Genomic DNA, 57,671 nt, shown 5'->3' with positions numbered 1-57,671 from the left:
AAAAATGCAACAATATCATGATCTACTGCTGTAAATGAAGTATTAATTCCATTTTCATCTTCTAATAATGCAAGGAATAGAGGACTTTGATTTGTTGTTCCTCCATCGATGAATGTTTCATCATTCATATAGAGTTTAATTTTTGGTCCTTGATTATCTTCAGGAGCATTTTCATTTACACCTCCAACTGTTACATCTAAATTATACCCAGATTTGTCGTTTGGTGTATTGTTATGTGCATAAAAACTTAATTTTCCTTTACCATAAGCAATCTTAATATCTCTAGGAACAATAAAATCGAAAGTGAATTTTCCATTTGTAACAGAAGCTCTACCTGTAAAAATTTTACTTTCAATTGATTTATATTCTAAAACAATATCATTTTGTCCATTGTCTAAAGTAGTTTTATCTACAGCTTTATCATAAATAGTTGCATAAACTTCTCCATTAAAATCAGATAGGATATTTCCTGAATTATCAGTTACAACTCCTTCAAATATTGGGTGTGAAAGTGCTTTTAAAGAATCTAAAGGTTGTGAAATATCTTTTCCATTTAAAGAAGTAATTTTAATATTTGGTTTTGGAACAGCCAAACGCATTGCAGGATCTCCAATGAAAAAAGCATAATATTTTTGATAATTAGCATAAGAGTTTTTTGCTTCTAATAAAATATTTGCAATAGATAAATCGTTCTCTTCAATTTGAACTAATTTATCCATGATTCGTTCATTTAAAATTGCTCCTGTGTTTACAGCAATACTTCTTGTCGTTGTGATTAAACTAACAGCTCCTCCGTTTTTATTCCAAAATGTGAATTCTCCAGCTGTATCTCTTTCAGGATTATCAAATTTGGTAAATTCACAAGTAATTGTCACAAATAAAGGTAAAGTATTAGGATTGTTTAAATTATTGATTTCAGACAATTCTAAAATTCTTTCGTGAGCCCAACCATCTTCACCTCCATGACCAAAATAATCAATCATTAAAGTACCTTTTTCTATTGCATCACTAATTGCTTTATTTACATCTGGATATCTTTCTCCTCCAGAAGAAATTTCCTGTACATAGCTATCTGCAAAGATTTTTTTGATATTTAATTGAGGTTTTAAATTATTGATTCTTTGTGCAATTTCTTCTTGATCATCTTGTAATTGTGCTTCCCAAAGTTCATCAATATCATCAGCTACTAGAGAAATATCATTTCTCCATTTTCCTAAGGATTCCTTACTATAATAACTCAATATTTTATCAACTACATTTTGTGCTTGTTGATTTGTAGTTACAATTATTCTACCTGTGCTTACATCTAACTGATCAAAAATTGAAAGACGTCCATTTGTTAATTTCCCTTCATCATCATCTAACATTACATAATAATCATCAGAAACATAAGAATTTTTAGAATAAGAATCTTCCGTTTCTAAAGATGGTACAATATTATTATTATCAATGATTCGATTTTTATAATCATAACTTGTATCTCCAAATAGACATAAATATTTTAATTTTTTATTTGGATCTGTATTAGACTCATATAAATGTTTTACAAAATCTCTAATTCCTGTAATATCAGGTGATCCAGAAGAAAATTCATTATAAATTTTATCTAAAGGAACTACAACAGAATTTAAATTTGAATTAGTTTGATGATAATTTGCTAAACGTTCTGCTTGGTTTACGAGTTCGTTTGATGTTACGATTAAATATTCAATGTTTTCTAAACTATGTAAATTCTGATTAGGAACTAAAGATGTATTTAATAGAGTAGGAGTGTAATAATCATTATTTTCTAAAGCAACATACTGACGTAATTCATTTCCATTTGCTTTAAAAGTTTTAGAACTTCCAGAAGTGTTTAAAGGAACAACTGCTGGACTGATATGATTTGTCACATCCCATACAGAAGTTAGATTTGTAGCATTTTGGATTTGAAAAGTAACAACACCATTCGTATTTTTTGCTTCAAAACTTCTAAAAGAGAATTGCTTATTTGTAGAAATCAGCTTTTTCTTTCCGTAAATTTCGATATAATCTAAATATCCTCTTGCAGATGGGTTTCCATTATTATTATAGTCAATATTTACAGAAACAGCATTACCGCTTGCAGTGATAGTTCTTGAATTTGTTTCTTCAGAAGCCAAAGTACTACTTGTTATAGTACCAAAACTAAGATTGAAAATATTTTCATTATTTGCATATATTCTTGCACTAGAATTTGTTGGAGATTGTGAAACCATCGCAACTCGAACAGTAATTTGATTATCAATATTTTCAAAAGGAATATGAAAAGTTTGATCATTTTCTATATTAAAAGGTTCACCTAACCATTTTGTACCTAAAGTTGTAATATTATAATCTTCTCTTTCATAAAAAGTATAATCATCAAAAGTAGTAATTGTACTCACTGCATTTTGATTAATTTCTGGTGAAGTAACAATTCTACGACCTTGACCGTTATCAACAGTAATATAATAATAAGCAAAATCAGAATAAATATTTTGTTGATGTCTTAATGAAAAAGTACTTGAAATTTCATTATCATTCCAGCTATGTGGACCTTGAGCATAAAATAAAATATAATCTTCATTATTAAAAATACCATCATCTTCTCCACTAACAAAAATCGCATTTTCCTGTAAATCATCATGTCTGAAATCACCAACTCTATTTGGAAGTAATTTTCCACCATTTCCATAAATGCGAATATTTTTTGGGTTTACTTCATTCATATTTATACCCAAACTTTCCATAAATCCACGATCAATTTTGAAAACTCCAGAGGTATCAACAGCGAATTTGTACCAAGTTCCATTTGCTAAAACAGAGTTTGAACTATTTGTAGTTCTAAAAGTTGGATTGTTTCTTTTCGATTCTAATTCATAATCTAAAGAAAAAGAAGTAATTTTTTGATAATTTCCATTTACGTTAATAATGGGAGTAAGTTGGAAAATTAAAAACGTTTGATTTCGCCTTTTTTTAGCAACTAATTCAAATTTTGCTTCAGTTGGAATCTTATTTTTATCAATATTTTGTAAAACATTAGGTGAAAGAGTTTCATAGGTAATGTTTGTTAATTCGGCAGATTTAACTTGTAATCCATTTTGAATTTTCCATTGCTCAGAATAAGATGGAATAAAATCAAAATCTAAGGAATGTCCTTTTATAACAGGTGAATTAATAGTCCTTTTATCTGAAAAATGAATTAATTTATTTTCTTCCCATTCTAAATTAAAATCTCTTTTTTCAGTACGTTGCGAAAACGCTATTTGTATCATAAACAGATACATTCCAAGTAAAAACAATCTTTTATTAATCATAGTACATCAAACGTAAAAAAAACAATCTTAGTATCAAGAAAACTAAATTTGTAATTGGTGTTTATAGGTATTTTATATTTTTTGAATTATGAATATTTATTTTTCAAAATGGTACCTAAAACTTTAATTTATTCTTCTTGAAGTAAATTATTATATCTTTTCTAGAAAGGTTCAAAAATATGGTATTATGATAGATTTTACTATATTTTTTTGATTAAAAATTGTAGGTTTTACTAAAAAAATACTGTATTTCTAAAAAATCTAGATGTATAGAATTTTAAATAATTTCGTTAAATAATTATGCAACATTACATATAATAAAGGAATAAAACAATCGTTATAATATGTAGATATGTTAATTTTTTTTACATTTTATTAAGATATTCTCTTGCAAAAAAATTTTTTTAGTGTAAATTGCGCTACTTATAATAAAACCTTAAATGTTGAAATGAATATGAAAAATCTAATTGGAAGATCTAAATTGCTTCTAGCAGTTGTTCTGGCAGCTTCGCTATTCAGCTGTAAGAGTAAAGAAAGTTCTGGAAATAACAGTACTTCTTTGACTGGTTGGACAACAAAAAACAAACAGGAAGCTGGATTCTCGACAAATACAAACTACAAAGGACAAGAAACGCCTCCTGGAATGGTTCTTATTGAAGGAGGAACTTTTACAATGGGTTCTGTTCAGGATGATGTAATGTTTGATTGGAATACAACTCCAGTACAACAACAAGTTCGTTCATTTTACATGGATGAGGCCGAAGTTACAAACAGAGAATACTTATTTTACTTAGAATGGTTAGAAAAAGTATTCCCACCATCTGAAGATAATTATAAGCATATTTATAAATCTGCTTTACCTGATACACTTGTTTGGAGACACGTTTTAGGTTTCAATGAATTATTAACTGAAACTTATTTAAGACACCCTTCTTATGCAGATTACCCAGTTGTTGGTGTAAGTTGGATTCAAGCAAACCAATATTGTAAATGGAGAACTGACCGTGTAAACGAAAAAATCTTAATGGATAAAGGATTACTTGATGATCTTTATGGAGGAGACTCTGCAAAAGTTCAAGGTAAAAACCACTTCGTTACTGAAACTTATTTAGCTAATCCTTCTTTATTATTCGATGGAGATTCTACAATCTACAAGAAAGGATTACCTTCAAACAAAAAATTAAAAAAGAGACCAGCAAAAGGATCTTTTATCGGAAGACATGCTAAAATTTCTGATGGTATTCTTGCTACTTCATTCCGTTTACCAACAGAAGCAGAATGGGAATATGCTGCTAAATCTTTAGTAGAAACAAGAGAGTATAATATCGTTAAAGAAAGAAAGAAATTTGCTTGGGCTGGAAAATATACTAGAAATAAAAACAGAAGAGGACACGGAGATCAACTAGCGAACTTTAAACAATATAAAGGAGATTATTCTGGACGTGCAGAATGGAGTTCGGATGAGGCAGACATCACACAAAGAGTGAAATTCTACCCACCAAACGCATTCGGATTATATGATATGTCAGGTAACGTTGCAGAATGGGTTGCTGATGTTTACCGTCCAATTATTGATGGAGAAGCAAGTGACTTTAACTATTTCAGAGGAAATATCTTCACAAAGAAAAAAATTGATGACGAAGGAAAAGTTGTAATGGTAGACTATGAAAACATGGAGTATGATACTTTAGAAAACGGAAGAATCGTTCCTAAAGATGTTCCTGGAGCTTTAAAATATGTTCCTGTAACAAAATCTGATGCTTACATGAGAAATAACTACGAAAAATCTTACAATGTTAACGTTCGTGATGGTGAATTAGCTTCTACTAAGCATTATAGCAAAACAGAAGAAGAACTTAAAGCTGATGGTAAAGATATGCCAAGAATGTATAACCACCCTATCATTCCAAATGAGAAAGATGAGGAAGGTCAAAGAACTCAAAAATACGATGATCAAACTAGAACTACTTTAATTTCTGATCAAGTAAGAGTTTATAAAGGAGGTTCTTGGAAAGATAGAGAGTACTGGTTAGATCCAGCTCAAAGAAGATTCTTACCAGAATATATGGCAACAAACTACATCGGATTCAGATGTGCGACAGATAGATTAGGACCAATGTCTAAGACAAGTAAAACTCCTTATCACCAAGGAACTAAAGGACCTAACAAAAGATAATATTTAGAATTTTTCAATTCATTCTAAAAAAGCCCTACAAAACGTAGGGCTTTTTTTTATTTTTGTTTTATGAGAATAGAAAACATTTACAAATTATATAAAGAACATTTTTTAGTAGATACAGATACTAGAAAAATTAGAAAGAATAGTATTTATTTCGCATTGAAAGGAGAAAATTTTAATGGAAATAAATTTGCTAAAGAAGCTTTAGAAAAAGGTGCTTCTTATGCTATTATTGATGAAGAAGAATATGTAAGTTCTGAAAAAACAATTTTAGTAAAAGATGTATTAAAAACATTACAAGATTTAGCTTCTTATCATAGAGAGAAACTACAAATTCCAATTATTGGATTAACTGGAAGTAATGGAAAAACAACTTCTAAAGAATTAATTAATGCTGTTTTATTTGAAAAATATAAGACACATGCAACTATTGGAAATTTGAATAATCATATTGGTGTTCCCTTGACTTTACTTCAAATGAAGCCTGATGTAGAAATTGGAATTGTCGAAATGGGAGCAAATCACCAAAAAGAAATTGCGTTTTTATGTGAAATTGCAAAACCAAATTTTGGTTATATCACGAACTTTGGAAAAGCACATTTAGAGGGATTTGGTGGAATAGAAGGTGTGATAAAAGGAAAAACAGAATTGTATCAATTTATTAAAAAGATAAATGGAATTCTTTTTATAAATAATTCAATTCCAAGACAAGTAAAAGAATCGGAAGGAATGAATAGAATATTTTTTGGTACAGAAGAAGACATTCCTAAAACAAGGTTTCTTGAATTAACTCCTTTTGTGAAATTACAATTAGAAGACAATGTTATTCAAAGTAATTTAATCGGAATCTATAATTATACAAACATTGCAGCAGCGATTTCTATTGGAAATTATTTTAAAGTAAAAAATGAAGAAATAAAAAATGCAATTGAGAATTATATTCCAACAAATAATCGTTCTCAAATTCTTGAAATTAAAGAAAATCAAATTATTCTTGATGCTTATAATGCAAATCCAAGTAGCATGAAAGTTGCTTTGGAAAATTTTTCTATGCTTAAAAATCCTGATAAAATTTTATTTTTAGGAGATATGTTTGAAGTTGGAAAGGATACAAAAAAGGAACATCAAGAAGTGGTAAATCAAATTGAAAATTATGATTTTGAGCGTATATTTTTAATTGGAAATCATTTTTTTGAAACAACTATTTGTAAAGAAAACATTTCAAAATACAGTGATTTTTCTAAATTTTCGGATGAAAATAAAGAATTTTTAGTAAATCTTACAGGAAAAACAATCTTAATAAAAGGATCAAGAGGAATGGCTTTAGAAAGAATTGTTCCTATCATAAAAGAGGATTAAAGTAATTCTCTTTTATGATAAGCAATTAATTCATCAATTGGTTCTTTAATAATTCCTGAAATTTCTAAATTATATTTATTTGCAACTGTTTCTAAAACATCTTTAAAATAATGAGCAATAGATCCGATAAAATAAATCGGAACCATGTGTGCATGTGTATATGGTAAAATTCTACACATCATAAATTCCTCAAATCCGTCAAGAATCAATTGTTGCACATAAGAATTTTCAATATGTTCAAATAAAAATTTAGAAAAAGAAGCTAAATATGTGTTCGGTTCTGGTTGACTATATAAATTAAATTTGATAAAATCAGCATCAACATTATAAGAAGCAGAAAATTGTTCAGCAATTTCTTTAGGCATTCGATGGTAATAAAAATCGCGGATTAATTGTTTTCCAAAATAATTTCCACTTGCTTCATCCATTAAAATATATCCAAGTGATTTTGCATTTGTTTCGATATTTTTTCCATCAAAATAACAACTATTAGAACCAGTCCCCAAAATACAAACAATGGAAGGTTTCCCTTTGGCTGCCGCATAAACAGCTGCAAGCATATCATCAGCAATAGTGATAGAAGCATTGTAAAAAATACCAAGAAGCACTTCTTCTAAAACTGCTTTAGGCGTTTTTGTTCCACAACCTGCTCCATAAAAAAATACTTTTGAAACTTTTTCTCGATCTTTTACTAATTGGAAGTCATTGATTATTCTACTTTCAATAATTTCTCTTGAAAAAACGGTTGGATTAAGACCAGAAGTTCTCAATCTGAAAATTTCTTCTTTTTCTTCGTTTAAAGCTATCCAATCTACTTTTGTCGAACCTCCTTCTGCTATTAAAATCATATGTTATTTTTTTTATTTTAATAAATGAAATAGGATCCAAATAGAATAAATGTATTATTACAATTTGGGATTTATTTATTTTCGTAAAGATACTTTTTTAAGCTAGGAATCATTTTAATGAACGCAAATTTTTATTATAATTTTAGGAAGAAAAGAATTGATTTTAAAAAATACTCTTAAAGTTCTATAGAAATTAACATTAGATTCATAGGAATTCGTCTATTATTTAGAAGATTAGTTTAAAACTTCGAACTAAAAATAAGAAACTTTAAGAAGAATTCGAGGCAACTAAAAAATAAAACTCTATTAAAATTTCGTACTTTCGCCACATGAAAAAGTTACGAAAAATATTATTTCCATTTTCTATTTTGTACGGAGGGATAACTTCTGTTCGAAATAAACTTTTTGATGTTGGAGTTCTGAAATCGACTTCTTTTGATTTTCCGACTATTGTAGTTGGAAATTTAAGTGTTGGCGGAACAGGAAAAACACCACAAATAGAATATTTGATTCGTTTACTAAAAGATTCTTATCAAACAGCAGTTTTAAGTAGAGGGTATAAAAGATCAACGGAAGGTTTTATCATGGCTGACGCTACTGTAAATGCTGAAATGATTGGAGATGAACCATATCAATATTTTCGAAAATTCCAAAATATTACGGTTGCTGTGGATGCAAATCGTGTACATGGAATACAGGAAATAAAAAAGCAAAAACCTGAAACTGAAATTGTATTACTTGATGATGCTTTTCAACACCGAAAGTTAGATGCTGGATTTTATATTTTATTAACTTCATATGATAGTTTGTATTCTGAAGATTTGATGCTTCCTGCTGGAAATCTTCGTGAATATAAGAGTGGCGTAAAAAGAGCTAAAGCAATAATTGTAACAAAATGTCCTGAAAACCTTTCTTTAGAAGAACAAAAGAAAATTCAAAAGAAATTAAAACTTGATTCAAATCAAGAATTGTTTTTTTCAAAGATTTCTTATGATGAAACTTTAATTTCTCATGAGAAAACAAAAGAGCTTTCAGATATTTTGGATTATGAAATTGTTTTAGTTACTGGAATTGCAAAACCTAAACCTTTGGTCTCATTTTTAGAGCAAAAAGGAGTAAAACTTCATCATATAGAATTTCCTGATCACCACCATTTTACAGAACAAGATATTTTAAAAATTAAAGATAAATATCATGAAATTCCGACGGAAAAAAAACTAATTTTGACAACGGAAAAAGATTATGTTCGTATCTTTGTTAAGCTTGATGCGGTCTATTATATACCCATCAAAACAACTTTTTTTAGTCGTGAAGACATATTTAACAAACTCATTTTAGATTATGTGGGAGAAAGTACAGGAAACAGTTAAGTTTTTAAAGGAGAAAGGAATTACAAAACCTGATTTTGGGATTGTATTAGGAACAGGATTAGGAAATTTAGTAGATGTAATTTCTATTGAAAAAAGAATTCCTTATGATGAAATCGTAAACTTCCCTGTGTCTACAGTAGAAGGACATCATGGAGAATTGATTTTTGGAGAATTAGGTGGTAAAAAAGTTCTTGCAATGCGTGGAAGATTTCATTTTTACGAAGGATGGAAAATGAGTGAAACAATTTTCCCAATTCGAGTGATGAAATATTTAGGTGTTGAAAAATTAATTGTTTCAAATGCTTCAGGAGGTGTAAAAACTGGATTTAAAGTTGGTGATATTATGTTAATCACTGACCATATTAATATGATTCCTGAACATCCATTAAACGGACCAAATGATGAAAGGTTTGGACCACGTTTCGTAGATATGCATGAGCCATATGATTTAGAAATGGCACAATTAGTTAGAACAATTGCACAAGAAAATGATGTTAAATTACAAGAAGGTGTTTATTTAGCATTACAAGGACCTACTTTTGAAACTCCTGCGGAATATCGCATGGTAAGATTAATGGGAGGTGATGCTGTTGGAATGTCAACAGTTCCTGAAGTAATTACAGCAAAACATATGGGAATGAAATGTATGGGACTGTCTGTGATTACGGATTTAGGAGTAGAAGGTTTAGTGGAGCCAGTTTCTCATGAAGAAGTTCAAGAAGTAGCGAAGGTTGCTGAAAAAATAGTTTCTAAATTAGTAGTTGACTTTGTAGCAAGAAGCTAATTCGTAGAATTAAAAAATATAAAAAAAGCTCATTACATGTAATGAGCTTTTTTTATGACTTTATGTAAATATTATTCTTTTATAATATTATATAAATTAAATTTTTCTCCATTTTTGGTTTTTATTTCCACAATATAAGTTCCTGCTTCAAGATTTTTTAAGTTAATTGTTACATGTTTATTATTTGTAGTTAAAGTCAATACTTTTTTACCTAATAAAGAAAAAACAGAAATTTCTCTTTCTTTTTCAGTAGAGAAATCCATTTCAAAAATATCTCTTGTAGGATTCGGATAAAAAATGGTTTTAATATCTTTTATATCATTTGTGTTTAGATTTTCTTCCTCTTGTTCTTCTTCCTCATTACTATTATCATTTGGTGCGCAAAGAACTCCTTTTGTTGTGATATAACCTGTAATTAGTTTACCCATTTCATGAAAATAAGGCATATTAAACAAAGAAATTCTATCAGAAGAACTATGATATCCTGGAGTAATATCATCATTTTCCCAAGATTCACCTAAAAGAACTGCGCCATAACTATTTGACCAAAATGAAGCATGATCACTTGCGTAAGTTCCAGGATTTACAACTAAAGGAATAATATCTAAATCATAATCATCAACAATTGAAATTAAGTCATCTTTTATTTGTGTTGAAGTTGTGTTATTATTAATATCAATATCAAAAACTTTATCATTGTCTCCATCATATCCCATCATATCAATATTGACAACACCTACAATATTTTTATTTTGAGAGAAAAAATAATCAGAGAAATAATTACTTCCTTTTAATCCGTTTTCTTCTTCATCCCAAAGTGCATAAATAATGGTATTTTCAAAACACTGTTCTGATAAGATTCTTGCAGTTTCTAAAACTCCTGCAACTCCACTTGCATTGTCATCTGCGCAGAAATAAGAAACAGCATCATAATGTGCACAAACAATATAAATATCATTTGGATTTACCGTTCCTAATTGCGTTGCATAAATATTTCTTCCTGTACTTGAATAATTTTGTACTGTAACTGTTAGCCCTGTCTCATTTAATTTCTCAACAATATAATCCGCAGCTAAATTATTTCCAGAGCCAGCATAACTTACACGGTGTGTAATAGTAACATTTTCATTGTTAACAACTGTAGGGTCTTCACCTGAAAGCTCACGAACATACGTTGTCATATTATCTAAACTTGTTTGATTAATCAAGCTTTCAATAGTTGTTTGTGCTTGTATAAATGAGGAGATTAAAGTAATCAAAAGGGTAATTTTTTTCATTTGGGTGATAGTTTAAGTTAAAATTGAATAGTTTTTGGGATTAACTAAAAATATGCTTGTGTAAATATAAACATTTTAGCTTAGTCGAATATTAATTTATTTTTTAACAAAAAAAAGAGTAATCTTTTGTTAGATTACTCTTTAGAAGTGTTTTTTGAAATTAATTACATAATTACCTCATCAATCTTGTTTTAAGCCTTTAATTTTATTTTCTTGAAAAGAAATAGCCAATTGAAATCAAAAAAGTTCTGTTTTTAAAATCATCTGAAGGAAGTGTTGGAATTGTTTTACTTCCATCCGAACTATTTACATTCGTTAACCCTAAATAATATCGCATTCCAACATGAAATTTTCCATTGATTTTATAACTCGTTCCAAAATTTAATCCAAAATCCCATCTATTTATTTCACTTGAAATTACAGGGTCTGAACCTCCTAAAGTCGCTAAATATGCAAAACCAATTCCAGGACCAGCCTCCAAACTAAAATTCTTCGCTACATAATATTTTGCTATAATTGGCAATTCTAAATATTCTAAAACAATGCCATTGTCAGTATTGTCTCCATTTCTGGATCCTTTAGATGTATATAAAAATTCTGGCTGTAAAGAAAAATTATCAGAAATTTTAATTTCTGCCATCGTTCCAACATGAAACGATATTCTTGTACTCAAATCTGCATTCGTAATATTTCCAGAAAAAGTCGCAAAATCAAGTCCAGCTTTAATTCCCCAAGTTACTTTTTTAGTTTGCTCATCCTTCTGTGCATGCATGGAAATAATTCCTAAAAGAAAAACAATAATATTTAATCTTTTCATCATAATTATAGTTGATAATTTTATTTGTTTGCAGCAAAACTATAATATCAACCTAGGATGGAACAAATGGAAACACAGACTATTGAGTGAAATGATGCTTTTTGGAGTGAATGAAAATGAAAAAAGATTAGTTTTGAAGAATTTCTTGAATTTTGGTGAAATAAGTTTTAGAAACAGGAACTTTATATGCTGAATTTTCTTGTAAAAACAGATAACGATTTCCCTTCATTGTTTTTATATAATTTACATGATGAATATTTACTCCATAAGAACGATGACATTGTATAATTTTAAATTTTTCCAATTCTTTCAACATATTTTTTAATCGATTTCGAACAATCCTTTTTACTAATTTTCCTTTTTTGACATAATAAATCATCACATATTGATTGTTGGATTCTAAATAAAGAAGTGAATCTAAAGTCAATTTTAATTCCACTTTTCCTTTGTCATTTTCAATTGCAATTTCTTGTTGTAGTTCTATAGTTGGATTTTCAACTTTCAATAGTTGTATTTTATTTTCTAACGAATTTTTTTCTGAATTTAAACTTCTCATTTTAGAGAAAAATAAAGTTCCAACAAATGGAAAAATCAATATCATTAAATGAACACTATATATAAATAATGTATTTAAAAATTCGTTTTGAATTAAATTCTGACTTATATGAATTGGTAAACCATAAATTTTAGAAAATGCATAACCAAAAAAAGGAAGCAAAGCCACGATTAACATATTTTCTATAAAGAATAATTGAAAATGTGTTTTAAGATGCATTTTAGAATGGAAAAAATATTTTCTAAAAATAAATTGTGAAATATATAAACTTAAAAATGCACAAAATCCTTCAGTAAAAGTAAAGAATACACTTATAATTTCTATTTCTTTAGAACTGTAAAATGTATTTGATAAATTAAAAGGTGTGTAAAAAATAAGAAAGAAAACAAGAAAAAAGGTTCCGCTTAAAACATATTTTTTTTTATCAAAATAAAAAGTGGAAGATTCTAAATTTTGTACCAAAAGATTCTGTATCATTTTCGTGTATTTTAATTAATTCAATAACGAATAAAAACAGATTTGGTTACTTTTATTTTAAAAAAAAGACAAAAAAAAGGAATTACTTTATTGTAATTCCTTTTTTTTATATTGTTGAATAATCTTAAGCCATTTCTACAAATAAACCTTCTTCTGTTTTATTTACTTTTGCTAGATTATTTTTTGTCAAAGATTTAATGCTTTTATCCCATTTCTTGTTTGATAAACCGCTTTGAGATTTTAAATCATTTAAAGCAATTGTATTTTCTTTCTTTAAAATTTCGAAAATTGCTTTTTCTTCTTCTGTTAAAGAAACTTGTTTTTTCTCTGGACGCATTTGAGGGAAGAATAATACTTCTTGAATAGAAGAATTATTTGTCATTAACATCACAAGACGATCAATTCCGATTCCAATTCCAGAAGTAGGAGGCATTCCATACTCTAAAGAACGAACGAAATCGTGATCGATAAACATTGCTTCATCATCTCCTTTTTCAGAAAGCTTTAATTGATCTTCAAAACGCTCTTTTTGGTCAATTGGATCATTTAATTCCGAATAAGCATTTGCTAATTCTTTTCCGTTTACCATTAATTCAAAACGCTCAGTTAATCTATCATTCGAACGGTGCTCTTTTGTAAGAGGACTCATTTCTTTTGGATAATCTGTAATAAATGTTGGTTGGATATAATGATGCTCACATTTCTCTCCAAATAATTCATCGATTAATTTTCCAACTCCCATTGTTTCATCTACTGGAATATCTACTTTTTTACAAACCTCACGAAGTTCTTCTTCATTCATTCCGGCAACATCATATCCTGTATGTGTTTTAATTGCTTCTAAAATAGGAACTCTTGGATAAGGTGCTTTAAAGCTAATTTCATTTTCTCCAACAGTTACAGTTGAACTTCCAGTTGCTTCTACAGCTACTTTTTCTAAAAGTTCTTCTGTCATTCCCATCATCCAGTTGTAATCTTTGTAAGCAACATAAAGTTCCATTACTGTAAACTCTGGATTATGTGTTCTGTCCATTCCTTCATTACGGAAATCTTTTGCAAATTCATAAACAGCATCAAAACCACCAACGATTAATCTTTTTAAATATAATTCGTTTGCAATTCTTAAATATAAAGGAATATCTAAAGCATTATGATGTGTTACGAATGGACGTGCAGCAGCTCCACCAGGAATTGGTTGTAAAATTGGAGTTTCTACTTCTAAATAATCACGCTCATTAAAGAACTGACGCATTGCGTTTGTAATTTTTGTTCTTTTGATGAAAGTATCTTTTACATGATCATTTACAATTAAGTCAACATAACGTTGTCTGTATCTCAATTCTGGATCCGAAAAAGCATCATGTACTTTACCTTCAGCATCTGTTTTTACAGCTGGTAAAGGACGTAACGATTTAGACAAAAGAGTCAACTCCTTTATCTTAACAGAAGTTTCACCAACTTTCGTCTTAAATACCTCACCCTTTACACCAATAATATCTCCCATATCCATTAATTTCTTGAATACAGTATTGTAAAGTGTTTTATCTTCAGACGGAGCGATTTCATCTCTGTTAATATAAATTTGCATACGACCTGTAGAATCTTTTAACTCTGCAAAAGAAGCAGTTCCCATGATTCTACGGCTCATCATTCTTCCTGCAAGAATAACTTCCTTCCCTTCGAAACTTTCAAAGTTCTCCTTAATATCCTTAATGTAAGCAGTTGTTTTAAATTCAGCCGCCGGATACGGATCAATTCCTAAGTCTCTAAGTTTTTGAAGTGATTCTCTTCTTACAATCTCTTGTTCTGATAATTGCATTTTTGCCTATTTTTTAAAATCGTTTAACGTTATAAGCTGCAAATATACAATCTATAATAAGAAATTATACCATGAAAACAGGAAAGTATTTATACATTTTTTAAAAAAATACAACGATTTACAAAAAATCTTTATTTTTTATTTTTAAATAATTTTCAAAAAATTAACATTTTAAATTCGTTTTTATGTGTTTTTTAAACGCAAAATAGTTGTAAGATTAAAAAAAGTTTAGTTTTTACTGTTTTCATATTTATGGTAACTCTTTGTAATTCAAAATTTTTTGAATAAAATTTGCCACATTGAAAAATAGACGTATCTTTGTAAGCCGCAGAATAATTAGCGGTTTAGTTGTGTTGTTTTGGCATTTTTTATAATGTCGTGGTTTTATTAAGGCCAATGGAAAGCTTCCCGTGTATCTCTTCGGGACGCTTTTTTTTTGCTTTTTACTTTCCTAAATTTATTTAAATTTTCACTTTTATTTATCGATTTTAATTTCAGATTTATAGTAATTTTATAGGAGAAAATTAACTGTCAAATCATGAAAAAAGTACTACTTACAGGAGTTACAGGATATATTGGGAAAAGATTATTACCGCTTTTACTGGAAGATGGTTATGAAGTAATTTGTACCGTACGTGATAAAAATCGCTTTCCTTATGAAGAAATAGAAGAGGAAAAAGTATCGATTATTGAAGTTGATTTTTTAGATGAAAATTCTTTAAAACAAATTCCAAAAGATATTGATGTTGCTTTTTATTTGATTCATTCGATGAGCGCAACTTCTGGTGATTTTGAATCTTTGGAAATTCAATCTGCTGAAAATTTTAGAGATTATATAAAAACGACTTCTTGTAAGCAAGTAATTTATTTAAGTGGAATAGTCAATGAAAAACATCTTTCCAAACATTTAATTTCAAGAAAACATGTAGAAGAAGTTCTAAAAAAAGGAACATATCATTTAACAACTTTAAGAGCTGGAATTATCATCGGTTCTGGAAGTGCTTCCTTTGAGATTATTCGTGATTTAGTCGAAAAACTTCCTGTGATGGTTACACCAAGATGGCTTAAAACGAAATCGCAACCAATTGCAATTCGTGATATGTTAACAGTACTTCAAAAATGTATTCTTTGTGAAAAAGTATATGATGAAAGTTTTGATGTTGGAATGGATGAAATTCTAACTTATGAAGATATGTTGCAACAATATGCAGAAGTTCGTGGATTTAAACGTTATATTTTAATTCTTCCTGTGATGACACCCAGACTTTCTTCTTATTGGTTATATTTTGTTACTTCTACTTCCTATAATCTAGCAATAAATTTAGTAGAAAGTATGAAAGTTGAGGTAATTTGTAATCCAAATCAGTTAAATCTCTTAGAGTATTTTGGCATTAAACCTTTAACTTATAAAGAAGCTATTAAATTGGCTTTTGATAGAATTGAACAACATCATATTATTTCTAGTTGGAAAGATTCTTTGGTAAGTGGACTTTTCAAAGAGAATATTTCTAATTATGTACAAGTTCCAACATTTGGTTGTTTTGTTGATAAAAGAAATATGGAGATACAAGATTCTGATAGAGTCGTAAAAAATATCTGGAAAATAGGAGGAAAGCATGGTTGGTATTATGCAAATTGGCTTTGGAAAATTAGAGGATTTATGGATAAAATGGTTGGAGGAATTGGTTTGAGAAGAGGAAGAACTAACCCAACTGAATTACATGCAGGAGATACTTTGGATTTCTGGAGAGTAATTTATGCAAATAAAGATGAAAAAAGATTATTGCTTTTTGCTGAGATGAAAGTTCCTGGTGAAGCTTGGTTAGAATTTAAAATTTGTGAAAAAAATATTTTACATCAAACAGCAACTTTTCGCCCAAAAGGAGTTTCTGGTAGATTGTATTGGTATAGCGTTTTGCCTTTTCATGGGTTTATTTTTAAAGGAATGTTAGAAAAAATCGGAACTAGTTAAGATTTTGTTGTCTTGAAATATATTTTTGAATCCAAAAATAACTTATTATTCCAACAATAATATTTGCAATAAAAACAGCCCAGAAAATTCCACTGATTCCAATTAATTTGGAAAGAATATATGCTAGAGGAACATATAAAACAAACATTCGAATTACAACAATGGAAAGTGAAGAAAGAGGTTTATTTAATCCGTTAAACATTGCAGAACTAATTTGAAAAATTCCTTGAAAACCATAACTATATGCAACAATACCAAAATATTGCATTGTAACTTTAATTACTTCTTCATCAGTACTGAAAAGTTCACCGATGTCTTTGGACCAAATTTTATAACAAATCAAAAGAATTAATCCCATAATAAGAGAAAAAATAGTAGTTCTTTTCGCTGCAATTTTCAATCGTTTCCAATTTTTCATTCCGAAATTTTGACCAGTAAAAATCGTCATTACAGAAGCTAATGCTGTAATAATAATTAATCCAAATAACTCTACTTTAGAAACAATTCCAAAAGCTGCAACAGCTTCTTTTCCATAATTTGAAATTAATTTTGTTACAATTGCAATAGATAAAGGAGCGATAATTAATCCAATTGCAGAAGGTCCTGCGATAGAAATAATTTTTTTCCAAGTGTTTAAAATTGTGGTAAACTTTCGAAAATGGATATGAAGAATTTTATCTCTTTTAATTAAAATATAAAGACAAATAACAGCAATAATTGCACGACTCGAAACAGTTGCAATTGCAGCTCCTTTAATTCCTAATTTTGGAAAAGGACCAATACCAAAGATTAAAAATGGATCAATTGCAGCATTGAAAATCGCAAAAGTAATCATCACAATTCCAGGAGTAAATGTATCGCCAGTTGCACGGATAATTCCATTTCCAACCATTGGAATCACCAAAAAAATAGTTCCAAAATACCAAATAGACATAAACTCGTCAATCAATAATAATTGTTCTTGTTTTGCTCCTAATAATTTAAATGTTGGTTCAATTGTATTTAAACCAACAATCATTACAATAAAAACAGCGAGTAAGGCAAGAAGTAAAGTTTCCCAAGCAAAAACTCGAACTTCATTTCTTGGTTCTGAAACAAATTTTTTGGAAACAATTGCGGCAGCTCCAACACTAATTCCCATCGCAATACTTCCAACAAAAGCAACTACTGGAAATGTAAAACTAATTGCAGCAAGATTATCAACACCTAATTTTCCAATGAAAAAAGTATCGATGAGGTTGAAAATAAAAATTCCCATGACACCAAAAACCATCGGCCAAGTAAGTTTGAATAAAACTTTGTTGATTGGTCCTTCGATAATAAATTTTGGATCTCTTTTCATGAGAAAATACTTTGGAAAATAACAAGGTACAAAATATAAATATGGAATACTTTTTTTTAATAAGTAATTAATATTTAGAGAAATAGATTATTTGTAATTTTAAGTAAAACCAAAATGAAAAATGACTAAAATTAGATACAAATTAAAATGCTTTTTAACGGATGCAACTTTTATTATTCTAGGAATTCTTTCAGCTGGATTTGGTTTGGAAGGTTTTTTACTCCCCAATTCATTTATTGATGGTGGAGTTACTGGAATTTCTCTTTTATTAAAAGAAGTTACTGGAATTTCTGTTTCTTTGTATTTAGTTTTACTTAATATTCCCTTTATTGCTTTAGCATTTTTTCATGTGGAAAAAACATTTGCAATCAAAAGTATTATTGCAATTATCACACTTGCAATCGTTATTCATTTTGTTCATTATCCTGTTGTAACTTCTGATAAAGTTTTAATTGCTGCTTTTGGAGGATTTTTCCTAGGTTTAGGAATTGGGCTCTCCATTCGGGGTGGAGCTGTTTTAGATGGAACGGAGATTGTTGCTATTTATTTAAGTCGAAAATTAAATTTGAAAATAAGTGATTTTGTCCTGATTTTTAATGTAATTATTTTCGGATTTGGAGCTTATGTTCTTTCTATCGAGATAGCACTTTACGCGATACTTACATATCTTACAGCTTCAAAAACCATTGATTTTATTCTTGAAGGAATTGAAGAATATACTGGAATTACGATTATTTCTGAACAAAGTGAAGAAATTCGTTCGCATATTATCCATGAAATGAAACGTGCAGTTACTATATACAAAGGAGAGCGAGGTTATAGTCGCGAAAATAATGAAGTCGCAATTCTTTATACTGTAATTACACGATTAGAAGTTGCAAAGTTTCAAAGAGAAATAAACCAAATTGATCCAAATGCATTTATTGTAATGAATAGTGTAAAAGATACCAAAGGAGGAATGATTAAAAAGCGTCCTCACATTTAAATTTTAAATTGGTATTGTAATAAAACACTCCATTTTCTTTCATCTTCCACGCGTTGGTCATTTCTTTCTACAAAAATTGGTCTGTTTTGAAAGTTTAAAGTGAATTTTGAATTATGTTTATCCAAAAGCCAATTTAACCCAAAATCAAAATAAATCATTTTATTAGTCAAATATTCAAAATCCGAATACTGAAAATTTATATATGGTTGAAATTGTTGTTTTTCATTTGGATAATTTTTATTTGGAATTAAATAACCAAATTGTGTGAAAAGTGTATTACCAGTTCCAATTACAGGAAAAGCATTTCCACTTCCATTGAAAGTTACATTATCCAAACTAGAATTTACAGGATTATTTACAGCGACATTTCGAATATAATTTGGACCAAAATCATAATTAAAAAAAGCAAGATAAGTTGTGAAAACTGCATTTTTTCTTTTATTCACCATATGATCTAAAAAGAAATCTATTGCGAAAAGTTGCATGTCTGCATAAGTAATCTGATTTTGACTGTTGTAATACCAAAGTCCATCCGTTAAATGACTAAAACCAGCTCCTAAACTCATTACATTTTTTGCTCCAAAATAGGTTCCAGCACTTGTCGCTGTTTTATTACTTTCTTGAGCTAAAAATTCGTATTTAAAATATCCAGAAAATTTAAAATTAGATTTGGTATCTGTGAAATTTGCAATATTTCCAATAGGATTTGGTTCATTGTTAAATTCGTTATCTGAATAAAATCCTTTAGAAACCACAAGACGATAATCTAATTTTTTGATTTTTCCTTTAAAGAAAACATTAAGCTCACGATCAGAATCATCTAAAACACCATTCACAGGAACTGTTACAGAAATCGCATCACTAACAATCAAAGAACTTGTACTGCTAGAATTATAACGAGATAATCCATCCCAATTTGATTTTCCTGCTCCAACATTAAAATAATCCGAAAGTTCGTATGTAACGTTTAAATCTAGGATATTTAAATGTGCATCTTTTCGCAAGTTTTGATTGATATTATTTGTTCCAAAATTTAAGACAAAAAATAATTTATCTGTAGCTTGAAATTGCGCTCCCAAACGGAAACGACGAATCGAAACATCCCAAATTTCTTTTTTCTCCACATCATCTATCGCGCTACCTGGATTTAAATCAATATATCTTCCCCAAAATTGTGTGTACATGCTTAATTTAATCCATTGTTTATGATCTGCATCTAAATAAAATTCAAATGGATTTTTCTTTTTTTCTTGTTGTGAAAAAACAGGGAAGTTTGTAAAAATTAAAACAAAAATTATTAATATTCTTCTATGAAAATTACTTTTTCCAAAAACGTCATTCATCCTAATTTCATTAAAGTTATTTTAAAATACTCAAGTGAAAATCATTTCAAAAACTTGTTTAAAAAAGATTAAAAAAATCAACTTAAAACAAGGCTACAAAATTACCAAAAACTTGCTAAAAATGTATGCTTTCTAAGTATTAAATTTCTAGATATTACTGGGGGAATAAAAGAATTAGTAGATGTTTTTAATTTGTAATTAATTTATAAAAAAATGTTCTTTCTTTTTCATTTATAATGCTTATTTAACTTTTTATTTGCGCTTTTTTTTAATTCAAAATAAAAAAGAAAATAGTCTAAAACCGAAATTCTAGACTATTTTCAAACTAGCTTCTGAATCTATCAGAATTTGAAAAACATTTTAAAATAAATCAAACTATAATCCTTAAAAGTCTTTTTTCTTTGATTTAAAAACTATCCTTAAGATTGGCAGAATAACCCAAATAGATAACATTAAAAAAGAAATAATTACACCAAAGTTAGAACCAAAGAATTTTTTAAAAATAGCTCCAGTATAACCAAGAAGTGCGGAAATATCTAATTTTAGTAAAATTAGAATTCTAGACAAATCGATAGGGTTAAGCATAGACATTCCTAAGGATAGCTTGTCAAGCGGATAATCCTGAAAAATGATTAAGGAAATCAAAAAGATACCATCATATATCACAGCCAAGAAAAGCCATAATAAAATCGCATAACCAAATCCTTTGATTTTATTTTCATTGGAAAGCGCAATATTAAACGCCAAAGCTGTGAATATGAAGGTTAAAAATACTCCCGTAATGAGTAATAAGGTAAAATTCCAAATGATTGCTGAGGTAAAAAGTCCATAAAGCACAAAAGGAATTCCAAGACCTAATACTAAACTTAAAGCAAGAGAAAGTGCTACGCCTAAATATTGTCCTACAAAAATAGATGTTCGTTTAAGTGGTTGTGCTAATAGTAGTTCTGTAAATTCTTTTGAATTGTAAAAATACATAACACCGAAAATAGTTCCGATAAGTGGCACAAGCATGATGATTACATTCATCAATGTGATGATTGCTTTTGATAAATCGTTATTCAAAAACAATAAAACAAAACCTAACAACAGATAAAATGCGAAATAAACATAACTCCATCTGCTTCGTATCAGGTCAAAAAAACTATATTTTAATATCTTAAGCATGATTATCTGTTAAAATGGTTGCTATTGCGTGTTCAAAATCTTTTTGTTGTGTTTTTTCTTTCAAGGCTTGAATTGTTCCTTTGAAATAAATAACACCTTCTAAAAGGAAAACAATCTCGTCCGAAACATCTTCAACAAAACTCATGATATGACTTGTAATCATGATTGTTTTTCCTTTATTTTTTTCTTTATTGATTAGTTCTTTTAAATGTAACAGTGCAATCGGATCTAATCCAGTTGTTGGTTCATCTAGAATAATTAATGGACTATCAAACATAAAAGTCAAAACTAAGTTCACTTTCTGTTTTGTTCCTCCAGATAAATTTCCAAGTTTTTTATTTAGAAAAGGTTCTAACTTAAAAAGAGCAATTAATTCTTTTTCGTCTGCACTATCTTTTCTCAAATCTTTTATCATTCGAATTAATTCTTTTACTTTTAAATTGCTTGGAAAATTGGCAATTTGTGGTAAATAATTAATCTGATTTCGATATGCAGCGTTGTTTTTAATATTTTGTTCAAAAACTTCAATTGTTCCTTTATTTGGAATTACCATTCCTAAAATGGATTTAATCAAAGTTGTTTTTCCAGAACCATTTGGTCCAAGAACAGCGAAAATCCCGCCTTTTGGAATAGAAAGTTCTACACCTTGTAAAACCCTATTTTTTGCGAATTTCTTGTGTAAATCTCTAACTTCTATCATGGCATTTTTCGAATTAAAGGGTTTTTATCCACTAAATTATCTGGTGTAAAAATTGGTGAAACTTTTTCTGAGAAATCAATTAAATCAATAAACAAACTTCTCAATAAAACAATTGTTTCTGGAGTTTCATTTACGATATAAGAAAACAATTTCACTGGACGATAAGGAACATCTCCAATTCCATCTTTATTTAAATCGTAACCAGTATAATTACTCCAATAATTTTTATCGAAAACATTATCATTTACTTTACTATTATAGGCAACATCGAATGAATTATATAAGAAATTATTTTTCGTAAATGTGTTTGTATAACACGCACCACGAACTTTAATCGCCCAACCATTTCGGATGAAATTATTCTTTTCATATAAAACTCTATTGGATCCTTCGATATTGATTCCGATGGTATTTTCTTCAAAAGTATTTCCTGAAATTTCTGCATCATTGATTTCTTTTAATAACAAACCATAAGAAGCAGAACCCCAATTTTCTCGAAAAGAATTGTTCAACATTTTAATTCTCTTTGAAAACATTACAGCAACACCAGCTCCATTTTTTTCAAAAATATTGTCTTCATAACTATCATCATTTGAAAACATAAAATGCAATCCATAGCGGACATTAAAAGTACTTACATTGTTTTTAATTGTGCAGAAATCGGAGAATTCTAAATATATTCCATCACGAACATGTTCCACAAAATTGTGTTCGATTTCTACATTTTTACAATACCATAATTGGATTCCATTTCCTGAATTATATTCCTCTTTTGCATCTCCAATTATTTTATTGTGATATACTCTACCATCTTTAGATTTTTCTAAATAAATTCCGAAAAATAATTTCTCTAATACCAAGTTTTGAATCAAGAAATTTTTACTTCTTCGAACTCGAACAGCTGCATAATCTTCTGTATAACTTGTTCCAACATTAATTATAAAAAGTCCATCAACAGTAACATTATCAGAAATAATTGTGATTATTTCACCATTTAAATCACCGTCAATTACTGGATAATTTTCTCCGATAATTGTCAGCGGTTTATCAATAATAATATTGTATTCGTGGTATGTTCCTTTTTTAACTAAAATAGTGTCGTTAGCTTCCGAAAATTGAACAGCTTCTTTGATACTTTTATTCTCACAAGTCTCACAAACAATAATTGTTTTTGCAAAACTTGAAAACTGATTTAGAAAAAATAATCCAATAAAAAGTATGGTTAGTTTTCTAAAAGCATTTCGTTTATATTTCATCTTTATTCGTATTAATTCATTAAACAATGCTTTATTTCAGAAAACTTGGTTATTTGATTTTTTCAATTAATTCATTCCAAGTATAAATTTGTCCACCCTTTGCTTTTTGCGTTTTTTCAGCTTCTTCTTTCTTTTCAAAAGCAGAAAGGTTGTATCCCATTGGGCTAGGAATTTTTTCACTGATTAAATAAGTTGCAGTTTTTGCATCAACTAAATGATCTTTTTCAGGATAATTTGAAACTAGTAAAAGTCCGATTTCATTTGTTTCAACATTTCCAGCATTTATATAATTTACCAAACATTCGATTGCATCAAATTTGAATGCTTTTCCTTTGTTTGTAACAAGCTCAGAAGCGTGTTGTTTGTCTACAATTGTCATCTTACAAAAATGACAAGCATCACTTCCATATTCAATTGGTTGTTGCTTCACTTCACAAGAAATGAGTAACAACATCATAAAACTTATAACTAATATTCGCATCACTTTTCTCTTTTAATTCTTTTTAATTTTTAATGAAAAACTGTTTAATGTTTTAATTTCAAGGGTGAATTGAGCTTTGAAACCTTAAACGAGTTTTACATAATCAAATCGTTATTTTTGTTGTTTTTTTCCTACAAAAAAGGAAATAAAGGATAATGCCATTCCGATTGCTAAGAAAATTGCTCCTAATTGTGGATAAGAATGTGCTTTGAAATTTAGAATATCTTTAGAACCGAAAAGGGGAGGTTGAAATCCCATTACAGAACCATCTTTATTCGTAAATTTCATGATTGCATTTGGATCTAAATTATGTCCATAATCATGTTCCCATAAATAGAAATCATACATTCCTGCAATTGCTAAAAGTAGCATCAAAATAAACCAAGCTAAGAAAAGCTTGTGTTTTCCTATAAAACCTACAGCAATTCCTAAAACAGACATTACTGCAATAACGATTGGAAAAATTGTAAACTCTGGAATAGATTCTGGGATGTATTGCATTCCAACATAATGATTCATCAAATTGATGTTTTTAATATCATGAGGATGAACGTCCGCAAAATCGTTGATGTATATATCCATTGCCAATGGAATAGGATATTGTGGAGCTTCTAAAGTAATTCTCCATAGAGGAAAAACAAATAATCCTAAAATAGAGATTGCTCCTAGAATCATCATTAGTTTTGAGATTTTCATAATAACATCATTTTAAAGAAAACAGGTAGTGATTTACCACCTGTTTCCAGAGTTTTGAGATTTATTTTTATTCTCCTAGAGACCAACTTAAATCAATGTTGGAATCTTTTGGAGATACCCTAACGTATCCTGACATTTCTTGGTGAAGAGCCGAACAGAAATCTGTACAATAGAATGGCCAAACTCCAACTTGTTTTGGTTCCCACAAGAATGTTTCTGTTTGTCCTGGCATAATTAGTAATTCTGAAGTATTTGCTCCAATCATACTAATTCCGTGAGGAACATCATAATCTTGTTCTAAGTTCGTTACGTGGAAATATACTTTATCACCAACTTTTACACCTTCAATATTATCTGGTGCGAAGTGACTACGAATCATTGTCATGTAAATATGAACCTCATTTCCATCTCTTACAACTTTCGCTTCAGATTCTGATTTTGTTGCATATTTATGTTTATTCTCTTCTAGAGGGAAATATTTTTTAGATCTAGGTTTCACTAAATCAGCTGGAATACCTGCTGCATAATGTGGCTCTCCAATAGTTGGGAAATCTAGAAGTAATTCCATTTTTTCTCCAGTAATATCATAAAGCTGTGCAGATTGTGTAACTTCTGGCCCTGTTGGTAAATATCTATCTTTTGTAATTTTATTCATTGCAATTGCATATTTACCAAATGGTTTTCTTGAATTTCCTCCAGGAATCATTATATGTCCAACAGAATAATAAGTTGGTTTTCTATCAATAACTTCCCAAGTTCCAAGTTTCCATTTAACAACTTCTGAAGAAATAAAGAATGTTGTATATGCATTTCCTTTTCCATCAAATTCTGTATGTAAAGGTCCTAATCCTGGTTGTTCAACAACTCCTCCTAAAACATCTTCGAATTTTAAAATTGGAATTCCATAAGCTTCTCCTGCAAAATTTCCACTTTCAATAGCTTTCATCATATTTGTGAAAGAGTGAACAGTTAAGTTTGCAGACAATTTACCATTACCAATAATATATTCACCACTTGGATCTACATCCACTCCGTGAGGAGATTTTGGCGTTGGTAAGAAATAAACTAATCCTGGACATTCTGCTGGATCTAAAATTCTAACTTCTTTTTTCATTGTAGAAGTTGCAGTGTGCGTATGTTCATCATAAACATTGTGTGCATAATTAGCTGGAACTGTTTTAAATTTTCCTGCTTTGATATATTCTTCTGCTTTTTTCCAGTTTACAGCAGCAATAAAATCTTTATCATTTTGAGATGCATTTACCTCTAATAAACTATTTGCTTCCTCTGTATTATAAGTAGTAAAGAAGAACCATCCATGTGAATTTCCACGTCCTGGATGCGCTAAATCATAATTAAATCCAGGCATCATAATTTGGAAACTTAAATCCATTCCTCCATCTTCTTGATCTAATTTGATAAAAGATAAAGCTCCTTTGAAATTTCCTTTATAATCTTTAATTGACATATCTCTTTGTGGAAAAGGAACAGAGAATCGAGTTCCTGCTACAACATATTCAGAGTTTTCTGTTACAAAAGAAGAACTGTGATTACCTGCACTATTTGGAACTTCTAAAATTTCTGTCGTTTCAAAAGTTGATAAATCAATTTTCGCAATACGAGGTGTATTGTTTGCATTGATATATACAAATCGTCCATCAACTTCTCCATTTGTTTGTGAAATATCAGGGTGATGCGCATCATCCCAAGGAACAAATCCATGAGAAGTATTTAACATAGGTTTTGTTTCTTCATTGTATCCCCATGCTTTTTCAGGGTCTTGCGAGAATACAGGAATTACCTTAAATAATCTTCCTGAAGGTAAACCATAAACAGAAAGTTGTCCACTAAACCCTCCTGAAACAAAAGCATAAAACTCATCATGTTCTCCTGGTGCTACATAAACTTTTTCTGCAGCTGAAGATTTTAAAGCTCCTCCACTTTTTTTAGGAGTAGTCTCCGAATTATTACAACTCGTCAACATAACGAGACTTGCAATAAGTACACCGATTAAACCATTTATTTTCTTCATAATATTTACTTTATATTCTATTGTTGTACAGTTCTAAAGTATTCTACAACAGCTCTTGCATCTTCTTTTGTTAAATTTTGATTTGCCATTGGAGCGCCGTTGAAGTCTAATAATAATTGTTTCGCAACTGGGTCTTCTTTGATCATTTTTTCTGGATTTAAAATCATGTTCATTACCCATTCTGGCGAACGTCTTTTTAGAACATTTTGTAAATCAGGTCCGATAAACTTTTTACCCATTTTATGACACGCAGAACATTTAGAAGTGAAAATTTCTTTTCCTTTTTCTGCTAATTTCTCATCAACAGGACCTAATTCTACGGATTTAATTTCTCCAACACCTTTATAATGTAGATTGACACCTTCTTCTGAAGTATTAATTTTAACAGGTTTTTCTGTTTTAACAGGTTTAGATTCTACAGGTGCTTTTTTTTCCTCTTTTGAGCCACAGCTAATAATTAGTACTAACATGCTCAAAAACATTGTGATTTTAATTACACTTTTCATCTTAATTGGTTTGAAGTTTTCAATGATCAATTCATTGTGAATAAATAAAAATGTGAATACTCATCTGGTTGAGTATTAAGAACAGTACAAAGTTAGAGTGGTTAGATTCCTTATTTCATGATATAAATCATAAAATGAAAAATAAAAGACCTTTTTATCTTAAAATAAAGAAATTAAAGGTTTTTTAGCTGATTTTAAGAGTGTTAAATTATTAAAAAAATATTCTGAAGAATAAGAATTTTCGTTAAAATTGATTAACATTCTTTTTAAGAATTTTAATAAAAAATTAGAGTTTTAATTTCTTTTAAAAGAATAAAATAGAGTATAAGTGAATAATTTAATTAGCTTTTTACTTTTTAATAAAAAAAGTGAATTAAATAAAAACTTAATTAGAGATAGGTTTAAATTTTCATTTTTTAGATGAAAAACAAATTAAAAAAGTATGCTGTAAAATTAATTAATACAACACACTTTTTTAAGCAAAGAAAAATTTGTTAGAATTTATAAGAAAGATTCATAAAAAAGCTTCTTCCTTTTCTAGGAATCGAATTCCAATCTGCAAAAGTTGTATATTCTTTATCAAAAAGATTTTCAATTCCTGCTTTTAAATAGATATTTTTTTCTTGGATTTTAAAATCATAAGAAGCATTTAAATCGAAAATCACAAATCCAGCTGTAGGAGATTCTCCATAAGCTTCATTATAACGAACTTGCTCTGTATTAGCTTTTGTTAAAAATTCTAAACCAAGCTTTTTATATTGATAAGAAAATTTACTTTTAAAACTAATGGGACTGATTAATGGAAGTGCTTTTCCATCATTATCAGCACCATAAGAATAAATTATATTTCCTTCCCAATTTAAATTTTGAATTAGAGAAATTGTTGTGAAAATACTTGCATTAAACAAATTTGCATATTCTAAAGAAGCATAGCGTTTCACACCATTTGCTCCCAAAGTCATTGGTGTTAATTCAGAATCAACCAAACCAATAATATAATTATAAATATGAAAAGCAGAAGTTTCAAAACCTAATGAAAATTTGTTTTTCTGATAAACAGTTTTAAAATTTAATTCCACAGATTTCTCTTTTTTCAAATCAGGATTTCCGATATAATCAAAATTATCATAACTATTAAATAAGAAAAAACCATAACCTTCACTCGTATTTGCAGCTCTTTCTCCATAAGCAGCTCCAAAATTCCATGTAAAATTATCTCTATTTAAAGTATAATTTACTCCAGAACTAAATAGGATTTGATTTCTGTTTTTTTCAATATCTGGATAAAATATTTCCAAGCTTTTAAAACCTAATTCATCTTTAATTTCGTTTGTATGATGAGCGATTCTAGCTGTAAATTGTATCGAGTTTTGTTTGTCAATTTGAAAAATATCTTCTCCATAAATCCCTTTATCAAACGTTCGTAAATCTGGCCAAGTTATCATAAACATTGGAAGCTGACCTTCCACATACATTGTCATTTCTGCTTTTGCTTGATTGTAAAAAGAATTTGCATTTAACAGCCAATTGTGTCTTCCTTTTTTTCCTATTAACTTAAAATAAGCTCCATATGTTTTAGACCAACCAGGCATATCCATTCGAACAGGTAAATCTGGACGTTGCGAATCATCCATTATATGCGTGATTGTATTATAATAAGCTTTTGCTTCCCAAGAAAGAATTCCTTCTTCGCGATCGAATTTATGAGTGTAATTCAACGCAGAAATTATCGCTTTTGCTAAAGAAACATCCATTGGAAGTGCTGGATATCCTACATCATTTGCTTCATCATAAATAAAAGTAGCATCTAAAACTCCATTTTCTGAAGTTTGAATTCCCGAATTGATTGCGATATTGTATTTTGTAAATTGAGAATAAAGAATTTCTTTATGTCCACCAGCATCATAATTATCATAATTACGATACATTCCATTTGCTTTAAAATAGAATTTATCTCCAAAATAATCTATTTCTGCTCCTGTAGTTTTTCCATTTCCATTTGTTTCATAACCTAAATCAACAGCGCCTCCCCAACCAGTATCTATAAATTTTCCTTTCTTTAATTGCATATTGATTCCTCCACCAATTGCATTTGAAAATTCGGTTCCTTTTTGACCAGAATGGATTTGAAGTTCGTTTAAATTGGAAATATCAACATAAGAAGTAATTGGATCCATTTTATCCGTACAAGCTCCGAAAATTTGCATACCATCAATAGTTACAGAAAGTCGATCACTTGTCATATTGTTCAATGTCGGCTCCCAAGCATAATTTCCACGTTTTATCATAGAAACTTTTCTTGATTTCTCTAAATATTCATCTAAAGAAGCCAACGGTTTTTCATATCTCTGATGGTTGAATTTACGTTTTCCAATCACAATGACATCTTCTAATTCTACAATAGAATCTTTTGGAGTTTCTTGATTTTGAGAAAAACTTGTGTAGAAACAACCAAGCAAAAGAAATATGTTTACTATTGCTTTCATGATTTCTGAATTTTTTCAGATTTAATTTTTATAGTAAAAGCCCTCAATTTCCCATCTAAAACTGGGATTTTCAGATGGAAAATAAGGCAAGGGCAGCGTTTATTTAAATATTAAAATTCAATTTCTAACATTACAGAGCTTTCAGGATTATCATTTGTAATTTCATTTCCTGCAACTAATGTATTATCAGCATCAGAAATGGTGAAATTCAATGTCCAGTAACCAGTCATTGTTAAAGAAACTTTTCCTTTATATAAATTTGAAGTTGTATCAAAAGTTGGATTTTCATTATTTGGTGAAGAATGATTTCCCATTGCAGGCATTCTTGGGTCAAAAGTGATTGCATGATCTGTAATTACATCAAATTGCATCATGTTTGTCATTTTATGCAAACTTAATGTCAAATCATTAATTCCGATTTCTGGTTTTGCTGGAATTAAACCTAAAACATATCTTATACCGTTACTTCCCATAAAAACCGCTACATTTTTCTTTTCAGCTGCTTTTACATTAATTTCTTTCGAAGCTTCATAAGTTTGATTAGCAATTGTATATTCAAAATTTAAAGTCCAACCTGTTCCATTTTCTCCTGTCATTTGGAAAATTGCATAAGCAGTATAAAGAGCTTTTGAATTTGCAATTTTTGTAATAGAAGAAGTAGGGCAAGAATGCTGCATAGAAGGCATTTGCATCACAGGATTCCAAGAAAAATTTACATCAGAAATATAGTTTTCTGTAGAACTTTCTTTAATTCTAAAAGTAAATTCTGTGTATCCTTGATGTATTTTTCCGTCTTCTGTATAAACTTCAATTTCGTGTGTATCGTTTGTGATTGTAGTAGCTAACATTAAATTTTCTACAGAATCATCTGTGTTTGGTGGAATTGCAGTTGTATCATCATCATCATTAGAACAAGCGATGAAAAAAATACTGAATAAGATTGGAATTATATATTTTAACGTTTTCATGATTTAGTTTCTTTAAGTTGAAATTTTAGATAAAGAAATTGGTTTGAAACTAACTATAACTATTTTTGAACAAGGCAAACCAATTCCATAAAGTCAAAAAACATCCTTGTCAATAGATTCTGACCTTCTTTTAATTTTATTATAAATGAATTTGAGAAAAGTGAATTTTTCTTTCACTATAGAAATCTAAAAATATTTACCAATCAATCTTATTTATTGCTTTATTTTAAACTCAATAAAGGTTTATGAAGGTTTGAATTTTGAATATAAAGTATCTTATGAGTGTTTAAAACAAACATATAAATTCAAAATTGAGAAAGTAAATATTAAACTAAAGAAACTTTTGGAGGTGGAAGATCTATTTGAAGTAAACAATTTTTCCAAGAAGTATTTTTTGAGAAAATAGTTTTGGAAGTATTTATAACAATAGAATGAAAAGTAATTTCGATTTCTTCTGGAAGTTGCATTCGAAGAATAGAAAAACTTTCGTTTTTTTCTTGTTCAGGATTTTGTAAATCTTGTTGTTGAAAACTATCGTTTAATGTTTTTACAAGATGACATTTACCATTACAACCTTGCTGATTATCTTTTTGAACACAAAGATTTTTAGCGATATATTCTTGATTAAGATAGAACGAACTAAGAATAATAGCGCTTTGTATCGAATAGAATAAAATACTAAACGATATAAGAATAGAAAAGACGCTATGTAATCTATTAGTTTTCACGTTGTAAAGTTACGACTTGATCACAGCTACTTTTATGATTTATATCATAAAAGCAATCACATCTCAAAAATATTGAATTATTTTGAGAAAATGATAATTTTAATGAGTTTTAAATAAGAAAAACAAAAAAGCCTCCAAAATTGAAGGCTTTCTGTAATAAGTTATCAAAGTTTAAATTATTTTTTAAACTTAGCATATTTAGATTTGAATTTATCAATACGTCCTGCAGTATCAATAAGTTTAGTTTTTCCAGTGTAGAATGGGTGAGAAGTTCTCGAGATATCTAATTTCATCAAAGGATATTCAACTCCATCAATCTCGATAGTTTCCTTTGTGTTAGCAACAGAACGAGTTAAAAATACGTCTCCGTTTGACATATCTTTAAATGCAATCATTCTATAGTTTTCTGGATGTATACCTTTTTTCATCTGAACTCGTTTTTAAGTGTATATTTATTTTTCAGACTGCAAATTTAATCATATTTTTGAAACTGCAAACAAATAAAAAGAAATTTATTTACTAAAATCAAAAGATTAACACACAATTAATTATGTCAATTAGATCTCTGATTACTGTAGGGATGACAGCAATGTTATTCGCTTCATGTACAAAGGAATACCAATTTAAATTAACTTCTCCGAAGAAAATTCAAACAGATAAAAAACTAACTTTAAGTCTAAAAGAACAAAATAATCAAGAGGTTGATTCTGTACAATTTAGTATTGATGGGAAAAAACTTCCAGCGACAAAAGGAGCAGATATTACAGTTGATATTAATGATTATAGATTAGGAAAACATGCAGTTTCAGCTACAGTTTATTATCAAGATAAAACAAAAAAACTAGTTAACACTGTTTATTTTCTTGCGAAAAATCCATTTATAGTAATGGATTTCGAAATTGTAAATACATATCCTCACGATCCGACAGCATATACACAAGGTTTAGAATATAGAGATGGATTTTTATATGAAGGAACTGGACAATATGGTGAATCATCTGTAAGAAAAGTAGAAATTGAAACAGGAAAAGTTTTAGAAAAGTATGATTTACCAAAAGAATATTTTGGTGAAGGAATTACATTCTTAAATGATAAATTATTTCAATTAACTTGGAAAAAAGGAATTGGATTTATCAGAAATCCTGAGACTTTTGAAGAAGAAAGAACTTTCAAATATGGAAAAAGTAGAGAAGGTTGGGGATTAACAAATGATGGAAAGAGATTAATCAAATCAGATGGAACAGAAAAGATTTGGTTCTTAAATGGTGAAAATCAGAAAGAGGAAGGATATATCGAAGCTTATACTAATACGAGAAAAGTAGAAAAGATTAATGAGTTAGAATATATCAATGGAAAAATCTACGCAAATGTTTGGCAGCAAAACTCTATTTTAATCATTGATGAAAAAACTGGAGCAATTGAAGCTGTAGCAAATATGACTAAATTAGCTGAACAAATGACAGGAATTAAAGATAAGCAAGATGATGTTTTAAACGGAATTGCTTATGATAAAGAAAATGATCGTTTGTTTGTAACAGGAAAGCGTTGGAATAAGCTTTTTGAAATTAAATTAAAGAGAAGAAAATAATTTGCAAGAAAAATCACATTTTTAACGTAGAATGTGATTTTCTTTCTTCATTTTCACAATAAAAAATAGCTTACAAAGTTAATAGCTATGAAACACTAATTCATATGAAACAAATCACCGTTTTTATTGCCATTATTTCTATCTTATTTTTTGCTTCATGTAGAAAAGATTTTGAAACTGTTCAAAATACAGGACGATTAGGTTTTTCTAAGGATACTGTGTATTTAGATACTGTATTTACAAACATTGGTTCGAGTACTTACAATTTGAAAGTTTATAACCATAGTTCTGAAGATATTTATATTCCTTCAATTCGACTTGGAAGAGGAAATAATTCGAATTATAGAATTAATGTGGATGGAATTCCAGGAAAAAGCTTTGAAAATATCGAGATTCTAGCAAAAGATAGTATGTATGTTTTTATTGAAACTACCATTGATTATAATGCGGTTTCAAATCCAATTTATACGGATTCTTTAATTTTTGATAGTGGTTCAATTTTACAAGATGTAAAACTTGTAACACTTGTTCAAGATGCACATTTTTTATATCCTTCAAAAAGTGCTGATGGAATGATTGAAACGATTCCTGTTGGAACGGATGCAAATGGTGATCCAATAAAAGTACAAGGTTTTTATTTAGATCAGAATTCTACTTGGACAAATGAAAAACCTTATGTTGTTTATGGTTATGCAGCAATTCCAGAAGAAGGAACATTAACTGTAGAAGAAGGAACAAAAGTTCATTTTCATGCGAATTCTGGATTGATTGCTTCTAAAAAGGCTTCACTAAAAATGGAAGGAACTTTAGAAAATCCGATTTTAGTAGAAGGGGATAGATTAGAACCTGCTTTAAGTGAAGTTGCTGGACAATGGGGCGCAATTTGGTTGCGTGCTGGAAGTAAAAATCATTCTATTAATCATACAACAATTAAAAACGGAACAATTGGAATCTTGATGGATTCTATTGGAAGTAATACACAACCTACTTTAACTTTAAGAAATACACAAATTTATAATAATTCAAACTATGGAATCTTGGCAAGAGAAGCGAATATTTATGGTGAGAATGTTGTAATAAATAATAGTGGAAATGCTTCTTTAGCAGCTACAATTGGTGGAACATATAACTTTAAACAATCTACTTTTGCGAATTTCTGGAGAAATGGTTTACGTCAGTTTCCAGCAGTTTTAATCAATAATTATTTTACAATTGTTGAAAATGGAGTAGAAACTAGAATTCCAAGAGATTTATATGAAGCGAATTTTTCGAATTGTATTATTTCTGGAAGTAGTAATATTGAATTAATTGTAGATAGAGTAGATGGAGCTCTTTTTGAGTATAATTTTAAGAATAATCTGATTCAATTTAATGATGTTGGAGGAAATTATGCAGAAATTCCTGAATATAATTTCGATGATATCACACATTATCAGAACAATATTTTTAATGAAAATCCAGTTTTTAAAGATCCATATTCAAATCAAATGGTAATTGGACAAGATTCTCCTGCTGTAAATACTGCGGATGAACAAACTGCTTTGACAGTTCCATTAGATATTTTAGGAGTTGATAGAACAGTAAATCCTGATATGGGTGCTTACCAACATCAGGTTTTTGACGATACACAAGAATAATTATTAGTTTTTCCAATAAGAACAGGCTTGGCAATTTTATTTTGTCAAGCCTGTTTTTTATTATCTCCAATTCTTTCTTAATAAAGTTTATAAAATATTTGTTGGTCACGAGTTGCAAACTCGCGCCAGTAAATCTTCATTTGCATAAAACAAATCTGCATTCGTGTAAAACAGGTCTGCATTCGTGTAAAACAGGTCTGCATTTGCGTAAAACAGGTCTGCATTCGTGTAAAACAGGTCTGCATTTGTATAAAACAAGTCTACATTCGTGTAAAACAGGTCTACATTTGTGTAAAACAGGTTTACAGTTGCATAAAACAAGTCTGCATTTGTGTAAAACAAGTCTGTATTTGCATAAAATGTTTCAATCCTTTTTTTCCTTACTTCATTTGAATTCTTCCTTAGTTCACCAAAAAGACATTTTACAAAACGAAGTTCTCCTATACTTTTGATTTCAGAAATAACAAACTAAACAATATTATATATTATGAAAAATCAAAAAAGAGAACTAGTATTTTTAAGAACTTTTGCTGTAGCAGTTGCCGTTGGATTGTTCACTTTCGTATCAGTTGCATTTAAAAATGGAAATCCTTTTAACCAAAAATTCGGAACAATAGATGTAGAAAGAATTAATGTGGTTGAAAAAGATGGAACAGTGAAAATGGTGATTACAAATATGGAGCATTTTCCAGTAGATGGTGATACAATTAATGGAAGAAATAATCACGATCGAAAGAAGCGAGCAGGAATGTTATTTTTTAATGAAGACGGAATAGAGTGTGGTGGATTTATTTATGATGGAGCAAAAAATGAAAAAGGACATTCTGCTGGGCTTTCGTTGACTTATGATCAATATGATGGAGATCAGGTGATGCAATTACTTTCTACGGATGTAAAAGAGGATGGAAAAAGAAAAAGATATAATTCTTTAGTATTTAATGATAGAAATGATAATGAATCTCAAGAAATGATGGAGAAATTAAATGCAGAATTAGCAGCAATTAAAGATCCAAAGTTAAGACGTAAAAGATGGAAAGAATTAAGAAAAGAAGGATATTTTACAGGAATTAGAAGAGTAGCATTAGGTCAATTTTATGGAGAACAAAATGGTTTATTCTTATTTGATAAAAAAGGAAAACCAAGAGCAAAATTCTGTATAGATCGTAATAATGAAGTGAAATTAATCGCTTTCGATGAAAAAGGAAATGTAGTTGGTTCTTGGCCTAAATAATCATTAATTTTAGCAATTGTAATACAGTTCTAAAGTATTACAATTGCTTAATTTTACTTTCTTATGAAAATGGTTTTAGCATATTTTAAAAAACATAGATATTTTTTTCTTTTCCTTTTTATTTTTGGATGGATTATCAATTTTAATAACATTTTAAAATCTTCAAGAGAAAATTTAAATGAGATTTCTTTTCATCCTGATGCGCCTTTTTGGATATTTTTTGAAGGGATTATTATTTTTATTTTTATCAGTGTAATCAAAAAAAAGATTGAGAAAAAATCAACAGAATATTTTCCTTCTTTGAGAAAGTATCTTTATTATTTTGGAATTGGTTTTATTGGTTATATGCTGTATTACAATCTTTCTTCGGTTTTGGTTTCTTTTATTTTTAATACGTTTGATAGAAATTTTAATTCTTGGAATAGAATAGTTTTTTTGAATTTATATCGCGTAGTTGATTTCATGATTTTCGGCGGATTTTCTTTGGCTTATCTATATTTTATGGATTCTAAAAATTATAGAAAATTGATGAATGAATATCAGATAAGCGATGCAAAAAGCAAGATTCAACAATTGCAAAATCAATTAAATCCACATTTTTTATTTAATAATCTGAATATTTTAGATCAGTTAATTGAGGAAGATCAAGAAAAAGCATCTACATTTTTAAGTCAGTTTTCGGAAGTGTATCGTTTTTCTTTAATTAATTCTAATAAAGAGTTGATTTCATTACAAGAAGAATTGTCTTTTACAAAGAATTATTTTAAGCTGATGGAAGAAAAATATCAAGATTATTACAAATTGGAAATTGATGTTTCTATTGAAAATCTTTCGACAATTGTTCCGCCTTTTTGTTTACAAATTCTTGTAGAAAATGCAATTATCCATAATTTAGGAACTACTGAAAATCCTGTGATTATTCGTGTTTTTTGGGAAGATGGGATTAAAATTCAGAATAATAAAATTGCTTTAAAACGAAAAAAGAAAACAAATGGTGTTGCATTAAAGAATTTACAAGAACAGTTTTTATTATTATTTAAAGAATCAATTGAAATAGAAGAAACAGAAGCTATTTTTTATGTTAAATTGCCAGTGCTAAAAACAAATGAATATGTTTAAAATTGCAATAATTGAAGATGAAGCTCCAGCGAGAAAAAAGCTGAAAAATTATATAGAAAAATTAGGAATCGATTATAAAATTATCGCGGAAATTGAAACTGTGGATGCAACTTTAGATTTTTTAAAAACAAATCCAGAAGTTGATGTAATTTTTTCAGATATCGAATTACGAGATGGAAATGTTTTTGATGTATATAGTTCTTTGACGATTAAAATTCCGATTATTTTTTCAACAGCTTATAATAATTTTTGGATGCATGCTTTTGAAACAAATGGAATAGAATATTTATTAAAACCATTTACTTTTGAGCGTTTTGAGAAAGCATGGAATAAATTTGAGAATTTAAAAGAGAATTTACAACAGAACCAACAAGCTATTTTTAAAGAGTTAGATGCTTATTTTCAGGAAAGAAATAAACCAGTGTTTAAAGAGTTTATTTCTGTAAAATCGAATACTGGAATTTATTTTTTAAAGACAGAAGAAATCGTGTATTTTCAAGCAGATTATGGCGTTGTATTCGCATTTGATATGCAAGGAAAAAAGCATTTATTAAATCAAAATTCTCTTACTTCCATTCAAGAAATATTAAATCCAGAATTGTTTTTTAAGATAAATAGAAGCGAATTGATAAACAGAAATTTTGTGGAACGAATTAATCGTTATACGAAAAATACTGTTTCGATAAGTTTAAAAAATCAGAAAGAAGTTTTAAAAACAAGTCAAACAACAACAGCAGCTTTTAATAATTGGATGGGAATTTAAAAGTTAATTTTTCTTTTTAGTAAGGAAAATGAAAAGAAAATTGAATGCATTACGGAGTGTTCCTTTTTCTTTTTCAATTAAAAATAAAAATATGCCAAAAGCAAAAATGACTAAAGACGAGATGAGGATGCAGATTTTTAGAATAGAGTCGAATTGTACTTTTGCGATTCCATAAGTCAAAATACTTGAAATAACCATAATTCCACCACCTAAAATCGAAGAAGTAATTCCACGATGACTATTTGTTTTATCATCATTACTTAAAGCATTTATTGCTTCTGCATTACAAATTGGACTAATAAAACCACAAGAAATACCATAAAACATCATTGCTCCAAGAACAATATAGAAATTGTAAATATCGAATAAATAAAAAATAAAAGTTGTAGCTCCACTCATTAAAGCAATCAAGAATCCGAGTTTAAGAATAGCATCAGAATCTAAGAAATCGATTAGCTTTTTTGAATATAAAGTACCGAAAGTATTTGCAACACCAATTGCAATTAATAGATAGCTATAATTACTTGCAGAAAATTTGAATTGTTTGATAAAGATATAAGGTGAGATTGCATAAAAAGTGATTAATCCACTAAGAATAATACTATAAGGAAGAAAATATCCCATGAATTTTTTGTGGCTAAATATTTTAGAAATAATGATAAATAGTTTTTTCAGATTTAGTGTTTTATTTGGTTTTTCATGTGTTTCTTTCAGTTGAAAAATAGAGCTGTATAAAAGGATTCCACCAATAATTGTAAGAAATATGTAAACAGTTTGCCAGGAAGTTAATGCTAGAATTTCGCCACCGATAATTGGAGAAAATGCAGGTCCAAGTGCGATAACAGCAATTGTATTAGAGATGGTTTTTGGAAGTTTTTTATTTTTAAAAGTATCCGCTAAAATGGCTCTAGAGAAAACTGCGGCAAATCCGGCTCCAAATCCTTCAAGAAATCTTGAAACGGTAAAAAACGCAATAGTTTCCGAAAAAGAAGTCAAAAGACTACCTAAAACAGAAATGGAAACAGCAGTGATGATTATTTTTTTTCTTCCATATTTTTCAGATAAAGCTCCCCAAACGATTTGTGAAAAACCAAAACCAAAAAGTAAAACTGTGATAGAGAATTTTACAAACTCCTCCGAAGTTCCGAAATAGTTTTTTAAAGATGGATATGCAGGAAGTCCAATATTTATGATTAAATAACCATATAAAGCAATAGCGATTGCATATAAATTTAAATATTTATAAGAATTCTTTTTTTGCATTTTAAAATATGGGTCTCTTTTAAAGTTACGTTTTAAAAAGAAACTATATCGTTAAAGGATTGTTTAAACTGTTAATTGAATGCTGTTCTTTCTATAAAAAGATTACGATAAATAATTATAGAATGAAGTTGATTTTCATCATTTTGAAATAAATCTTAAAATTTTATCTTTGAGAGAAACCAAGAATTTAACAAAAACTATGGATAAAGAATTTAGATCGTTTAAGAAATTTCAAACTGTAAATCAAGCGAAAGAAGTAGAAGAATTATTAAAAGAAAATCATATTGAATCGATTGTCACAGACGATACGCCACCTGTAGATATTACTTTTTCGGGAAGTACTTTACAATATTCTGCGGAGATAAAAATCAAGGAAGAAGATTTCAAAAGAGCTGAGGTGATTTTAAAAGAGCATGCTGAGAATGATTTGGATAAAATTAGTAAGGATTATTATTTGTTTCAATTTACGGACGAAGAACTTTATGATGTTTTATTGAAATATGATGAATGGAATGAATTTGATTATTTATTGGCGCAAAAAATATTAAAAGATAGAGGGAGAAAGGTAGATTTAAAATTGATTGATGGTTTAAAAAGACAACGTATGTTGGATTTAGGAAAGCCAGAAAAAAGTGATAAATCATGGATTGCTGTTGGGTATATTTTATCACTTGTTGGTGGGATTTTCGGATTGATAATTGGGTATTCTTTGATGAATTCTAAGAAAACACTACCAAATGGGCAACGAGTTTATGCATATTCAAAAGAAGATCGAAATCATGGAGTGAAAATTTTCTATTTAGGAATTATTATGTTGTTTTTGATTGTGATGAGCCAGATTTATTGGATGAATAGTTTGTAAAATTGTGATTGGATTATGGAAATTGAACCAACTTTAGAAAAAGAACAGGATAAAAAAGTAAAAAATAATACTTCAAAATTAGTTACAGAGCCACTTGAGAAAATGAAGGAGAAAGTTTCTGATTCATCTAAAAATACAAGAAGCTTTGGAAAAGAAATTTCAGAACTTTTTTTGGATATAATAAAGAGAAGAGCGAGAAACCCTTTAATTTCTAATTTTATAATTGCTTTTATTTTTTTGAATTGGAAAGCTTTTATTTATCTTTTCTTTTCGGATGATAAAATAAATATTAAACTCAATAGTATTGAAAATTATTATTCTTTTGATTATTGGAGTTTAGGATATTTAATATTAATCGTTGCCATTTATAATTTTGGTTTGCCACACTTAGTTGCTTTAGCCAATAAAGTATCAAATAATTCTAATCAAAAAATTAATAAAAACAATAGTGAAACTTTACAAGAAAAACTAAAAAACGAATTAAAGGAAATTCAAAATAAAAATGAAATTGAAAAAGAATTAATTCGAGGAAGAGAAATTAAAAATGAGATTGATGAGATAAATAAATTAAAATCTAAAAATAAAGAATTGTTAGAGCAAATTAGAAATTTTGAAGATAAAAATAGATATTTAAACTTATATAAAATATCTTTATTAAACAAATACAATAGAAGAGAGTTCATCAAAAAATATTATACATCTATAGAAAATTTTAAAACAAGTTTTCCCTTTAATGAAAATGAAAAATATTATAATAAGTTATTATTAAATAAAAAAGAGAAAATTATTCATAAAATTGATTATTTTGAATATCTACTTGAAGAAGAAGGGAAAGCACAAGTAAATGATTTATATTATCAATTTTTACAAAAATTAAAATCTAAAACTGTGATTCTAACTGATTCTATTGATACAAAACATGAAGAAATTGAAGAAGATAATGGTAATATAATTGAATATATGAAATTAGTTTATATTGAAACTCCTATATTAATCGAACTTTTGAAACAATTTGAAGAATATAAAGAAAGTAAAATTGAAGTATAAAAAAAACCTCCCAATAAGGAGGTTTTTCATCACTAATTAAATTTATTTATTCATCCAAACTCAGTTTTACTTCTGGTTCGTTTTTACTTGGTCGTATTGCTTGGAAAATCATTGCTAAGAAAATCACGATTGCACAACCAATAAGATTTAACCATAAGTAAGCTAAACTAATAACTTCTGTTAAATCTAAAATAAATAAGGTTACTACGATGATTTCTCCAACTACAGCAGCTAAGAATACGGCATTTCCTCTGATATATTTAAAGAAAAATGCTACAGCAAAAACTCCTAGAACTGTTCCGTAGAAAAGAGAACCAATAATGTTTACAGCTTCGATTAAGTTTGCAAAAAGCGAAATAAAGGTGGCGAAGAAAAGTGCCATGACACCCCAAAGAAGTGTAAAGAATTTTGACATTCTTAGATAGTGTTTATCACTTGCATTTTTTACAAAAGATCGTTTGTAAATATCAATTACAGTAGTTGTAGAAAGTGCGTTTAATTCGGATGCAGTAGAAGACATTGCAGCAGAGAAAATTACGGCTAGTAATAATCCAATTAATCCAGTTGGAAGGTAATTCATCACAAAAGTAATAAATACATAATCTGCATCTTTTGTTTCTAATTTTAAGTTATTTTCATCCGAATAGTTTTCTATAATTTGTTTTGCTTCATTACGTAAATTACGCTCTTTAGCTTCCAAAGCATTCATGTTTGCAATTGCTGCTTCGTTCGGTTTATTTTCCTTATCGTTTGCAATTACTTTATAAATAGCTCCTCTTTTTTCGTTGTTTACTTTTTCGTATTCACTTTCCAGATTTGCATATTGAGGTGCATATTCTGATTGTTTAATAGTGTTTACGTTTGCTTGGTTAAAATGTAATGGCGCTTTGTGGAATTGGAAGAAAACAAAAACCATGATTCCAATAAAAAGAATTCCAACTTGCATAGGAACTTTAAAGATTCCATTGAAAAGTAAACCAAGTTTTGTTTCTGCTAAGTTTTTTCCAGATAAATAACGTTGAACTTGTGATTGATCTGTTCCAAAATAAGAAAGGAATAAGAAAGTTCCTCCAAGTAAAGCACTCCAAATATTGTATTTACTTGATAAATCAAAATTAAAATCTACAATATTCATTTTTCCCATATAACCTGCAATGTCAACAGCATTAGAAACGCCAACTTCTTCAGGAAGTTTTTGTACTAAGATTAAAAATGCGATAAACATTCCTGTAAGAATCACAAACATTTGTTGTTTTTGTGTTTGACTTACGGCTGCTGTTCCTCCAGAAACTGTGTAGACTATTACTAAAAATCCAATAAGAAGGTTGGTAATATTTAAATTCCATCCAATGATAGAAGATAGAATAATTGCAGGAGCAAAAATGGTTAATCCAGCAGAAAGTCCTCTTTGTACTAAGAAGAAAATTGCGGTGATAGTTCTTGTTTTTAAATCGAAACGTTTTTCCAAGAATTCATAGGCGGTATAAACGTTTAATTTATAATAAAAAGGAATTACAAAGACACAAAGTAGAATCATTGCGATAGGCAATCCGAAATAGAATTGTGCGAAACGCATTCCATCGTCATATGCTTGTCCAGGTGTTGAAAGGAACGTAATTGCACTGGCTTGAGTTGCCATTACAGAAAGTCCGATTGCCCACCAAGGCATTGTTTGAGTTCCTTTTAAATAAGATTCGGTCGTGTTGATATTTCGGGTTTTGAAAATTCCATACCCGACGATGAGCGCCAGTATTGCGCCCAGTACAATCCAGTCTAATAAATGCATTTATTTATAAGCTTCAGTAATGATAGTGAATAATATGATTAATAGCACTTGGAATAAAAGCACGAATAAATATACGTGTTTCCAAGATTTAAAAAATGGTGGTTTGTCCTCAGATTCTCCCATAGTTGATTATTTTTTTCCAATCGAAATTAAATTAGCGAAAATTCTGTAGGCTCCAGGAACTCCAGCAGGCAATTCTCTAAACCAAGAATAACCAGTATAAATAAAGTAACCTTCGCCATATTTTGCAACAAGTAAACCTCCTTCTTTTGCAGATTCTCCTTCATCATGAGAACTTAAAATTGGTTCAAATTCTTTGTCCCATTTATTTGCAAAATACAAACCTCTTTCTTGTACCCAACCTTCAAAATCTTTCTTAGTAATCTTGTTTGGATAGTTTAGAATTTGGTGTTTAGGATTGATAAATTTAACTTTTGCATTTTCATCTGTAACACGATCCCTTGATAAATTAAGGGCAAAAGGCGCGATATTCTTCACTTTCAAACCTCTGTTTGTATTGTATTGGGCGATCACTGTTCCGCCATTCTTAATATAATCAAAAAGTTTGTATTGGTAAATACCTAAATCCTCTTCTGTGTTAAAAGCTCTAATTCCGATAATAATAGCATCTAATTTTGCTAATTCTTTTTCTGTCACATTTCGAATATCAATAGTATGAACAGTATACCCAATTTGTTCTAAGCTTTCAGGAATTAAATCTCCAGCTCCCATGATATAACCGATGTTATCTCCTTTTTTCTTAATGTCTAAACGAACCACTTTTGCTTTTTCTTTCATCATTACCATTTGATGAGGAATATGATCATAAGTGATTTCTGATAAAACATCTGAATATTCTTTTTTACCTAAAGTTACAATAGGAGAGAAGGTAACTTCGCTTTGTTTATTTGGAGGTGTAACTTCAAAAGTAAATACTCTTTCTTCATTTTTATTTTTAAAAGAGAAATCGAAATCTTTTGGAGAAACTTTCCATGATTTGGGTAATTCAATTTCTACTTTTCCTTTTAAATTATCTTTACCTGCTCTTACTTTAACAGCAACTTTTTTAGAAGCATCGTCTGCAAAGATGTAAACATTTTCAACAACATCTACAAAAACTGGAGTTGTCACATCAAAAGGTTTATAAACTTCTCCTTTTACAGGATCTCTTTCTTTGTAAACAATATTTTTAAAGAATGTAAAATTTTGTCCATCAATTTCCATCTCAAAACGAGCTTTTAAAAATCGTGGTGTTTCTGGTAAGCTAATTAATTGTTGCTCATCCACATGATACATTCCCATTGTTCCAGGATTATTTAACCAATAAGCATTTGTTGTGCTTAAATTTGCAGGAAGCATTATATCTTCAAATTCACGAAAACGAACATTTTTCTCTAGTTTTTTGTTTAAAACTAATTTTTTATCCACACCTTCTAAATGAATTTGGTGTAAGATTACATCGTTTCCAAGTCTATTAATTGCTTCAATGTCTAATTTAATTTCAGAAGAAGGAGAAGCATAATGTTCATCTGCAATAACTTCTAAATATAAACCAGTACAATGGTAAATAATCTCTTCAATTTCTTCAAGTTTCACACTTTTCCAATGCGAATCTTTCAATTTTAAAATTTTCTTTCTTGCTTTTAAAAGTTTAGGTAAACTTTCTTGTGGTGCAGTTGGATTAAATTCTTGATCTATTTCTGTGATTAATTTTCCAATTGGTTCCCCGTTTTCAAGTCGAGACCAAGTTGTGTTAATTCCAGAAAATATATCTTCTTTAGAAACAGGTTTATCTCCTTTTAGCCATTCTAAATATTCTGTAGAAGAACCACGAGTTCCGATACTTCCGAAACCTTGTGATTTGTGCATACTTCTTGATTCAGAAGCAATTTCATTATTTGATTTACCAACTAAAGGATAGTAAGTTCCAATATCTAAACTATAAAGATTTGTTTTATCTGCTTTTTCAAATTTTTCTTGACTTCCATAAAACCACCAAGAAGTATTAAAAAATAATCGGTTAGGTTGCCATGGATCTACAAAAGAAAGTTGATCAGCATATTCATCATCTTGTCCAGCCAAATCGAAAGCTTCAAAAGAAAGAATTGCCGAACCTGTGTGATGTCCGTGTGTTGTTCCTGGAGTTCTGTAATCAAATCGATTGATGATTACATCAGGTTGGAAATTACGAATTACCCAAACAACATCAGAAAGAACATCGTCTTTATTCCAAATTTTAAATGTTTCATTTGGATGTTTAGAATAACCAAAATCGTTTGCACGAGAGAAAAACTGTTTTCCTCCATCTGTTCTACGAGCTGCTAAAAGCTCTTGCGTACGAATGATTCCTAATTCTTCACGAATTTCCGTTCCGATTAGGTTTTGTCCACCATCTCCTCTTGTTAGAGAAAGATATGCTGTATTTGCCTTTATATCATTTGACAAATAAGTAATCAAACGTGTATTTTCATCATCGGGGTGTGCAGCAATATATAATGCAGAGCCTAAAAAATTCAATTTTTTTATGGCAGCATGAATGGTTCCCGAGGTTTCCTTTTTAGGAGCCTGTGCTACAACATGCAAGCTGAAAACAGCAATGCATATAAATAATAGTTTTTTCCTCATTTAGTTTTTTAATTAATCGCTTCGCAAACAAATGTAAAGTTTAATTTGAAACTTGTTAATGAGGATTGTTTATATTAACATTTTTTAACAAAATTCATTATGGGATTATCAATTTAGAGGGTGTTTTTTCTTTGTTTATTTAATTTTTAACCTTCCATGATTTTTCATTAAAGAAAAGAGAAGTTTATGTAGGATTTCGTTAAATGTTATTGTGTTTTTGACTTTAATAAATTAATTTTTTAGAGAAAATTTTTAAGGGAAAAAAATACTTGTCAATTTTTCGGTTGCAGACTAAAATGGATTGAAAGTTCTTTGTAAAAAAAGAATAAAAGATGAATTTTAAAGATTTACATTATCAAAATAAACCATTGATTATTGGGAATGTTTGGGATGTTCCAAGTGTTAAAGTTGCAGAAAGATTAAATTTTCAAGCAATAGGAACTTCAAGTTCAGCAATTGCATCTCTTTTAGGATATAAAGATGGAGAAAATATGAGTTTTTCTGAATTAGAATATTTTGTTGAAAGAATTATTTCTAGCACAAATTTACCTTTGACAGTAGATTTAGAAGCAGGTTTTAGTAGAAAACCTAAAGAGATTATTACAAACATTAGAAAACTATATGAGCTAGGTGTTGTTGGAATAAATATTGAGGATAGTCTTGTAACAACTGATAGAAAGTTGGTTGATAAAGATGTATTTGCTGTAATTTTAAAGGAAATTAAGAAAGGATTACAGGAAGAAAATATGAAAATTTTTCTGAATGTGAGAATTGATACATTTATGTTATTAAAGGAAGATATTATTCAGGAAACAAAAGAAAGAATTGAACTATATCAAAATGTAGGTGCTGATGGAATTTTTATTCCATGTTTAGAAAAGGAAGAAGATATAAAAGAAATTGTTGATTTTACAGAATTACCTATTAATGTAATGTGTATGCCAAGTCTTCCTGACTTCGAAATACTTAAAGAATTAGGAGTGAAAAGAATAAGTATGGGGAATTTTATTTTTGATAAAATGTACCATCATTTTTTTAAAACTTCTAAAGAAATAATAAATCAAAAATCATTTAAATCTATTTTTTAGATGCAAATTACAGATGAAAAACTTATTCAAAAATATTACCAAGCTCTGTTGAAAAAAGAACAGAGTTTTGTTGGTATTTTCTATGTTGGTGTAAAAACGACATCTATTTTTTGTATTGCAACTTGTAGAGCAAGAAAACCGAAAAAAGAGAATGTAGTTTTTTATTCTACTTTCAAAGAAGCTTTACAAAATGGATTTAGACCTTGTAAAGTTTGCAAACCAACTCAAAATGCGAATAAAGCACCAAAAGAAGTAGAGCAAGCAATTTTATTGATTAAAGAAAATCCAAAAAGGAAAATAACAGATTTTCAACTCCGTCAAGAAGAAATTAGTCCAGAAAATGTTAGAAGATGGTTTCAGAAAAATTATGGAATGACTTTTCAAGCATATCAACGAATGTATAGAATTAATAATGCTTATCAGGAATTAAAACAAGGAGAAAAAGCAACTTCGATTGCTTATGATTCAGGATATGAATCTTTAAGTGGATTTGGATATACATTTAAAAAAATAATTGGAAGATCGCCAAAACAGATTGAACATAAAAATGTTTTATTGATAAATAGATTTACAACTCCATTAGGACCAATGTTTGTTTGTGCAACAGAAAAAGGAATTTGTTTATTGGAATTTGTAGATCGAAGAATGTTAGAAACAGAATTTAAAGATTTACAAAAAATATTAAATGCAACTATAATTTTTGGAGAGAATCAACATATTAAACAAGCAAAAAAAGAGATAAAAGAATATTTTGAAGGAATTAGAAAAGAATTTCATGTTTCAATAGAAGTTTTTGGAACAGAATTTCAAAGAAAAGTTTGGTGTAATTTGAAAGAAATTCCTTTTGGAACGACGATATCTTATCAAGAATTAGCGGAGAAAATTAAAAATCCTAAAGCAGTTAGAGCAGTAGCTTCTGCAAATGGATTTAATAGAATTGCAATTATAATTCCATGTCATCGTATGATTGGTAAAAATGGGGAAATGACTGGATATGCAGGAGGAATTGAGAGAAAAAAGTGGTTAATTGAACATGAATTTCAACATACTTAACAAATAGAGTTTTACGTTTTTATTTTATATTAGTTATATGTAAAATAAAAAAAATGAGAAAGTTAAGTCTGCTAATTTATGCTTTGGTTTTTGCTTTATTGCTAAATTCCTGTCAAATTATAGGAAAAGAAGAACCATTAAAAAACAAGTTTATTTCAAAAATTGAAAGAGAGAAAAATTATTTTGAAAAGTTGCAAGACTATGATATTTCAGATTTTTATAGAATGAAATTATTGATTGGAAAACAAGATGTTTTAGTGAAAAATCAAGTGCAAGAAATTGAGATTTCAGGAGAAAATTCTTATTTAATCAATGAAAAGGGATTGATTACAAAATTTTGGAATATGTCAAATAGTTATAATGAAATTATTTATGATGAAAATGGAAAACCTTTAAAAGAATTATTCAAACAACATTCACCAAAATTTACGTATCGAGAATTTATATATAAATACAATTCAGCTGGAGAATTAGTTGCTGTTGAAAATATAAAATATGATGAAAAAACTTCGAAAATAGAAGATGTAATAATTATTACAGATGCAAAAGAATTAAATAATTTGTTTAGGGTTTTTAGAAATTCAACTTCTAATGATTCTTACAAAATTGATTCTCAAAACAAGCAATTAATAACTTTTAAATCGGATCTACTATTTTGTTGTGGAAAAAAAATGTCTGGTGAAAATAAATTGACATATTTTTTAAATGAAAAAGATTTAATTGATTCTTTACAAATTGAAAGTTTAGAGTCTGCGAAAAAAATGAAAATTAAATATTTATATAAATGAAAAAGAAATCGCTAAAAAAGTTGATTAAAAATATAGTTGCAATATTTCTAAATCATAGAAATTATTTTCTATTTGCTTTACTAATAGTTACTTCTTGTAAAGAAAAATTTCCAGGTTGGAAAAAGACAGAGAACGGATATGAAAAAATGAAAAATGTAGAAGGATTTCCATTTTATTTATTGCTAAAAGCAAAAGAAGACACTTTGAATGTAGCATATGAAATACGGTATAAAAGAAATAACTCCCTTTATATGACAGGGAATTTAAAGAATGGAAAATATTATGGAAATACATATCGTTTTAATGCTGAAAAAGATACAATTAGATATGATTTTATGACGGATGAATGTGAAAAATGTGGAGATTTACCTTCAACTTTATTTGGAATTGAATATGATAAAGATGGTGTAGCAGATTTAGATTCGAGATTTGGTTCATTAATCATAAAAGCTGACATAAATACAAAGAAAATAAAGTTAAATAATGATTTTATTTATAACATTTTTACTTGCAACTCCACCAAAATTTATGGGAGAACTTACAATTTACGACGAAAATAAAAATGTTTTAAAGATCATTGAAAATCCAAAAAATGAAGAGGAAATTAAAGTGAAATTTGATGAAGTTGGAATAAAAGAACTTTATATAGAATATACAGTTTCTCAAGAAGATGAGTTTGAAGGAATTCTTGCGAATAAATATTTCAAAAATATTGAAGTTTACCAATAAAAAAACAAAGATGAATTTTTAAAAACTGTTAGTATAAAAAAAATAGAATTTTAAATATATATTTGGGCAAATTTTCTGTAAAGTTAGATATAGAGAAAATTCTAATTAAAAATAACTATAATTAAAAATTTATTATGAAAAAGATATTTTCACTTTTTGTGATACTATTTTCAGTTTTTTCTTTTGCGCAAAAAAATCCAGACCTTCAAAATCTTGTGAAAATTAGCGAAATTTATTCAAAGGCAGGAATGAAAAAAGGAAAAGCATATAAAGATAGTTTGAATGAATTAAGAACTTCAAATTTAGCACATCTTGTGGATGCATTTATTGCAGTAGCTGAAGCTGATCAGAAACTTTTAACAAAAGAATTTCTTTCAAAGCCATCTGAAAAAGAATTAAAATATTGGTATATAATTAAAGAAATTCATTTCAATAATAGGTCTGAGAATAAGAATCCAAGACCAAATATAGAAATTGCTTTAGAAGTTTTAGAAAAAGAAATAGACAGTCGAAATTTATTAAATAATTATTACGCTAGTATAATGAATGGTGTTAAAATGATTTTTAATGAGGTAGATTTGAGTTCAAAAAACTTTAATTTAAATGAATATGGCTTAAAAAATGATACTGAAAAAGCCATTTTGTTTTTTAATTTATCACAAGCTTTAGTTGTTAGATTTAGAGTTTTAGATATTATGAATAATTATAAAGAATTGTTGAATTATGCAGATAAATTACCAACATTTAATGGAGTAGAATATTATAAATATGCTTCTTTTACATTTGAAGATTTTGAATTTATTGGGTATGATAAAAAAGAGTTTTATAAAGAAAATGAACTAAAAAAATATTATATGACTCTTTTTGTGCATTTTAAAGCATTAAGTGAGCAAAATAAAATTGAAGAAGCAAGAAGTATATATTTTAATTCAATATTATATAAGCCAGAATACTTTAAATATTCAGGTGAAATGAAAGAAATATTACAAGAACTTTATAATGGAACAAAATAGATTTTCATTTCTCAAACTAAAAATTAAATTCTCTATTACAGATTTAAATTTTAGAAAATAATTTTTTGTTTTATTTATGTTAAACACGTAGTTTTGCTGAAAAATTGGAAACTATAATATAAAAATTGCTAATAAAAATAAATTTAAAATTTATTAGTATTGCTATGTCTCCAAAGAATTATTAAAGCTCAAAAAAACATGAAAAAGCAGATTTTATTTCTATTAATGACAGTTTTAAGTCTAAGCTGTTACGCACAAATCACTTTTGATAAAGGATATTATATTGATAATAATAATCAGAAAGTAGAATGTTTTATTAAAAATGTGCAGTGGAGAAGTTCACCTTTTAAATTTGAATATAAATTAACTGAAGATGGAAATTCAGAAAAAGCTACAATAGCAACAGTTAAAGAATTTGGAATTTATAATGATTTCAAATATATCCGAATGATTGTAGATATGGATAGATCAAACAATAATATTAATGATTTGACTTATTCGAAAGAACCTGTATTTGAAAAAGAAGAACTTTATTTAAAAGTTTTAGTAGAAGGGGAATATACTTTATATCAATATAGTGAACGAAATTTAAAAAGATATTTCTACAATAAAGAAAACGAAGAAATTAAACAATTAATTTTCAAAGTTTATAGAGATTCAGAAGGGAAAATTCAGGAAAATAATGAATATAAACGTCAGTTGTTTGCAGATTTAAAATGTCCAGATTTCAAAATGAGTAAATTTGCGAAATTGAAATATAGAAAAGACGATTTGACAGATTATTTTGTGGAATATAATAATTGTAACAATCTAGAATTTTTCAATTTTGAAAAAAAGAAAAAAAGAGATTTAATTAATTTAACTATAAGACCTCGTTTAAACAATGCAACATTGCTTTTAGAGAAACCTTCTTCGCATAGCTCTATAAATGTAAAATTTGAAAATAAAATTAGTGCAAGTTTAGGATTAGAAGCAGAATTTATTTTTCCTTTTAATAGAAATAAATGGTCTCTTATTGTTGAATCTGCTTTTCAACAATTTAATTCAGATCAAGATTTTTATTTAGAAAATTCTTATGAAAAAAATATTACAGCAAAATTTAAATATACATCTATTGAAGCAACTTTTGGAATTAGACATTATATGTTTTTGAACGAGAATTCTAAGTTTTTTGTAAATGCGATTTATGGATTTGATGTCTATTCTAAATCTTCAATCGATTTTACAATCAACGGAACACCTTATAATTTAGAAGTGGAAGCTTTAGGAAATTTAGGTGCTGGAGTTGGTTATAAACAAAATGATAAATACAGTGTAGAATTAAGATATTTAGTGAATAGAAATGTTTTAGGAAATGATACTTGGAGTTCAGAATATAGAACACTTTCACTAATTTTTGGATATACTTTTTTATAAAAAAAATAAAAAATAAATATTAGAATTTGGGAGATTCTAAGCGAATGGAAAAGACTTTCTAGAAATAGGAAGTCTTTTTTTATGGTTTTATTGATTATAATTATTGTTTAAAATTAAATTTTTGAAATTCGTAATTTTGTACAATTAGAAATCCTTTTTTCCACTAAAAAATGCAAGAAATCACTGTTAGAACGATAAAAGAACCAGATTTTTCAAAAAACTTTGAGATTTTACATTTAGATGAGTTGCTTGCTACAAAAAAAATGGAAGAAGGAATGCATCGACATGATTTCTTTTTTCTTTTAATTTTAGAGAAAGCAAAAGGTTTACATAAAATAGATTTTGTAGATTTTTCTGTTGCTTCAAATACAATTTTCTTCATTCGACCTGGGCAAGTTCATGAACTTTTATTGGAACCAAAAACAAAAGGATTTTTACTTTCATTTAGTTCCAATTTTTATGTTCCTAAAAACTATTCAAAAGAAGTATTTCAACATATAATACAACAAAATTCTTATGTTTTGACTAAAGAACAAATGGAGAATTTACTTTCTGTTTCAAAAAATATATATGAGGAATTTACCAAAAAAGAAGAAGGATATTTAGAAGTAATAAAAGCGAATTTGGATGTTTTTTATATTCAATTAAAACGATTTACTCAAAAAACAGATTCAATTGAAAAACAAAATAATTCTTATGAACAATTGTTGTTAGAAAAGTTTTTATTGCTATTAGAAAATCAAATTTTCACAAAAAAACAAGTAAATGAATATGCTGAAATACTAAATATTACAGCTTATAAATTGAACTCCATTACAAAGAAATTATTAGGAAAAACTAGCTCGCAATTAATCAAAGAACAAATAGTTTTAGAAGCAAAAAGATTATTGTTAGCAACTTCAAATCAGGTAAATGAAATTGCTTTTCAATTGGGTTATGATGATCCAGCTTATTTTATTCGATTTTTCAAAAAACAAACAGAATTTACACCAAAAATATTTCGTGAGAATTTTAAATAAGTACAATCATTTCATGGAAATATCCTATCTCGAAAGTGAGTTGTAGCAATAATTTTACATTACAATTTAACTTAAAAGAAAGAAGAAATGAATTTATTTTTTAAAATTGTATTTATTGGAATTGGAGCAACATTTATCATGGATGTGTATGCTTTTATTTTAAAACTTTTTGGAATAAAAGGATTAGATTATCGATTTTTAGGTCGTTGGATTGGACATATTTTTAAAGGGAAATTTTATCATAATCCAATTTTTAACGCTCCTCCAATCAAGTACGAACAAATCATCGGACAAACTGCTCATTATTTAATCGGAATTTCATTTGCTTTTCTATTGGTTTTATTTTTTGGCAAAAAATGGTTAGAATCTCCTTCCTTATTTCCAGCTTTAATAATTGGTTTATTGACGATGATTGCTCCTTTTTTTATCATGCAACCAGCATTTGGTTTTGGAATTGCAGCTTCCAATTTACCAAATCCAAATAAAATTCGAATGATGAGTTTACTTATTCATTCTGTATATGGTTTTGGTTTGTATTTGACTTGTTTATTGGTGAATCGTGTTGTAGATAGTTTGTAGCGATTTAAAAATAATATTTTAACATATCGAGAAGCCATTTTCGATATGTTTTCTGCTTTAGAGTTTTTACTTTTGTTTTCAGTTTAAAAATAAAAGAAAAAGAAATGAATTTACTTCAAAAAGTATCTAGAAAAATAATAAAATTTGCTTTTGAATTTTCAGTGTCAACTATCGAAAGATGTAGTAAAATGGAAAAATACCATCAGAAAGTTGATGAATTGCGAAGTTTAGAAAAAGGAACGCTTGGTAAAGAAATTGCAAATTGTTTGGACCAGTATAATTTAACGTTAGTTCCAAAATATGAAAGCCATGATTTAAAACATGTTTTATTAAATTATGATATGACGGCAGAAGGAGAAATTCGAATGCAAGCATTTATGATTGGTAATGGAAATTATTCGGTTCCTTCGTTTGTTATTTTCTTATTTGGTGCAATTTTACTTCCAGATTTATGGAATACATTTTATTCAGATTTTAAAAAAGGTAGAAACTCAATGCCAATCTCTAATTGGACTATTGAAGAATATGCTTCTAAATCATTATTAGATTTGAGAAATCAGATTAAAAATTATTCTAAGAATAAAAAGACAGTTTTAGAATTAAAAGTATTTACTAAATGGATCGCTTTTGCTACTGTTTTTGCTGGAATTTTTGGAATGATATTTTGTTTGCCATTTTTATTTTCTTCAAATATTGCTGATTTAATAGGTGCTGGATTCCCATTTGTTGGAGGAGCAATTTTAGTAACAGGGGGACTTTTAGCTTTATCAAACTTATCAAAAAAAGATGTTTCTAAAGAGAAAACTACTTTAGTTTTAGAATAAAATATAGATTTTTTACATAGAATTTTTCTTAAAAATAGACAAATAAGAAATTCAGTTTAGTAATTCCGTAATTCTGTTAATTCATTGGTTTTTAAATGCTAGAAATTTGCATTAAACAAAAAACTTAAAAAAATGAATAAGACAGTTTTAATTACAGGAGCAAGTTCAGGATTTGGAAAGTTAGCAGCAAAAAACTTTCAAAGAGCAGGATGGAATGTGATCGGAACCATGCGAAATCCTAGCAAAGAACAAGAGTTGAATCAACTAGATAATGTTTATTTAGTTGCGATGGATGTAAGAAAAAGAGAATCTGTTCGTGCAGCAATTGAAAAAGGAATCGAAAGATTTGGAAGAATTGATGTTTTAGTAAATAATGCAGGTTTTGGAATGGTTGGCTACATAGAAGAAGCAAGCGATGAAGAAATTGATATTCAAATGGAAACCAATTTTTATGGTGTTGTTTATAATGTGCAAGAAGTTTTACCTTATATGAGAAAACAAGGTGGTGGAGTTATCATAAACATTACCTCTTTAGCTGGAACTGTTCCAATTCCTTTTCATAGTTTATACAATGCTTCAAAGTTTGCAGTAGAAGGTTTTTCTCACTCAATTAGTTATGAGTTAGAACAATTTGGAATTGATGTAAAAACGATTGCTCCAGGTGCTTTTAAAACCAATTTTGGTAATAATGCTAAGTTACATAAAGGAAATTCAAAAACAGATTTAAAATTATTTACAGAACGTTTTGAAAAGAGAATGGAGGAAATATATGCAGAACCACCAAAGCCTTTTGGATATGGAGATCCGCAAGTTGTTGCAGATTTAATTTTTAAAAGTGCAACAGAAAAAACAAAGAATAAACTTCCAGTTGGAAAAGATGCGAAATTGACATTAAAAATGCGTAAATTATTGCCAGAAAGTAAGATGCGTAAAATGTTTAAAGACGCTTTTATTCCTAAATAAAATGAAACAAATAAGAAGTTTATCAGAATTTCATCGTTTGCTCGGATTAGGAAAACCAAAACATCCATTGATTTCTTTAATTTATGATAAAGATGTGCAATGGAGTTCGGAAATTGAATTCGAAAAATTGGAATTAGATTTCTATATAATTTCCTTAAAATATCACGAGCAACCGATGAAATATGGTCGAAATTTTTATGATTTCGAAGAAGGAACATTGGTTTTTACTGCTCCAAATCAAATTATAGAAACTTTTGAAAAACCAAGTTTTACGAAAGATTTAGGTTGGGCTTTAATCTTTAAACCAGAATTAATTCAATCAAGTGTTTTGGGAGAAAAAATTAAAGAATATGATTTTTTCTATTATGATTCCTTCGAATCTTTACACATGTCAGAGCAAGAAAATGAAATTATTAATGATATTGTAAAGAAAGTAAAGTATGAATATGAATTGAATTTGGATAAACATAGTCATGCTTTAATTGTTTCTCATTTGGAAGTTTTACTACAATATTGTAATCGTTTTTATGAAAGACAGTTTTTAACTAGAAGTCCTGTAAACTCGGACGTATTGTCGAAATTTGAGAAAATACTCAGTCAATTTTACTCTGAAAATAAAGAAAATTCAGGATTGCCAAGTGTTCAATATTGTGCGGAATGTTTAAATTATTCTCCGAAATATTTAAGCAATTTATTGAAAGTAGAAACTGGAAAAAATGCGCAAGAACATATTCATCAATTTATTTTGAATAGAGCAAAAAACAAACTTTTATATTCTACAGAAAGTATTAGTGAAATTGCTTACGATTTAGGTTTTGATTATCCACAATCTTTTACAAGATTTTTCAAAGCAAAGGAAAAAATTACACCAAATCAGTTTCGAATGCAGAATTGATTTTCTTGAAAAATAGTTAATTTTACAAACTATTAAAAATGAAATATGAGTAAAATTAAAGTTGTTATTAATGCATTTGGATTTCCAGAAAATGAGGAAGGAAAAGAATTTTTACAAGATTATTTTTTAGAAAAAGATCATACTTCAGCTAATTTAAATAGAAATGATTTCGAGATTATTTTAAAGTTTTTAATTCAAAAAATTAAAGATTTAAAGCAATTTTATGCTAAAGAATCAAATGATGAAAATGGTTTAGATAGTTTTAAATTTCAAATAGAATTTAAGGAGATTTTTGAAGAAAAAAACTTTTTTACGAAAGTTACAGAATTTGAAAATTTGCATGATTTAGTTTTAAAATATTGTGATGTTTTAAAACATGGAGAAGAAAATTCTAGAATTTGGATTTTAGATTCTTTTGATGAAGCTCCTCCTGCTGGAACTTTTGCGATTTTAGCACTTGTAAATAAAGAGAAATCTTGGATTTCGGAATATATCAAATTTTTACGAACAAATGATTTGGAACATGAAGTTGCTCAATTTTGGGATATCAAATCTATTTTGGAAAAATATGGTTGGAATACAGAAACTTGTCGTTTGGCAATTGCAAGAAATGTGAGTTGTTGTGGTCAAGTTGGAAGAGAACAATTTTCACAATTTTTAGAAAAAGGTTTGAAAATTTATTTAAATAAAAAAGAGAATAAAACAATGTTTTTAAAATTAATTAAAGAAGAGTTTGATATTTGGGAAAAAGTTGATTTTCGAATAAAGGATGGTTCTTCAAAATATTTTAAAACTTATGTTTTAGATTATGTTTCACATTTTAAAGAAATTTTAGAGGAAGAAGAATTAAAAGAAATTAATGATTTTTTAATACAAAAATGGGAAGATTTTCATGACGTTTCCTTTGTTTGAAAAAGTTAAATGTTTGTGTTTGTCGTATTTGTAAAATATATATCTTGTTTCATTCATTTAAAATAACATTCAAACCAAAAAAGAATGAAAAAAAAGCTATTCGTTTTCCTATTTTTAATTACTCTAAAAATAACAGCACAAACAACTTTAAAACAATTTGAAATCAATTCAAAATTCATTGGAGAAACAAGAAATATAAAAGTTTCTTTACCAAATCAATATGAAAATTCAATCAAAAGATATCCAATCGTTTTAATTTTAGATGATGCCTTATTATTTGAAACTACAAATGCAATTGTAAATCAATTAAGCAACACTACTAGAATGCCTGAATCTATTGTGATTTCTATAAGCTCAAGAGAAAAACACCGAAATTATTTTGCACCAAATTTATATAATAACAATAGAGATAGATCTTATAATTATGGAAATCATCAAGAAGAATTTTTACAGTTTTTAGAATTAGAATTATTGCCAAAAATTAAAAAATCTTATCGAATAAATGACTTTAGAACATTGATTGGGTTTTCACCTTCTTCAGCATTTACACTTTATACTTTAATGGAAAAACCAGATTTATTTCAAGCTTATATTTGTTTTGCTGCTGGAAATATTATTGGAGATGGAAAGCAAAAAGGAAATCGATTAATTGAAGATTTAGAGAAATTTTATGCGAAAAATGAGATAAAACAAAATTACTTATATGTAGTTTCAGGAAGTTTAGATGCAGATAAACAACCTTATATTGATGTAAATGTTAGAGATTTTAATAAGAAATTATCTAAATATAATTCAGAATTTGTACAAACAAAAGCTGAAATTTTAGGAGGAGAAGGACATACAGATGTGATTTTAATGGGATTAATTTCTGCATTTAATTTTATATATCCGAAAGAAAAATGGAATGTTGATTATCTAGAATTAATTAAGAAAAAAGGAACAGCAAAAGAAAATATTACTTCTTTTTATAAAGATTTATCTAATTCATATGGATTTGAAATTTATC

General features: G+C 28.2%; 49 protein-coding genes (2 of these 49 running past the window's edge). 27 read left to right on the top strand and 22 right to left on the bottom strand.

Annotation, left to right across the window (positions count from 1 at the left end; translation table 11 throughout):
- Positions 1 to 3,317: the 5' portion of a type IX secretion system sortase PorU gene (porU, locus tag I1A51_RS00805; RefSeq protein WP_449500862.1), read on the bottom strand. The gene continues 508 nt to the left of window position 1, outside the view; 3,317 of the gene's 3,825 nt are visible here — the first part of the coding sequence; it begins with the start codon at positions 3,315 to 3,317; its stop codon lies beyond the left edge, outside the window.
- Positions 3,318 to 3,771: 454 nt separating this feature from the next.
- On the opposite strand from porU, the gene gldJ reads away from it, so the two are divergent.
- Both gldJ and I1A51_RS00795 read left to right on the top strand, forming a co-directional pair.
- Complete coding sequence (gene gldJ, locus I1A51_RS00800) at positions 3,772 to 5,493, top strand: gliding motility lipoprotein GldJ (protein ID WP_317192826.1); 1,722 nt, start codon at positions 3,772 to 3,774, stop codon at positions 5,491 to 5,493.
- A 69-nt stretch (positions 5,494 to 5,562) separates the two neighbouring features.
- Positions 5,563 to 6,855, top strand: coding sequence for a UDP-N-acetylmuramoyl-tripeptide--D-alanyl-D-alanine ligase (locus tag I1A51_RS00795; protein WP_196890477.1), 1,293 nt, complete (start codon positions 5,563 to 5,565; stop codon positions 6,853 to 6,855).
- Here the strand turns inward: I1A51_RS00795 and I1A51_RS00790 are convergent.
- A complete protein-coding gene (locus I1A51_RS00790) occupies positions 6,852 to 7,703 on the bottom strand; it encodes an N-acetylglucosamine kinase (protein ID WP_196890476.1) in 852 nt (283 codons plus the stop codon). The two genes, I1A51_RS00795 and I1A51_RS00790, sit on opposite strands and share 4 nt — an antisense overlap.
- A 329-nt stretch (positions 7,704 to 8,032) precedes the next feature.
- On the opposite strand from I1A51_RS00790, the gene lpxK reads away from it, so the two are divergent.
- Both lpxK and I1A51_RS00780 read left to right on the top strand, forming a co-directional pair.
- A complete protein-coding gene (gene lpxK / locus I1A51_RS00785; protein WP_196890475.1) occupies positions 8,033 to 9,073 on the top strand; it encodes a tetraacyldisaccharide 4'-kinase in 1,041 nt (346 codons plus the stop codon).
- The gene (locus I1A51_RS00780; protein ID WP_196890474.1) at positions 9,045 to 9,857 is read left to right on the top strand and encodes a purine-nucleoside phosphorylase; all 813 of its coding nucleotides are present in this window, start codon (positions 9,045 to 9,047) and stop codon (positions 9,855 to 9,857) included. The genes lpxK and I1A51_RS00780 overlap by 29 nt, the downstream gene beginning before the upstream one ends.
- 71 nt (positions 9,858 to 9,928) lie before the next feature.
- Here I1A51_RS00780 and I1A51_RS00775 read toward each other — a convergent pair whose 3' ends face one another.
- From I1A51_RS00775 to lysS, 4 genes are all read right to left on the bottom strand, one after another.
- Positions 9,929 to 11,134 (bottom strand): M28 family peptidase, encoded by a 1,206-nt coding sequence (locus I1A51_RS00775; protein ID WP_196890473.1) that lies wholly within the window; start codon positions 11,132 to 11,134, stop codon positions 9,929 to 9,931.
- A 205-nt stretch (positions 11,135 to 11,339) separates the two neighbouring features.
- Complete coding sequence (locus I1A51_RS00770) at positions 11,340 to 11,951, bottom strand: porin family protein (RefSeq protein WP_196890472.1); 612 nt, start codon at positions 11,949 to 11,951, stop codon at positions 11,340 to 11,342.
- A gap of 127 nt (positions 11,952 to 12,078) precedes the next feature.
- The gene (locus I1A51_RS00765; protein ID WP_196890471.1) at positions 12,079 to 12,984 is read right to left on the bottom strand and encodes a LytTR family DNA-binding domain-containing protein; all 906 of its coding nucleotides are present in this window, start codon (positions 12,982 to 12,984) and stop codon (positions 12,079 to 12,081) included.
- Positions 12,985 to 13,108: 124 nt separating this feature from the next.
- A complete protein-coding gene (gene lysS, locus I1A51_RS00760; protein WP_196890470.1) occupies positions 13,109 to 14,803 on the bottom strand; it encodes a lysine--tRNA ligase in 1,695 nt (564 codons plus the stop codon).
- A 538-nt stretch (positions 14,804 to 15,341) separates the two neighbouring features.
- Between lysS and I1A51_RS00755 the strand changes: the two genes are divergently transcribed.
- Entirely contained in the window at positions 15,342 to 16,775 is a 1,434-nt protein-coding gene (locus tag I1A51_RS00755; protein ID WP_196890469.1) for an SDR family oxidoreductase, read from the top strand.
- Here the strand turns inward: I1A51_RS00755 and I1A51_RS00750 are convergent.
- Positions 16,768 to 18,117: an MATE family efflux transporter gene (locus tag I1A51_RS00750; protein ID WP_196890468.1), complete on the bottom strand. Its 1,350-nt coding sequence runs from the start codon at positions 18,115 to 18,117 to the stop codon at positions 16,768 to 16,770. The two genes, I1A51_RS00755 and I1A51_RS00750, sit on opposite strands and share 8 nt — an antisense overlap.
- 121 nt (positions 18,118 to 18,238) lie before the next feature.
- On the opposite strand from I1A51_RS00750, the gene I1A51_RS00745 reads away from it, so the two are divergent.
- Positions 18,239 to 19,102 carry a YitT family protein gene (locus I1A51_RS00745; RefSeq protein ID WP_196890467.1) on the top strand — a complete coding sequence of 288 codons (864 nt, stop codon included), beginning with the start codon at positions 18,239 to 18,241 and terminating at the stop codon, positions 19,100 to 19,102.
- Here the strand turns inward: I1A51_RS00745 and I1A51_RS00740 are convergent.
- From I1A51_RS00740 to I1A51_RS00685, 12 genes are all read right to left on the bottom strand, one after another.
- Positions 19,099 to 20,445 (bottom strand): porin family protein, encoded by a 1,347-nt coding sequence (locus tag I1A51_RS00740; RefSeq protein WP_196890466.1) that lies wholly within the window; start codon positions 20,443 to 20,445, stop codon positions 19,099 to 19,101. The genes I1A51_RS00745 and I1A51_RS00740 overlap by 4 nt on opposite strands.
- 384 nt (positions 20,446 to 20,829) lie before the next feature.
- Positions 20,830 to 21,612, bottom strand: a complete 783-nt coding sequence (locus I1A51_RS00735) for an ABC transporter permease (protein WP_196890465.1) — start codon at positions 21,610 to 21,612, stop codon at positions 20,830 to 20,832.
- Complete coding sequence (locus I1A51_RS00730) at positions 21,605 to 22,312, bottom strand: ABC transporter ATP-binding protein (protein ID WP_196890464.1); 708 nt, start codon at positions 22,310 to 22,312, stop codon at positions 21,605 to 21,607. The genes I1A51_RS00735 and I1A51_RS00730 overlap by 8 nt, the downstream gene beginning before the upstream one ends.
- Positions 22,309 to 23,568 carry a nitrous oxide reductase family maturation protein NosD gene (locus tag I1A51_RS00725; RefSeq protein ID WP_196890463.1) on the bottom strand — a complete coding sequence of 420 codons (1,260 nt, stop codon included), beginning with the start codon at positions 23,566 to 23,568 and terminating at the stop codon, positions 22,309 to 22,311. Before I1A51_RS00725 ends, I1A51_RS00730 begins: the two co-directional genes overlap by 4 nt.
- A 49-nt stretch (positions 23,569 to 23,617) precedes the next feature.
- Positions 23,618 to 24,049, bottom strand: coding sequence for a nitrous oxide reductase accessory protein NosL (locus tag I1A51_RS00720; RefSeq protein WP_196890462.1), 432 nt, complete (start codon positions 24,047 to 24,049; stop codon positions 23,618 to 23,620).
- Between the two features lie 111 nt (positions 24,050 to 24,160).
- Positions 24,161 to 24,745, bottom strand: a complete 585-nt coding sequence (locus tag I1A51_RS00715) for a hypothetical protein (RefSeq protein ID WP_196890461.1) — start codon at positions 24,743 to 24,745, stop codon at positions 24,161 to 24,163.
- Positions 24,746 to 24,812: 67 nt separating this feature from the next.
- The gene (gene nosZ, locus I1A51_RS00710; protein ID WP_196890460.1) at positions 24,813 to 26,777 is read right to left on the bottom strand and encodes a Sec-dependent nitrous-oxide reductase; all 1,965 of its coding nucleotides are present in this window, start codon (positions 26,775 to 26,777) and stop codon (positions 24,813 to 24,815) included.
- 17 nt (positions 26,778 to 26,794) lie between these two features.
- A complete protein-coding gene (locus tag I1A51_RS00705) occupies positions 26,795 to 27,283 on the bottom strand; it encodes a c-type cytochrome (protein WP_196890459.1) in 489 nt (162 codons plus the stop codon).
- 494 nt (positions 27,284 to 27,777) lie between these two features.
- Positions 27,778 to 29,769 carry a TonB-dependent receptor gene (locus I1A51_RS00700; RefSeq protein ID WP_196890458.1) on the bottom strand — a complete coding sequence of 664 codons (1,992 nt, stop codon included), beginning with the start codon at positions 29,767 to 29,769 and terminating at the stop codon, positions 27,778 to 27,780.
- 110 nt (positions 29,770 to 29,879) lie between these two features.
- Complete coding sequence (locus I1A51_RS00695; protein ID WP_196890457.1) at positions 29,880 to 30,737, bottom strand: hypothetical protein; 858 nt, start codon at positions 30,735 to 30,737, stop codon at positions 29,880 to 29,882.
- A 326-nt stretch (positions 30,738 to 31,063) separates the two neighbouring features.
- Complete coding sequence (locus tag I1A51_RS00690; RefSeq protein WP_196890456.1) at positions 31,064 to 31,465, bottom strand: hypothetical protein; 402 nt, start codon at positions 31,463 to 31,465, stop codon at positions 31,064 to 31,066.
- A gap of 176 nt (positions 31,466 to 31,641) precedes the next feature.
- Positions 31,642 to 31,893: a type B 50S ribosomal protein L31 gene (locus I1A51_RS00685; RefSeq protein ID WP_196885099.1), complete on the bottom strand. Its 252-nt coding sequence runs from the start codon at positions 31,891 to 31,893 to the stop codon at positions 31,642 to 31,644.
- Between the two features lie 122 nt (positions 31,894 to 32,015).
- On the opposite strand from I1A51_RS00685, the gene I1A51_RS00680 reads away from it, so the two are divergent.
- From I1A51_RS00680 to I1A51_RS00660, 5 genes are all read left to right on the top strand, one after another.
- Positions 32,016 to 33,053: a glutaminyl-peptide cyclotransferase gene (locus I1A51_RS00680; RefSeq protein ID WP_196890455.1), complete on the top strand. Its 1,038-nt coding sequence runs from the start codon at positions 32,016 to 32,018 to the stop codon at positions 33,051 to 33,053.
- 104 nt (positions 33,054 to 33,157) lie between these two features.
- Positions 33,158 to 34,690: a hypothetical protein gene (locus I1A51_RS00675; RefSeq protein WP_196890454.1), complete on the top strand. Its 1,533-nt coding sequence runs from the start codon at positions 33,158 to 33,160 to the stop codon at positions 34,688 to 34,690.
- A gap of 487 nt (positions 34,691 to 35,177) precedes the next feature.
- Complete coding sequence (locus I1A51_RS00670; RefSeq protein WP_196890453.1) at positions 35,178 to 35,921, top strand: hypothetical protein; 744 nt, start codon at positions 35,178 to 35,180, stop codon at positions 35,919 to 35,921.
- 63 nt (positions 35,922 to 35,984) lie between these two features.
- On the top strand, positions 35,985 to 37,040 hold the full coding sequence (locus tag I1A51_RS00665) for a sensor histidine kinase (protein WP_196890452.1): 1,056 nt from the start codon (positions 35,985 to 35,987) through the stop codon (positions 37,038 to 37,040).
- Positions 37,033 to 37,803, top strand: a complete 771-nt coding sequence (locus I1A51_RS00660; RefSeq protein WP_196890451.1) for a LytR/AlgR family response regulator transcription factor — start codon at positions 37,033 to 37,035, stop codon at positions 37,801 to 37,803. The genes I1A51_RS00665 and I1A51_RS00660 overlap by 8 nt, the downstream gene beginning before the upstream one ends.
- Before the next feature lie 3 nt (positions 37,804 to 37,806).
- Here I1A51_RS00660 and I1A51_RS00655 read toward each other — a convergent pair whose 3' ends face one another.
- Positions 37,807 to 39,066, bottom strand: coding sequence for a multidrug effflux MFS transporter (locus I1A51_RS00655; RefSeq protein ID WP_196890450.1), 1,260 nt, complete (start codon positions 39,064 to 39,066; stop codon positions 37,807 to 37,809).
- A gap of 199 nt (positions 39,067 to 39,265) precedes the next feature.
- Here I1A51_RS00655 and I1A51_RS00650 point away from each other — a divergent pair, with 199 nt between their 5' ends.
- Together I1A51_RS00650 and I1A51_RS00645 are read left to right on the top strand one after the other, a co-directional pair.
- Complete coding sequence (locus tag I1A51_RS00650) at positions 39,266 to 39,928, top strand: hypothetical protein (RefSeq protein WP_196890449.1); 663 nt, start codon at positions 39,266 to 39,268, stop codon at positions 39,926 to 39,928.
- 15 nt (positions 39,929 to 39,943) lie between these two features.
- The gene (locus I1A51_RS00645) at positions 39,944 to 40,975 is read left to right on the top strand and encodes a hypothetical protein (protein ID WP_196890448.1); all 1,032 of its coding nucleotides are present in this window, start codon (positions 39,944 to 39,946) and stop codon (positions 40,973 to 40,975) included.
- Positions 40,976 to 41,021: 46 nt separating this feature from the next.
- Here the strand turns inward: I1A51_RS00645 and I1A51_RS00640 are convergent, their stop codons facing one another.
- Together I1A51_RS00640 and I1A51_RS00635 are read right to left on the bottom strand one after the other, a co-directional pair.
- The gene (locus tag I1A51_RS00640) at positions 41,022 to 42,761 is read right to left on the bottom strand and encodes a sodium:solute symporter (protein WP_196890447.1); all 1,740 of its coding nucleotides are present in this window, start codon (positions 42,759 to 42,761) and stop codon (positions 41,022 to 41,024) included.
- Between the two features lie 129 nt (positions 42,762 to 42,890).
- A complete protein-coding gene (locus I1A51_RS00635) occupies positions 42,891 to 45,386 on the bottom strand; it encodes a PIG-L family deacetylase (RefSeq protein WP_196890446.1) in 2,496 nt (831 codons plus the stop codon).
- Positions 45,387 to 45,718: 332 nt separating this feature from the next.
- Between I1A51_RS00635 and I1A51_RS00630 the strand changes: the two genes are divergently transcribed.
- The 14 genes from I1A51_RS00630 to I1A51_RS00565 form a co-directional block, all read left to right on the top strand.
- The gene (locus I1A51_RS00630) at positions 45,719 to 46,474 is read left to right on the top strand and encodes an isocitrate lyase/PEP mutase family protein (RefSeq protein WP_196890445.1); all 756 of its coding nucleotides are present in this window, start codon (positions 45,719 to 45,721) and stop codon (positions 46,472 to 46,474) included.
- Positions 46,475 to 47,527: a bifunctional transcriptional activator/DNA repair enzyme AdaA gene (locus I1A51_RS00625; protein ID WP_196890444.1), complete on the top strand. Its 1,053-nt coding sequence runs from the start codon at positions 46,475 to 46,477 to the stop codon at positions 47,525 to 47,527. It begins immediately after the preceding gene.
- A gap of 53 nt (positions 47,528 to 47,580) precedes the next feature.
- Positions 47,581 to 48,315 (top strand): hypothetical protein, encoded by a 735-nt coding sequence (locus tag I1A51_RS00620; RefSeq protein WP_196890443.1) that lies wholly within the window; start codon positions 47,581 to 47,583, stop codon positions 48,313 to 48,315.
- Positions 48,312 to 48,875 carry a hypothetical protein gene (locus I1A51_RS00615; protein WP_196890442.1) on the top strand — a complete coding sequence of 188 codons (564 nt, stop codon included), beginning with the start codon at positions 48,312 to 48,314 and terminating at the stop codon, positions 48,873 to 48,875. The genes I1A51_RS00620 and I1A51_RS00615 overlap by 4 nt, the downstream gene beginning before the upstream one ends.
- The gene (locus tag I1A51_RS00610; RefSeq protein WP_196890441.1) at positions 48,844 to 49,044 is read left to right on the top strand and encodes a hypothetical protein; all 201 of its coding nucleotides are present in this window, start codon (positions 48,844 to 48,846) and stop codon (positions 49,042 to 49,044) included. Before I1A51_RS00615 ends, I1A51_RS00610 begins: the two co-directional genes overlap by 32 nt.
- Before the next feature lie 134 nt (positions 49,045 to 49,178).
- On the top strand, positions 49,179 to 50,057 hold the full coding sequence (locus I1A51_RS00605) for a hypothetical protein (protein WP_196890440.1): 879 nt from the start codon (positions 49,179 to 49,181) through the stop codon (positions 50,055 to 50,057).
- A 198-nt stretch (positions 50,058 to 50,255) separates the two neighbouring features.
- Positions 50,256 to 51,473: a porin family protein gene (locus I1A51_RS00600; RefSeq protein WP_196890439.1), complete on the top strand. Its 1,218-nt coding sequence runs from the start codon at positions 50,256 to 50,258 to the stop codon at positions 51,471 to 51,473.
- Positions 51,474 to 51,643: 170 nt separating this feature from the next.
- The gene (locus tag I1A51_RS00595; protein WP_196890438.1) at positions 51,644 to 52,492 is read left to right on the top strand and encodes a helix-turn-helix domain-containing protein; all 849 of its coding nucleotides are present in this window, start codon (positions 51,644 to 51,646) and stop codon (positions 52,490 to 52,492) included.
- An 87-nt stretch (positions 52,493 to 52,579) separates the two neighbouring features.
- Complete coding sequence (locus tag I1A51_RS00590; protein ID WP_196890437.1) at positions 52,580 to 53,071, top strand: DUF2938 domain-containing protein; 492 nt, start codon at positions 52,580 to 52,582, stop codon at positions 53,069 to 53,071.
- A gap of 104 nt (positions 53,072 to 53,175) precedes the next feature.
- Positions 53,176 to 53,895, top strand: coding sequence for a hypothetical protein (locus tag I1A51_RS00585; RefSeq protein WP_196890436.1), 720 nt, complete (start codon positions 53,176 to 53,178; stop codon positions 53,893 to 53,895).
- A 132-nt stretch (positions 53,896 to 54,027) separates the two neighbouring features.
- A complete protein-coding gene (locus tag I1A51_RS00580) occupies positions 54,028 to 54,858 on the top strand; it encodes an SDR family oxidoreductase (RefSeq protein WP_196890435.1) in 831 nt (276 codons plus the stop codon).
- A gap of 1 nt (position 54,859) precedes the next feature.
- Positions 54,860 to 55,753: a helix-turn-helix domain-containing protein gene (locus I1A51_RS00575; protein WP_196890434.1), complete on the top strand. Its 894-nt coding sequence runs from the start codon at positions 54,860 to 54,862 to the stop codon at positions 55,751 to 55,753.
- A 45-nt stretch (positions 55,754 to 55,798) separates the two neighbouring features.
- Positions 55,799 to 56,665 carry a hypothetical protein gene (locus I1A51_RS00570; protein ID WP_196890433.1) on the top strand — a complete coding sequence of 289 codons (867 nt, stop codon included), beginning with the start codon at positions 55,799 to 55,801 and terminating at the stop codon, positions 56,663 to 56,665.
- A gap of 84 nt (positions 56,666 to 56,749) precedes the next feature.
- On the top strand, positions 56,750 to 57,671 hold the 5' portion of the coding sequence (locus tag I1A51_RS00565) for an alpha/beta hydrolase (protein ID WP_196890432.1). The gene runs 275 nt beyond the window's last position; only the first 922 of its 1,197 coding nucleotides appear in the window; the start codon lies at positions 56,750 to 56,752; its stop codon lies beyond the right edge, outside the window.

It is taken from the genome of Aureivirga marina (assembly GCF_015767265.1).
Taxonomy (GTDB): domain Bacteria; phylum Bacteroidota; class Bacteroidia; order Flavobacteriales; family Flavobacteriaceae; genus Aureivirga; species Aureivirga marina.
The sequence above is the reverse complement of the archived record's forward strand: the minus strand, read 5'-3'. Positions and strand labels throughout refer to the sequence as shown.

Coding starts and splice junctions, on each gene's coding strand:
- gldJ (WP_317192826.1), top strand. CDS start 3,772: ATGAAAAATCTAATTGGAAGATCTAAATTGCTTCTAGCAGTTGTTCTG.
- I1A51_RS00795 (WP_196890477.1), top strand. CDS start 5,563: ATGAGAATAGAAAACATTTACAAATTATATAAAGAACATTTTTTAGTA.
- I1A51_RS00790 (WP_196890476.1), bottom strand. CDS start 7,703: ATGATTTTAATAGCAGAAGGAGGTTCGACAAAAGTAGATTGGATAGCT.
- lpxK (WP_196890475.1), top strand. CDS start 8,033: ATGAAAAAGTTACGAAAAATATTATTTCCATTTTCTATTTTGTACGGA.
- I1A51_RS00780 (WP_196890474.1), top strand. CDS start 9,045: ATGTGGGAGAAAGTACAGGAAACAGTTAAGTTTTTAAAGGAGAAAGGA.
- I1A51_RS00775 (WP_196890473.1), bottom strand. CDS start 11,134: ATGAAAAAAATTACCCTTTTGATTACTTTAATCTCCTCATTTATACAA.
- I1A51_RS00770 (WP_196890472.1), bottom strand. CDS start 11,951: ATGAAAAGATTAAATATTATTGTTTTTCTTTTAGGAATTATTTCCATG.
- I1A51_RS00765 (WP_196890471.1), bottom strand. CDS start 12,984: ATGATACAGAATCTTTTGGTACAAAATTTAGAATCTTCCACTTTTTAT.
- lysS (WP_196890470.1), bottom strand. CDS start 14,803: ATGCAATTATCAGAACAAGAGATTGTAAGAAGAGAATCACTTCAAAAA.
- I1A51_RS00755 (WP_196890469.1), top strand. CDS start 15,342: ATGAAAAAAGTACTACTTACAGGAGTTACAGGATATATTGGGAAAAGA.
- I1A51_RS00750 (WP_196890468.1), bottom strand. CDS start 18,117: ATGAAAAGAGATCCAAAATTTATTATCGAAGGACCAATCAACAAAGTT.
- I1A51_RS00745 (WP_196890467.1), top strand. CDS start 18,239: ATGACTAAAATTAGATACAAATTAAAATGCTTTTTAACGGATGCAACT.
- I1A51_RS00740 (WP_196890466.1), bottom strand. CDS start 20,445: ATGAATGACGTTTTTGGAAAAAGTAATTTTCATAGAAGAATATTAATA.
- I1A51_RS00735 (WP_196890465.1), bottom strand. CDS start 21,612: ATGCTTAAGATATTAAAATATAGTTTTTTTGACCTGATACGAAGCAGA.
- I1A51_RS00730 (WP_196890464.1), bottom strand. CDS start 22,312: ATGATAGAAGTTAGAGATTTACACAAGAAATTCGCAAAAAATAGGGTT.
- I1A51_RS00725 (WP_196890463.1), bottom strand. CDS start 23,568: ATGAAATATAAACGAAATGCTTTTAGAAAACTAACCATACTTTTTATT.
- I1A51_RS00720 (WP_196890462.1), bottom strand. CDS start 24,049: ATGCGAATATTAGTTATAAGTTTTATGATGTTGTTACTCATTTCTTGT.
- I1A51_RS00715 (WP_196890461.1), bottom strand. CDS start 24,745: ATGAAAATCTCAAAACTAATGATGATTCTAGGAGCAATCTCTATTTTA.
- nosZ (WP_196890460.1), bottom strand. CDS start 26,777: ATGAAGAAAATAAATGGTTTAATCGGTGTACTTATTGCAAGTCTCGTT.
- I1A51_RS00705 (WP_196890459.1), bottom strand. CDS start 27,283: ATGAAAAGTGTAATTAAAATCACAATGTTTTTGAGCATGTTAGTACTA.
- I1A51_RS00700 (WP_196890458.1), bottom strand. CDS start 29,769: ATGAAAGCAATAGTAAACATATTTCTTTTGCTTGGTTGTTTCTACACA.
- I1A51_RS00695 (WP_196890457.1), bottom strand. CDS start 30,737: ATGAAAACGTTAAAATATATAATTCCAATCTTATTCAGTATTTTTTTC.
- I1A51_RS00685 (WP_196885099.1), bottom strand. CDS start 31,893: ATGAAAAAAGGTATACATCCAGAAAACTATAGAATGATTGCATTTAAA.
- I1A51_RS00680 (WP_196890455.1), top strand. CDS start 32,016: ATGTCAATTAGATCTCTGATTACTGTAGGGATGACAGCAATGTTATTC.
- I1A51_RS00675 (WP_196890454.1), top strand. CDS start 33,158: ATGAAACAAATCACCGTTTTTATTGCCATTATTTCTATCTTATTTTTT.
- I1A51_RS00670 (WP_196890453.1), top strand. CDS start 35,178: ATGAAAAATCAAAAAAGAGAACTAGTATTTTTAAGAACTTTTGCTGTA.
- I1A51_RS00665 (WP_196890452.1), top strand. CDS start 35,985: ATGAAAATGGTTTTAGCATATTTTAAAAAACATAGATATTTTTTTCTT.
- I1A51_RS00660 (WP_196890451.1), top strand. CDS start 37,033: ATGTTTAAAATTGCAATAATTGAAGATGAAGCTCCAGCGAGAAAAAAG.
- I1A51_RS00655 (WP_196890450.1), bottom strand. CDS start 39,066: ATGCAAAAAAAGAATTCTTATAAATATTTAAATTTATATGCAATCGCT.
- I1A51_RS00650 (WP_196890449.1), top strand. CDS start 39,266: ATGGATAAAGAATTTAGATCGTTTAAGAAATTTCAAACTGTAAATCAA.
- I1A51_RS00645 (WP_196890448.1), top strand. CDS start 39,944: ATGGAAATTGAACCAACTTTAGAAAAAGAACAGGATAAAAAAGTAAAA.
- I1A51_RS00640 (WP_196890447.1), bottom strand. CDS start 42,761: ATGCATTTATTAGACTGGATTGTACTGGGCGCAATACTGGCGCTCATC.
- I1A51_RS00635 (WP_196890446.1), bottom strand. CDS start 45,386: ATGAGGAAAAAACTATTATTTATATGCATTGCTGTTTTCAGCTTGCAT.
- I1A51_RS00630 (WP_196890445.1), top strand. CDS start 45,719: ATGAATTTTAAAGATTTACATTATCAAAATAAACCATTGATTATTGGG.
- I1A51_RS00625 (WP_196890444.1), top strand. CDS start 46,475: ATGCAAATTACAGATGAAAAACTTATTCAAAAATATTACCAAGCTCTG.
- I1A51_RS00620 (WP_196890443.1), top strand. CDS start 47,581: ATGAGAAAGTTAAGTCTGCTAATTTATGCTTTGGTTTTTGCTTTATTG.
- I1A51_RS00615 (WP_196890442.1), top strand. CDS start 48,312: ATGAAAAAGAAATCGCTAAAAAAGTTGATTAAAAATATAGTTGCAATA.
- I1A51_RS00610 (WP_196890441.1), top strand. CDS start 48,844: ATGGGAGAACTTACAATTTACGACGAAAATAAAAATGTTTTAAAGATC.
- I1A51_RS00605 (WP_196890440.1), top strand. CDS start 49,179: ATGAAAAAGATATTTTCACTTTTTGTGATACTATTTTCAGTTTTTTCT.
- I1A51_RS00600 (WP_196890439.1), top strand. CDS start 50,256: ATGAAAAAGCAGATTTTATTTCTATTAATGACAGTTTTAAGTCTAAGC.
- I1A51_RS00595 (WP_196890438.1), top strand. CDS start 51,644: ATGCAAGAAATCACTGTTAGAACGATAAAAGAACCAGATTTTTCAAAA.
- I1A51_RS00590 (WP_196890437.1), top strand. CDS start 52,580: ATGAATTTATTTTTTAAAATTGTATTTATTGGAATTGGAGCAACATTT.
- I1A51_RS00585 (WP_196890436.1), top strand. CDS start 53,176: ATGAATTTACTTCAAAAAGTATCTAGAAAAATAATAAAATTTGCTTTT.
- I1A51_RS00580 (WP_196890435.1), top strand. CDS start 54,028: ATGAATAAGACAGTTTTAATTACAGGAGCAAGTTCAGGATTTGGAAAG.
- I1A51_RS00575 (WP_196890434.1), top strand. CDS start 54,860: ATGAAACAAATAAGAAGTTTATCAGAATTTCATCGTTTGCTCGGATTA.
- I1A51_RS00570 (WP_196890433.1), top strand. CDS start 55,799: ATGAGTAAAATTAAAGTTGTTATTAATGCATTTGGATTTCCAGAAAAT.